47 protein-coding genes, 1 pseudogene and 1 riboswitch (1 of these 49 running past the window's edge) are annotated in these 56,411 nt (G+C 73.2%); of the genes and pseudogenes, 22 read left to right on the forward strand and 26 right to left on the reverse strand.

Going from position 1 to position 56,411, the window contains the following annotated elements; all coding sequences use genetic code 11:
• Positions 1-232: 232 nt before the first annotated feature.
• The gene (locus ACQB60_RS20930; protein WP_496927570.1) at positions 233-1,777 is read left to right on the forward strand and encodes a phytoene desaturase family protein; all 1,545 of its coding nucleotides are present in this window, start codon (positions 233-235) and stop codon (positions 1,775-1,777) included.
• 95 nt (positions 1,778-1,872) lie between these two features.
• Entirely contained in the window at positions 1,873-2,493 is a 621-nt protein-coding gene (locus ACQB60_RS20935) for a TetR/AcrR family transcriptional regulator (RefSeq protein ID WP_496927571.1), read from the forward strand.
• A 23-nt stretch (positions 2,494-2,516) separates the two neighbouring features.
• Here ACQB60_RS20935 and ACQB60_RS20940 read toward each other — a convergent pair whose 3' ends face one another.
• Positions 2,517-3,752, reverse strand: a complete 1,236-nt coding sequence (locus ACQB60_RS20940) for an FAD-dependent oxidoreductase (protein ID WP_496927572.1) — start codon at positions 3,750-3,752, stop codon at positions 2,517-2,519.
• Positions 3,753-3,900: 148 nt separating this feature from the next.
• Between ACQB60_RS20940 and ACQB60_RS20945 the strand changes: the two genes are divergently transcribed.
• Both ACQB60_RS20945 and ACQB60_RS20950 read left to right on the forward strand, forming a co-directional pair.
• Positions 3,901-5,013, forward strand: a complete 1,113-nt coding sequence (locus ACQB60_RS20945) for an NAD(P)H-dependent flavin oxidoreductase (RefSeq protein WP_496927573.1) — start codon at positions 3,901-3,903, stop codon at positions 5,011-5,013.
• Positions 5,010-6,575, forward strand: a complete 1,566-nt coding sequence (locus ACQB60_RS20950) for an acyl-CoA synthetase (RefSeq protein WP_496927574.1) — start codon at positions 5,010-5,012, stop codon at positions 6,573-6,575. The genes ACQB60_RS20945 and ACQB60_RS20950 overlap by 4 nt, the downstream gene beginning before the upstream one ends.
• 31 nt (positions 6,576-6,606) lie before the next feature.
• Here the strand turns inward: ACQB60_RS20950 and ACQB60_RS20955 are convergent, their stop codons facing one another.
• The gene (locus ACQB60_RS20955) at positions 6,607-6,873 is read right to left on the reverse strand and encodes a hypothetical protein (RefSeq protein WP_496927575.1); all 267 of its coding nucleotides are present in this window, start codon (positions 6,871-6,873) and stop codon (positions 6,607-6,609) included.
• A 177-nt stretch (positions 6,874-7,050) separates the two neighbouring features.
• Positions 7,051-7,136, forward strand: a riboswitch (ZMP/ZTP riboswitch).
• Between the two features lie 22 nt (positions 7,137-7,158).
• Between ACQB60_RS20955 and ACQB60_RS20960 the strand changes: the two genes are divergently transcribed.
• The gene (locus tag ACQB60_RS20960) at positions 7,159-8,061 is read left to right on the forward strand and encodes a bifunctional 5,10-methylenetetrahydrofolate dehydrogenase/5,10-methenyltetrahydrofolate cyclohydrolase (protein ID WP_496927576.1); all 903 of its coding nucleotides are present in this window, start codon (positions 7,159-7,161) and stop codon (positions 8,059-8,061) included.
• Between the two features lie 67 nt (positions 8,062-8,128).
• Here ACQB60_RS20960 and ACQB60_RS20965 read toward each other — a convergent pair whose 3' ends face one another.
• On the reverse strand, positions 8,129-10,543 hold the full coding sequence (locus ACQB60_RS20965; RefSeq protein ID WP_496927577.1) for a penicillin acylase family protein: 2,415 nt from the start codon (positions 10,541-10,543) through the stop codon (positions 8,129-8,131).
• Between the two features lie 150 nt (positions 10,544-10,693).
• Here ACQB60_RS20965 and ACQB60_RS20970 point away from each other — a divergent pair, with 150 nt between their 5' ends.
• Positions 10,694-12,211 (forward strand): acyl-CoA synthetase, encoded by a 1,518-nt coding sequence (locus ACQB60_RS20970; RefSeq protein ID WP_496927578.1) that lies wholly within the window; start codon positions 10,694-10,696, stop codon positions 12,209-12,211.
• On the opposite strand, the gene ACQB60_RS20975 is transcribed toward ACQB60_RS20970, so the two are convergent.
• The 5 genes from ACQB60_RS20975 to ACQB60_RS20995 form a co-directional block, all read right to left on the reverse strand.
• Positions 12,198-12,881, reverse strand: coding sequence for a TetR/AcrR family transcriptional regulator (locus ACQB60_RS20975; RefSeq protein WP_496927579.1), 684 nt, complete (start codon positions 12,879-12,881; stop codon positions 12,198-12,200). The genes ACQB60_RS20970 and ACQB60_RS20975 overlap by 14 nt on opposite strands.
• Positions 12,882-12,942: 61 nt before the next feature.
• Positions 12,943-14,388 carry an MFS transporter gene (locus ACQB60_RS20980; RefSeq protein ID WP_496927580.1) on the reverse strand — a complete coding sequence of 482 codons (1,446 nt, stop codon included), beginning with the start codon at positions 14,386-14,388 and terminating at the stop codon, positions 12,943-12,945.
• A gap of 106 nt (positions 14,389-14,494) precedes the next feature.
• Positions 14,495-16,510, reverse strand: coding sequence for an FUSC family protein (locus ACQB60_RS20985; protein ID WP_496927581.1), 2,016 nt, complete (start codon positions 16,508-16,510; stop codon positions 14,495-14,497).
• On the reverse strand, positions 16,510-17,613 hold the full coding sequence (trpS, locus tag ACQB60_RS20990) for a tryptophan--tRNA ligase (RefSeq protein ID WP_496927582.1): 1,104 nt from the start codon (positions 17,611-17,613) through the stop codon (positions 16,510-16,512). The genes ACQB60_RS20985 and trpS overlap by 1 nt, the downstream gene beginning before the upstream one ends.
• Positions 17,614-17,824: 211 nt before the next feature.
• Positions 17,825-18,616, reverse strand: coding sequence for a GntR family transcriptional regulator (locus tag ACQB60_RS20995; protein ID WP_496927583.1), 792 nt, complete (start codon positions 18,614-18,616; stop codon positions 17,825-17,827).
• 208 nt (positions 18,617-18,824) lie between these two features.
• Here ACQB60_RS20995 and ACQB60_RS21000 point away from each other — a divergent pair, with 208 nt between their 5' ends.
• Together ACQB60_RS21000 and ACQB60_RS21005 are read left to right on the forward strand one after the other, a co-directional pair.
• The gene (locus ACQB60_RS21000; protein WP_496927584.1) at positions 18,825-19,718 is read left to right on the forward strand and encodes a DUF7916 family protein; all 894 of its coding nucleotides are present in this window, start codon (positions 18,825-18,827) and stop codon (positions 19,716-19,718) included.
• A 69-nt stretch (positions 19,719-19,787) separates the two neighbouring features.
• On the forward strand, positions 19,788-21,653 hold the full coding sequence (locus tag ACQB60_RS21005) for a SpoIIE family protein phosphatase (RefSeq protein WP_496927585.1): 1,866 nt from the start codon (positions 19,788-19,790) through the stop codon (positions 21,651-21,653).
• Positions 21,654-21,679: 26 nt separating this feature from the next.
• Here the strand turns inward: ACQB60_RS21005 and ACQB60_RS21010 are convergent, their stop codons facing one another.
• Complete coding sequence (locus tag ACQB60_RS21010) at positions 21,680-22,510, reverse strand: helix-turn-helix transcriptional regulator (RefSeq protein ID WP_496927586.1); 831 nt, start codon at positions 22,508-22,510, stop codon at positions 21,680-21,682.
• 101 nt (positions 22,511-22,611) lie between these two features.
• On the opposite strand from ACQB60_RS21010, the gene ACQB60_RS21015 reads away from it, so the two are divergent.
• Positions 22,612-23,319 carry an SDR family NAD(P)-dependent oxidoreductase gene (locus tag ACQB60_RS21015; RefSeq protein ID WP_496927587.1) on the forward strand — a complete coding sequence of 236 codons (708 nt, stop codon included), beginning with the start codon at positions 22,612-22,614 and terminating at the stop codon, positions 23,317-23,319.
• 13 nt (positions 23,320-23,332) lie between these two features.
• Here the strand turns inward: ACQB60_RS21015 and ACQB60_RS21020 are convergent, their stop codons facing one another.
• On the reverse strand, positions 23,333-23,920 hold the full coding sequence (locus ACQB60_RS21020) for a TetR/AcrR family transcriptional regulator (protein ID WP_496927588.1): 588 nt from the start codon (positions 23,918-23,920) through the stop codon (positions 23,333-23,335).
• A gap of 52 nt (positions 23,921-23,972) precedes the next feature.
• Between ACQB60_RS21020 and ACQB60_RS21025 the strand changes: the two genes are divergently transcribed.
• The gene (locus tag ACQB60_RS21025) at positions 23,973-24,824 is read left to right on the forward strand and encodes a class I SAM-dependent methyltransferase (protein WP_496927589.1); all 852 of its coding nucleotides are present in this window, start codon (positions 23,973-23,975) and stop codon (positions 24,822-24,824) included.
• A gap of 12 nt (positions 24,825-24,836) precedes the next feature.
• On the opposite strand, the gene paaK is transcribed toward ACQB60_RS21025, so the two are convergent.
• A complete protein-coding gene (gene paaK, locus ACQB60_RS21030; protein ID WP_496927590.1) occupies positions 24,837-26,126 on the reverse strand; it encodes a phenylacetate--CoA ligase PaaK in 1,290 nt (429 codons plus the stop codon).
• A gap of 238 nt (positions 26,127-26,364) precedes the next feature.
• Between paaK and aroQ the strand changes: the two genes are divergently transcribed.
• Positions 26,365-27,009 (forward strand): gamma subclass chorismate mutase AroQ, encoded by a 645-nt coding sequence (gene aroQ, locus ACQB60_RS21035; protein ID WP_496927591.1) that lies wholly within the window; start codon positions 26,365-26,367, stop codon positions 27,007-27,009.
• 1 nt (position 27,010) lies between these two features.
• Here aroQ and ACQB60_RS21040 read toward each other — a convergent pair whose 3' ends face one another.
• Positions 27,011-28,639 (reverse strand): acyl-CoA synthetase, encoded by a 1,629-nt coding sequence (locus ACQB60_RS21040; protein WP_496927592.1) that lies wholly within the window; start codon positions 28,637-28,639, stop codon positions 27,011-27,013.
• Positions 28,640-28,804: 165 nt separating this feature from the next.
• Between ACQB60_RS21040 and ACQB60_RS21045 the strand changes: the two genes are divergently transcribed.
• The 6 genes from ACQB60_RS21045 to ACQB60_RS21070 all read left to right on the forward strand — a co-directional run bounded on the left by ACQB60_RS21045 (position 28,805) and on the right by ACQB60_RS21070 (position 34,277).
• Positions 28,805-29,605, forward strand: coding sequence for a crotonase/enoyl-CoA hydratase family protein (locus tag ACQB60_RS21045; protein ID WP_496927593.1), 801 nt, complete (start codon positions 28,805-28,807; stop codon positions 29,603-29,605).
• 139 nt (positions 29,606-29,744) lie between these two features.
• Entirely contained in the window at positions 29,745-30,704 is a 960-nt protein-coding gene (locus ACQB60_RS21050; protein WP_496927594.1) for a Zn-ribbon domain-containing OB-fold protein, read from the forward strand.
• On the forward strand, positions 30,705-31,751 hold the full coding sequence (locus ACQB60_RS21055) for a thiolase family protein (protein ID WP_496927595.1): 1,047 nt from the start codon (positions 30,705-30,707) through the stop codon (positions 31,749-31,751).
• Entirely contained in the window at positions 31,748-32,926 is a 1,179-nt protein-coding gene (locus ACQB60_RS21060; protein ID WP_496927596.1) for a thiolase family protein, read from the forward strand. The genes ACQB60_RS21055 and ACQB60_RS21060 overlap by 4 nt, the downstream gene beginning before the upstream one ends.
• A 98-nt stretch (positions 32,927-33,024) precedes the next feature.
• Positions 33,025-33,267 (forward strand): DUF397 domain-containing protein, encoded by a 243-nt coding sequence (locus ACQB60_RS21065; RefSeq protein WP_496927597.1) that lies wholly within the window; start codon positions 33,025-33,027, stop codon positions 33,265-33,267.
• Between the two features lie 113 nt (positions 33,268-33,380).
• Positions 33,381-34,277 (forward strand): hypothetical protein, encoded by an 897-nt coding sequence (locus tag ACQB60_RS21070; protein ID WP_496927598.1) that lies wholly within the window; start codon positions 33,381-33,383, stop codon positions 34,275-34,277.
• A gap of 72 nt (positions 34,278-34,349) precedes the next feature.
• On the opposite strand, the gene ACQB60_RS21075 is transcribed toward ACQB60_RS21070, so the two are convergent.
• From ACQB60_RS21075 to ACQB60_RS21090, 4 genes and pseudogenes are all read right to left on the reverse strand, one after another.
• Entirely contained in the window at positions 34,350-35,291 is a 942-nt protein-coding gene (locus tag ACQB60_RS21075; RefSeq protein WP_496927949.1) for a serine/threonine-protein kinase, read from the reverse strand.
• Positions 35,274-35,834, reverse strand: a pseudogene (locus ACQB60_RS21080) (SPFH domain-containing protein); the annotation flags it as partial. The gene ACQB60_RS21075 and the pseudogene ACQB60_RS21080, both read right to left, overlap by 18 nt.
• Before the next feature lie 18 nt (positions 35,835-35,852).
• Entirely contained in the window at positions 35,853-36,593 is a 741-nt protein-coding gene (locus ACQB60_RS21085) for a leucine-rich repeat domain-containing protein (protein ID WP_496927599.1), read from the reverse strand.
• The gene (locus tag ACQB60_RS21090) at positions 36,584-36,733 is read right to left on the reverse strand and encodes a hypothetical protein (protein ID WP_496927600.1); all 150 of its coding nucleotides are present in this window, start codon (positions 36,731-36,733) and stop codon (positions 36,584-36,586) included. Before ACQB60_RS21090 ends, ACQB60_RS21085 begins: the two co-directional genes overlap by 10 nt.
• Before the next feature lie 262 nt (positions 36,734-36,995).
• Between ACQB60_RS21090 and ACQB60_RS21095 the strand changes: the two genes are divergently transcribed.
• The 4 genes from ACQB60_RS21095 (at position 36,996) to ACQB60_RS21110 (ending at position 44,008) form a co-directional block, all read left to right on the forward strand.
• The gene (locus tag ACQB60_RS21095) at positions 36,996-37,697 is read left to right on the forward strand and encodes a CGNR zinc finger domain-containing protein (protein WP_496927601.1); all 702 of its coding nucleotides are present in this window, start codon (positions 36,996-36,998) and stop codon (positions 37,695-37,697) included.
• 132 nt (positions 37,698-37,829) lie between these two features.
• Positions 37,830-40,781 (forward strand): ATP-binding protein, encoded by a 2,952-nt coding sequence (locus tag ACQB60_RS21100; RefSeq protein WP_496927602.1) that lies wholly within the window; start codon positions 37,830-37,832, stop codon positions 40,779-40,781.
• A gap of 128 nt (positions 40,782-40,909) precedes the next feature.
• Positions 40,910-41,410 (forward strand): glycosyltransferase family protein, encoded by a 501-nt coding sequence (locus tag ACQB60_RS21105; protein ID WP_384837712.1) that lies wholly within the window; start codon positions 40,910-40,912, stop codon positions 41,408-41,410.
• 309 nt (positions 41,411-41,719) lie between these two features.
• The gene (locus ACQB60_RS21110) at positions 41,720-44,008 is read left to right on the forward strand and encodes a glycosyl hydrolase family 95 catalytic domain-containing protein (protein WP_496927603.1); all 2,289 of its coding nucleotides are present in this window, start codon (positions 41,720-41,722) and stop codon (positions 44,006-44,008) included.
• Positions 44,009-44,081: 73 nt separating this feature from the next.
• Here ACQB60_RS21110 and ACQB60_RS21115 read toward each other — a convergent pair whose 3' ends face one another.
• Both ACQB60_RS21115 and ACQB60_RS21120 read right to left on the reverse strand, forming a co-directional pair.
• Positions 44,082-46,109, reverse strand: coding sequence for an N-acetylmuramoyl-L-alanine amidase (locus tag ACQB60_RS21115; protein WP_496927604.1), 2,028 nt, complete (start codon positions 46,107-46,109; stop codon positions 44,082-44,084).
• Between the two features lie 413 nt (positions 46,110-46,522).
• Positions 46,523-47,662, reverse strand: a complete 1,140-nt coding sequence (locus ACQB60_RS21120; protein WP_496927605.1) for an aminoglycoside phosphotransferase family protein — start codon at positions 47,660-47,662, stop codon at positions 46,523-46,525.
• A gap of 233 nt (positions 47,663-47,895) precedes the next feature.
• On the opposite strand from ACQB60_RS21120, the gene ACQB60_RS21125 reads away from it, so the two are divergent.
• Positions 47,896-49,389, forward strand: coding sequence for a DNA-binding protein NsdB (locus ACQB60_RS21125; RefSeq protein WP_384837721.1), 1,494 nt, complete (start codon positions 47,896-47,898; stop codon positions 49,387-49,389).
• 144 nt (positions 49,390-49,533) lie between these two features.
• Here ACQB60_RS21125 and ACQB60_RS21130 read toward each other — a convergent pair whose 3' ends face one another.
• The 8 genes from ACQB60_RS21130 to ACQB60_RS21165 all read right to left on the reverse strand — a co-directional run.
• A complete protein-coding gene (locus tag ACQB60_RS21130) occupies positions 49,534-50,955 on the reverse strand; it encodes a PP2C family protein-serine/threonine phosphatase (RefSeq protein WP_496927606.1) in 1,422 nt (473 codons plus the stop codon).
• 307 nt (positions 50,956-51,262) lie between these two features.
• Complete coding sequence (locus ACQB60_RS21135) at positions 51,263-51,907, reverse strand: response regulator (protein WP_496927607.1); 645 nt, start codon at positions 51,905-51,907, stop codon at positions 51,263-51,265.
• Between the two features lie 27 nt (positions 51,908-51,934).
• Entirely contained in the window at positions 51,935-53,275 is a 1,341-nt protein-coding gene (locus ACQB60_RS21140) for a sensor histidine kinase (protein WP_496927608.1), read from the reverse strand.
• Positions 53,276-53,289: 14 nt separating this feature from the next.
• Entirely contained in the window at positions 53,290-54,096 is an 807-nt protein-coding gene (locus tag ACQB60_RS21145; RefSeq protein ID WP_496927609.1) for an ABC transporter permease, read from the reverse strand.
• The gene (locus tag ACQB60_RS21150; RefSeq protein WP_496927610.1) at positions 54,093-54,881 is read right to left on the reverse strand and encodes an ABC transporter ATP-binding protein; all 789 of its coding nucleotides are present in this window, start codon (positions 54,879-54,881) and stop codon (positions 54,093-54,095) included. The genes ACQB60_RS21145 and ACQB60_RS21150 overlap by 4 nt, the downstream gene beginning before the upstream one ends.
• Before the next feature lie 159 nt (positions 54,882-55,040).
• Positions 55,041-55,397 (reverse strand): hypothetical protein, encoded by a 357-nt coding sequence (locus ACQB60_RS21155; RefSeq protein WP_496927611.1) that lies wholly within the window; start codon positions 55,395-55,397, stop codon positions 55,041-55,043.
• 184 nt (positions 55,398-55,581) lie between these two features.
• Positions 55,582-56,115 carry a P-loop NTPase family protein gene (locus ACQB60_RS21160; RefSeq protein ID WP_496927612.1) on the reverse strand — a complete coding sequence of 178 codons (534 nt, stop codon included), beginning with the start codon at positions 56,113-56,115 and terminating at the stop codon, positions 55,582-55,584.
• A 19-nt stretch (positions 56,116-56,134) separates the two neighbouring features.
• On the reverse strand, positions 56,135-56,411 hold the 3' portion of the coding sequence (locus ACQB60_RS21165) for an EamA family transporter (protein ID WP_496927613.1). The gene runs 623 nt beyond the window's last position; only the last 277 of its 900 coding nucleotides appear in the window; its start codon lies off the right edge, out of view — the gene reads right to left on this strand; it ends in the stop codon at positions 56,135-56,137.

A 56,411-nucleotide genomic window follows, 5' to 3' on the forward strand; every position in this document is an offset into this window, starting at 1 on the left:
CCGTCTCGCCTTGCTGCGCGAGGGCGGGTCCCTTCAGCCTCGGGGGGGTGTGTCTTTCAGCCCGTCCGGCGTTTGAGGACGAGGCGCGTTCAGCGCCGATGGGGGGTCCGGGGGCGCAGCCCCCGGGTGGGTGCGCCAGGGGCGACGGAGTCGCCGTATCGGGAAGGGGCGGGGTTGGGGAAAAGGCACCCGGCAGGGTGAGGGAGCCCTCGAATCCGTGCTAAAGAGGATCATGCCCACTCGCTATGACGCCGTCATCGTCGGCGGCGGCCACAACGGCCTGGTCGCCGCCGCCTATCTGGCCCGCGCGGGGCGCAGCGTCCTGCTCCTGGAGCGGCTCGGCCGCACCGGCGGCGCCGCGGTCTCCAGCGCCCCCTTCGCCGGGCTCGACGCACGGCTCTCCCGCTACTCGTACCTCGTGAGCCTGCTGCCCCGGAAGATCGTCCGGGACCTGGACCTGGACTTCCGCGTGCGCACCCGCACCGTTTCCTCGTACACCCCGACCGAGCGGGACGGGCGGCCCACCGGCCTGCTGGTCGGCGGCGGCGACGCCCGCACCCGCAAGGCGTTCGCGCGGCTGACCGGCGGCGAGCGGGAGTACGAGGAGTGGCGGCGCTTCTACGGCATGACCGGGCGGCTCGCCGAGCGCGTCTTCCCGACCCTCACCGAGCCATTGCCCACGCGTGACGAGCTGCGCCGCCGCGTCGACGACGAGACCGCCTGGCGCGCCCTCTTCGAAGAGCCCATCGGCGTCGCCGTCGAGGAGCGCTTCACCGACGACCTCGTCCGGGGTGTCGTCCTCACCGACGCGCTGATCGGCACGTTCGCCGACGCCCACGACCCCTCGCTGCGGCAGAACCGCTGCTTCCTCTACCACGTCATCGGCGGCGGCACCGGCGCCTGGGACGTGCCCGTCGGCGGCATGGGCGCCCTCACCACGGCCATCGCTGACGCGGCCCGGGCGGCGGGCGCGCGCCTCGCCACCGGCCACGAGGCGACCCGCATCGAGACCGACGGGCACACGGCCGAGGTCACCTACCGCACCGCCGACGGGGAGGGCACCGTCGCCGCCCGCCACGTCCTGGTCGGCGCCTCGCCGCAGGCCCTCGCCGAACTGACCGGCGACGCCCCGCCCGCCCCCGCCGAGGGCGCCCAGCTCAAGGTCAACATGCTCCTGACCCGGCTGCCGCGTCTGCGCGACACCTCCGTGGACCCGGCCGAGGCGTTCGCCGGGACCTTCCACATCGCCGAGGGATACGAGGAGTTGGCCGCCGCCCACGCCCAGGCCGCCTCCGGCCGGCTGCCCGCCGCGCCGCCCTCCGAGATCTACTGCCACTCCCTCACGGACCCCTCGATCCTCGGTGACGACCTCGTGGAGCGCGGCTACCAGACCCTCACCCTCTTCGGCCTGCACACCCCCGCCCGGCTCTTCGCCCAGGACAACGACGCCGCCCGCGCGGAGCTCCTGAAGGCGACCCTCGCACAGCTCGACGCGCACCTGGCCGAGCCGATCGCCGACTGCCTCGCCACCGACGCCGAGGGCCGCCCCTGCATCGAGGCGAAGACCCCGCTCGACCTCGAACGGGACCTGCGCCTGCCCGGCGGGAACATCTTCCACCGCGACCTCGCCTTCCCGTACGCCCAGGAGGGCACGGGCCGTTGGGGCGTGGAGACCGCGCACGCCAACGTCCTGCTGTGCGGGGCGGGCGCGGTGCGCGGCGGCGGCGTCAGCGGAGTGCCGGGGCACAACGCGGCGATGGCGGTGCTGGGGGAGTAGTACGGGGCGTGTACGGTCGACAGTCGATCAAGCGGCCCGGCCACCCGCACGCGCGAGAAGGCCCGGCTCAGGAGCAGAGAAAGAGGGGCGCCGAGATGGCTACCCGCCGCGGGGGCGGCGCCGCCCCCACCTTCACCGAGCAGGCCCGCCGCGCTCAGCTCGTCGAGTGCACCATCGACCTGATCGCCACCAAGGGCAGGCCCGCGACCTCGCTTGCGGCGATCGCCGAGCGCGCGGGCCTGTCCAAGGCCGCGGTCCTCTACCACTTCTCGTCCAAGGACCAGCTCACCCAGGCCGCGTTCGCCCACGTCCTGGAGCAGTTCACGGCGTACGTGAACGAGAAGGTGGCCGCCGAGTCCGACCCCCGTGCCGCCGTCATCGCCTACGTCCGCGCGATGGTCGGCTACCAGCAGGCCCACCGCCGCCACGTCCGCGTGATCACCGAGACGCTCCTCGACGACGCGGGCGGCACCCGCCTCAAGACCCCCGGCGGCCACGACACGGCGGACCGCTGGCAGGCCCTGGCGGAGCTGCTCGCGGCGGGCCAACGGGGCGGCGGCTTCCGGGAGTTCGAGCCGCAGACGGTGGCCCTGGCGATCGGCGGCGCCATCGACGGCGTGATCGCGCACTGGCTCGCCCACCCCGAACTCGACCTGGACGCGGCGGCCGACGAACTGGTCACGTTCACGCTCCACGCGATCGAGCGGAGCCGCTGAGTCCGGAGCCGTCCCAGCTCCCGTCAGCGGCGCGCGAACGACGGCGCGTGTTCCGGCCGTACGCCCACCCCGCCCAGGTACCCCGCGACGGTCCGCAGCGCGGGCACCGCACGCAGCAGCCGCAGCGGCAACGGCAGCCGGTCACCGCGCAGCGTCCCCTCCAGGGCGGGCTTCAACAGCAGGGCGTGCTCGCCGAGTTGGGACTTCTGCGTCATGACGGTGGGCAGCGTGCGCCGCCTCTGCACCCGCTCCAGGTCGCGCCCGCGCACGGTGCCGCCGCGCAGCGGCCCGGCGAGGATGCGCGCGGCGGCGACGGCGTCCTGGACGGCGAGGTTGACGCCGACCCCGCCGACCGGCGACATGATGTGGGCGGCGTCCCCGATGCACAGGAGCCCCGGCCGGTGCCAGCGGGCGAGCCGCCCCATGGTGACCTCCAGCAGCTTCACGTCGTCCCAGGAGCGGATCTCCGCCATGGCCTCCCGGTCCCAGCCGAGCAGCGCGCCGAGCCGCTCGCGGAACCGGTCGATGCCGTGCGCGCGCAGCTCGGCGTCGGTGCCCTTCTTGATGAGGTAGGAGGTCTGGTAGTAGTCGCCGCGGTCCATGGTGGCGGCGACCTGCCCGTCCCGGATGCTGAGGAAGACCCGGCCCTCCTTGACCGCGTCGCGCGGCGCGGGCACCCGAACCTGCCATACGTCCATGGGGACTTCGAAGCAGGTGGGGGTCAGGCCCGCCTCCCGGCGCACCAGTGAGTCCCGCCCGTCGCAGGCCACCGTCAGGTCCGCGGCGAGCTCCCCGGGCGTGCCGTTCCCGTCGCCGTGATCGGTGTAGTGGACCCCCGTCACGCGCCCGGTGGCATCCCTGCGCAGCCCCGTCACGGCCGTGCGCATCCGCAGCGTGAAGGACGGCTCCTCGGCGGCCGCACCCGCGAGCAGGTCGAGGAAGTCCCACTGCGGGACCATCGCGAGGTACTTGTGCCGGCCGGGGATGCGGCGCAGATCGCCCGCGACGACCGTGGCGTCGTCGATGTGCATGCGCATCTCGTGCAGCCTGCGGGCGGGCAGCCGCGCGAAGCGTTCGCCCAGGCCGAGTTCGTCGAGCAGGCGCAGCGTCGAGGGGTGCACGGTGTCCCCGCGGAAGTCGCGCAGAAAGTCCCCGTGCTTCTCCAGGACGGTGACGTCGAGCCCGGCCCGGGCGAGGAGCAGCCCGAGCATCATCCCCGCGGGGCCGCCGCCGACGACACAGCACGTCGTACGTTCCATTTCTCTTCCCTCCCTGGGAGCGTGCGCCCCAGGCTAACCGATCGGTCAGAAAGCTGACCGCTCGGTCAGATCCTTCCTCGCCCAAAGAATCTGACACCGCATCAGAAAATCTCTTCCGTCGTCCGGACGGCTGCGGCATCCTGCGCCCATGCAGACGGAGCTGAGCAAGAAACTGGGAGTCGAGCACGCCATCTTCGGCTTCACGCCGTTCCCCGCCGTGGCGGCCGCCATCAGCAGGGCCGGCGGCTTCGGTGTGCTCGGCGCGGTGCGGTACACGGCACCCGACGACCTGGCCCGCGACCTCGACTGGATGCAGGAGCACGCGGACGGCAGGCCCTACGGCCTGGACGTCGTCATGCCCGCCAAGAAGGTCGAGGGCGTCTCCGAGGCCGACGTCGAGGCGATGATCCCCGAGGGGCACCGGCAGTTCGTCCAGGACACCCTCGCCAAGCACGGCGTGCCCGCGCTTCCCGAGGGCGAGGCGTCCGGCTGGCGCATCACCGGCTGGATGGAGCAGGTCGCCCGCAACCAGCTCGACGTCGCCTTCGACTACCCCATCAAACTCCTCGCCAACGCGCTGGGTTCACCGCCCGCCGACGTCATCGGACGCGCCCACGGCCACGGCGTCCTCGTCGCGGCGCTCGCGGGCAGCGCCCGGCACGCGCAGAAGCACGCCGAGGCGGGCATCGACATCGTCGTGGCGCAGGGCTACGAGGCGGGCGGGCACACCGGCGAGATCGCCTCCATGGTGCTCACTCCCGAAGTCGTCGAGGCCGTCGACCCGTTGCCGGTCCTCGCCGCCGGGGGCATCGGCAGCGGACAGCAGATCGCCGCCGCCCTCGCCCTCGGCGCACAGGGCGTCTGGCTCGGCTCGCTCTGGCTGACCACGCTGGAGGCCGACCTCCACTCGCCCGCCCTGACAAGGAAGTTGATCGCCGCGGGCTCCGGGGACACCGTCCGCTCGCGCGCCCTGACGGGCAAGCCCGCGCGGCAGCTCCGTACCGAATGGACCGACGCCTGGGACGACCCGGCCGGACCCGGCACGCTGCCGATGCCGCTGCAGGGCCTGCTCGTCGCCGAGGCCGTGTCCCGGATCCAGAAGTACGAGGTGGACGCCCTGCTCGGCACCCCCGTCGGACAGATCGTCGGCCGGATGAACAGCGAACGCAGCGTGCAGGAGGTCTTCGACGACCTGACGCGCGGCTTCGAGCGCGCCATCGACCGCGTCAACCGCATCGCCGGAAGGAGCGACAAGGCATGAGCACGGTGAGCACTTCGACCCCGCCCAACGGCTTCTGGGCCCAGGCCACGGCCGACCCCGACCGCACCGTCCTGACCGCACCCGACGGGGAGGAGTGGAGCGCGGGACGGCTGCACGCCGCCGTGAACCGGCTGGTGCACGGGCTGCGGGCGGCGGGACTCGAGAAGGGTGACGTGTTCGCCGTCGTCCTGCCGAACAGCGTCGAGTTCTTCGCCGCGTACCTCGCCGCCTCCCAGGCCGGGTTCTACCTCGTCCCCGTCAACCACCACCTGGTCGGCCCGGAGATCGCCTGGATCGTCTCCGACTCCGGCGCCAAGGTGCTCATCGCGCACGAGCGCTTCGCCGAGCAGGCGCGGGCCGCCGCCGACGAGGCCGGTCTTCCCGAGACGCACCGCTACGCCGTCGGCTCCGTCGACACCTTCCGGCCCTACGCCGAACTCCTCGACGGGCAGAGCGAGTTGCCGCCCGCGGACCGGACCCTCGGCTGGGTCATGAACTACACCTCCGGTACGACGGGGCGCCCGCGCGGCATCCGCAGGCCGCTGCAGGGCAAGCTCCCCGAGGAGGCGTACCTCGGCGGCTTCCTCGGCATCTTCGGCATCAAGCCGTTCGACGGGAACGTCCACCTCGTCTGCTCGCCGCTCTACCACACGGCCGTGCTCCAGTTCGCGGGCGCCGCCCTGAACATCGGGCACCCCGTCGTCCTCATGGACAAGTGGACGCCCGAGGAGATGCTGCGCGTCATCGACACGTACCGGTGCACGCACACGCACATGGTGCCGACCCAGTTCCACCGCCTCCTCGCGCTCCCGCAGGAGACCAAGGACCGCTACGACGTGTCCTCGATGCGGCACGCCATCCACGGCGCCGCGCCCTGCCCCGACCACGTCAAGCGCGGCATGATCGACTGGTGGGGCACCTGCGTGGAGGAGTACTACGCGGCCAGCGAGGGCGGCGGCGCGTTCGCGACGGCCGAGGACTGGCTGAAGAAGCCGGGCACGGTCGGAAAGGCGTGGCCCATCAGCGAGTTGGCGGTCTACGACGACGACGGCAACCAGCTGCCCGCCGGTGAACTCGGCACGGTCTACATGAAGATGAAGACCGGCGGCTTCTCGTACCACAAGGACGAGGCCAAGACGAAGAAGAACCGCATCGGCGACTTCTTCACGGTCGGCGACCTCGGTGTGCTCGACGAGGACGGCTACCTCTTCCTGCGCGACCGCAAGATCGACATGATCATCTCGGGCGGCGTCAACATCTACCCCGCCGAGATCGAGGCCGGACTCCTGACCCACCCCGCCGTCGCCGACGCCGCCGCGTTCGGCATCCCGCACGACGACTGGGGCGAGCAGGTCAAGGCCGTCGTCGAGGTCGCCGAGGGCTACGAGGCCGGGGAGGCCCTCGCGGCGGAGATCCTCGCCCACTGCGAGACCCAACTCGCGGGCTACAAGCGCCCCAAGAGCGTCGACTTCATCGAGACGATGCCGCGCGACCCGAACGGCAAGCTGTACAAGAGGCGGCTGCGGGACCCGTACTGGGAGGGACGGGAGCGCGCGGTGTGATCGAGCGCGGGGGCGCCGCAGCGGGCGCCGCCTACCGCCGGCCCGCCCCGCCCGGCATCCCCCACGCGACCCCCGTGTGCCGAGGCGCGATCCACTGAGCGGGGCGGCGCACGGGGAACGACTCGTGCGGGGCGTACTCGCGGACGTGCCCGCCGTCGAACGTGACCTTGACGCGGTCGCGCAGCACCGTGATACGCCTCACCCGGTACCAGTGGCCGCCCAGGTGGACCTCTTCGTCCTTGAGGAGGAACTGCGCGGGCTTGGCGTAGTGGGTGTAGCCGTTGGCCGGGGTGGTCACCGGTCTGCCCCTCCGTTCGTGGCCGGACCGCCGGTCGAGGCCGCCGGGCGGGAGTCGCTGGTCGGATTTCGCTGGTCGGATGTCGCTGGTCGGATCCGTCATTCTCGCGTGGCGCGGGGCCTGCCGCATGAGGCGAAGGTCCCCTCGGGTGGCCGTCCGCGCGGGCCGACTACGATGGCCGCGGGCCGTGACTGGCGCTGAGGTGGAGCACCACCGGGGAGCGGCCCGGCTTCCTGCCGATGCCGTGCGCCTGGGCGACTCACCTCTGAGGCTCAGGAGTGGCACATGGCCCGCATACAGCAGTCGTCGGCTCAGCCTTCGCATCAGCACTCGGATCAGCGCTCGGCCCGGCTCATGGACGGCACCGGACTCGCCCGGAGCATCGTCGCGTCGAGCGCGGAGGCCGCCGCCGACATCAGGCGGCGCACCGGTACGGCCCCCTGTCTGGCGACCGTCCTCGTCGGCGAGGACCCGGCCTCGGTGACGTACGTCCGGATGAAGCGCGCCCGCTGCGAGAAGGCGGGCATCACCTCGCGGCACGTCGCCCTGCCCGCCTCCGTCGGCACCGCCGAGCTGGTCGACACGATCGGCGCCCTGTCGGCGGACCCGGACGTGCACGGCATCCTGCTGCAGCACCCCGTCGGACCCCACATCGACGAGCGGGCCGCCTTCGAGGCCATCGACCCGGCCAAGGACGTCGACGGCGTCACCATGCACTCCTTCGCGGCGATGGGCTTCGGGCTGCCCGGCTTCGTCTCCTGCACGCCCGGCGGGATCATGCGGCTCCTCGACGCGTACGACGTCGACCTGACCGGCAAGCACGCCGTCGTCGTCGGGCGCAGCGCCATCCTCGGCAAGCCCGCGGGCCTGCTCCTGCTCGGCCGGGACGCCACCGTCACGTACTGCCACTCCCGCACCACCGACCTCTCCGCGATCGTGCGCGAGGCCGACGTCCTGCTCGCCGCCGTCGGCCGGCCGCGCTTCATCGCCGGTGCGGACATCAAGCCGGGCGCCGTCGTGATCGACGCCGGCTACAACCCGGGGAACGTCGGGGACGTCGACTTCGACACCGCCCGGGAGCGGGCGAGCCTCATCACGCCCGTGCCGGGCGGCGTCGGGCCCATGACCATCGCCGTGCTCCTCGCCCAGACGGTGGAGGCCGCGCAGCGCCAACTCGGCCTCGGCTGACGCGAGCCGGCCCGCCCTCTCCTCCGAGAAGGGGCGGGCCGGACACCCGTATGCGAGGCGCGGTCGGCTACCGGCGCTCGCGCACCCGCTGCACCTTCAGCGCCGGGTCGCTCAGGATGTCCTTCTCGCAGAACCGCGACGTCACCCAGCGCCCCTGCGAGAACAGCTCCGTCTGGTCCCTGAAGTGGGCGGAGCCGGGGTTCGGGGACTGGGAGTAGGTCAGGAGCGTGCGGGCCTTGGGGCAGCGGCCCTTGTCCCAGCCGACGGCCTGGATGTGGCTGGAGCCGTGCTGGACCTCGGTGTAGCCGCCGCCCTGGGCGTTCCAGTCGGCCTCGACCTTGTTCCAGACGCCGAGCCCCTCCGTGCCGCCGTGGACGGGCAGCCGCTTCCCGCCGCGCGTGACGAACTGGTTCTCGCCGAGCGGGGCGTCCAGGGCGATGCCCGCGCCGGTCAGCTCCGTGACCGTGTCGGCGAGGGCGGCCGTGAAGCCCTTCGCGTCGGTGTTGACCGTGTTCGGGGTGCGCACCGGGTCGGCCGCCGAGAACGGCACCTTCCACTGCTCGGCCTTCGGCACCGTCGCCGTGAACCTGCGCCAGAAGCGGTCGAAGAGCAGCGCGCCCCGGCTCCCGGCCGTCATCGCGTGGTCCCAGGAGGCGAGCGCCGCGCACGCCGTGCGTACGTCAACGGGCTTGCCGTCGCTGCCCGTTGCCGTCCCGCCGGGCAGCGCCGCACAGGCGCGCGCGACGTCGTCGGCGGCCAGGTCACCGGCGGGCACACGGTCCGCGAACTGCTGCTTCTGCAGGTCGGAGACCGTCAGCTTGCCCTTCCTCGCCATCGCCGAGACGTCCTCGACGGCGCCGCGCGTGCGCAGGGAGCGCGGTGTGCCGATGTCCCCGAAGATCCGCTCGTAGCCGGTGAGCGGGTGGTCGGCGTTGGTGAGCCAGGCGCTGTTGTTGGAGTTCTCGACGTACGGCGCGTCCTTGAGGGTCGGCATCCGCGACGGCCCGAAGATGCCGGGCTGCAGGGCGTCCTTGTCCCGGCCGAGCGCGCAGTCGGTGCGCGAACCGTCCAGGATCGCCAGGCCCGCCTGCGGATACGTGACCTTGCCGAGCGGCGTGGAGCAGCGCGCCGCCAGGTCGTCGGTGATGCGCGGCAGCACCTGCGACTGGCTGAGCAGCGAGTGGCCCGCGCGGTCGGCGGCGACGGTGTTCACCCAGGGCAGGCCCTGGGTGTCGCGCAGGGAGCGCTGGATGTCGGCGGTGGAGCGGGCCTTGCCGAAGCCGAGGTCGGTGTCGTTGCCGCGCAGATTCACCGCGTTGGGGTCGTTGAGGGCGTACGCCGTGGTCTTCGTCCAGGTCAGCGGGAGATCGGCGCCGAGGCCCGCGACGACGGGCCCGTACCGGGTCCAGTACTGGGTGCGGGTGACGGGCGTGCCGCTCTTGTCGGGCACCGTGACCGTCCGGCGGGTCATCTTCTCCGGCTTGCCGTCCACCAGATACGCGGTGGGGTCCGCGGGGTCGAGGGTGAGCTGGTGGAGGTTCAGGGTGGTGCCGGTCGCGACGGTGTGGCTCCAGGCGACGTTGCCGTTGAAGCCGATGTTGACGACCGACGTGCCGACCAACGAGCCGCCGGAGACGTTGAGTTCACCGGGAATCGTCTGCTGCGACTGCCAGAAGCGGCGGCCGCCGTGCCACGGGTAGTGCGGATTGCCGAGCAGCAGGCCGCGGCCGTTCGCCGTGGTCCTCCCGCTGAACGCCACCGCGTTGGAGCCCATGTCGGCGTCCTCCGTCGACAGGAGCTCGCGCGCGGCCCTGCCGGTCTTCGCCGGGTCGGGCGCGTGCCGCTCGCTGGCGGCGGCCGGGGGAGCGGCGGCGGCGATGCCGTCGACGGCCCGCCCCTGCCCGCCGAGCACCTGCACCGCGAAGCCCATCCGGGCCACGTCCAGCGGCTCGATGCGCTTGACCCAGTCGGCGCCCTTGCACTTCGGGTCGGTGACGCGGTTCTGCTTCAGCCAGGCGTTGTAGCCCGCGGCGAAGCCCCGCATCAGGTCCTTCGAGTCCCGGCTCGCCCCGACGGGCGCGGGCTTCGCGACGAGCTTCTCCACCGTGCCCGCGTCCCGAACGCCCCGGAAGTACAGGTCACTTGAGAGGTTCGTGGTCGCCGACGACAGGGAGCCGTCGGGCTTCCCGTCCTTCCCGAAGTAGCGCGAGCGCTCGCCGCGCACCGTCGCATAGCCCTCGGCGAGCGTGCACACATGGTCGGCGGCCTGCGCCCAGCCGGTGCCGAACCCGAGGTTTTGGTAGTCCTTGGCGACGATGTGCGGAATGCCGTACTGGGTGTAGCGGATCGTGGCGGACAGACCGCCGCCGGAGCGGCGTGCGCCGCCCTCCGGCTCGGCGTGCGCCGACGCGGGCAGCAGGGCCACGGCGGTCAACAGGGTGATGCCGGTGGCGGTCAAGCGTCTGGTGCGGGTACGCAGCATGCCTTTTCGTGCCTCCCAACTCGTCCGACGGAAGGTGCAGTTGCGCATACTAAGCGGTAGGTCACTGGCAGGTACACCGTGTTGACTCGTGTCTTTCGTGCCGCCGCACCCCCCTTGACCGGCGTCCCCGACGCCCCCGAGGATCACGCCATGACGGGCCTCACGGGTGCGACGGGTGTACGCGACAACACGGTCGACGGCGTCCTGCGGCGCAGCGCGCGGCGCACGCCACGGCGGGCGGCGCTCCACTACGGCGACCGCTCCTGGACCTACGCCGCACTCGACGACGCCGTCTCGCGGGCGGCCCGCGTGCTGCACGACGAGGGCCTCGCGCCGGGCGACCGCGTCGCCGCCTACGCCCACAACTCGGACGCCTACCTGATCGGCTTCCTCGCCTGCGCCCGCGCGGGCCTGGTGCACGTCCCGGTCAACCAGAACCTCACCGGCGAGGAACTCGCCTACATCGTCGGCCAGTCGGGCAGCTCCCTGGTCCTCACCGACCCGGACCTGGCCCCCCGCCTCCCGGGCTCCCTCCGCACCCTCCCGCTGCGCGACGCCGACGACTCGCTCCTCGTCCGCCTCGCCGCGACCCCTCCGTACGACGGTCCGCAGCCCGCCGCCGAGGACCTGGCCCAACTCCTCTACACCTCCGGCACGACGGCCCTCCCCAAGGGCGCGATGATGACCCACCGCGCCCTCGTCCACGAGTACGTGAGCGCGCTGCACGCCCTGGACCTCAGGGAGACCGACCGGCCCGTGCACTCGCTGCCGCTGTACCACTCGGCGCAGATGCACGTCTTCCTGCTGCCCTATCTGGCGGTCGGCGCGGAGAACACGGTCCTGGACGCCCCCGACGCGGGCCGGATCTTCGACCTGGTGGCGGCGGGCCGGGCCGACAGCCTCTTCGCCCCGCCCACGGTCTGGATCGGCCTGTCGAACCACCCCGACTTCGCCACCCGCGACCTGAGCGCGCTGCGCAAGGCGTACTACGGGGCGTCGATCATGCCGGTACCGGTACTGGAGCGGCTGCGCGCCCGCCTCCCGGGCCTGGCCTTCTACAACTGCTTCGGCCAGAGCGAGATCGGCCCCCTCGCCACGGTCCTCGGGCCCGACGAGCACGAGGGCCGCATGGACTCCTGCGGGCGGCCCGTGCTGTTCGTGGAGGCCCGGGTCGTCGACGAGTCGGGCAAGGAGGTGCCCGACGGCACCCGGGGCGAAGTGGTCTACCGCTCCCCGCAGTTGTGCGAGGGCTACTGGGACAAGCCCGAGGAGACCGCGGAGGCGTTCCGCGACGGCTGGTTCCACTCGGGCGACCTCGCGGTGCGCGACGCCGAGGGCTACTTCACCGTCGTCGACCGGGTCAAGGACGTCATCAACTCCGGCGGTGTCCTGGTGGCCTCACGCCAGGTCGAGGACGTCCTGTACCAGCACCCGGAGGTCGCCGAGGCCGCGGTGATCGGGCTCCCGGACGAGCGCTGGATCGAGGCGGTGACGGCGGTGGTCGTCCGCAGGGGCGACGTCACCGAGCCCCAGCTCCTCGCCCACGCACGCGAGCAGCTCGCCCACTTCAAGGCCCCCAAGCGCATCGTGTTCGTGGACGCCCTGCCCCGCAACGCCAGCGGCAAGATCCTCAAGCGGGAGCTGCGGGACCGGCTCAGCGGGGCGTGACCCGGGCGCCGTTGATGACCGCCCGGAAGATCCACGCCAGGCGCTCCTCCGGGGAGCCGGAGACCAGGTCGGAGCCGAGGGCCGCGATGCGGGGGTACGCGGCGGGGTCGGCGTCGCGCACGGCGGTGGCGATCGCGTTGTCCTCGCCCTCGGCCGTCGTGGAGTGGGAGCGGGTGGAGTGTTCGGCCGCCGTCGCCGTGGCCACCTGGAGCAGCACGTCGATCCCCCACGCGGCCTGGGCGTCGGGCACCTCGCCCTCGTGCAGGAGGGCGAGCAGCGCCTCGACCAGGGAGAGGTAGTTCGGGCCCGAGGGGCGGGAGACCAGGGCGGAGTGGGCGAGGCTGGGGTTGTCGAACAGGACGCGTGTGTACGAGTCGAGGACCGCGGCGAGCCGGTCGCGCCAGTCGCCGTCCGCCCGCGCCGGGGTGAGGTCGACCGCGCCGAGGAGCTCTTCGAGGATCGCGGCGTGCAGCTCGGCGGTGTTCGCCACGTACACGTAGAGGGAGGCCGGGCCGGTGTCGAGCTCCTGGGCCAGGCGGCGCATGGTGACGCGCTGCAGGCCCTCGCTCTCCATGAGCCGGACGGCGGTCGCCACGATGCCGTCGTAGGTGAGGGCGGGCTTGGCGGGCCGCTCGCGGCGGCTGCGGGGTGCGGGGGTGCGCGGGCTCATGGGATCCACCGTATCGAACATGTTCGGGGCGAACTGGTTCGCCCCGAACGGGGGTTGTCGCTCACTCCGCGTGCGCGTCCTCGGGCTGCGCGGCCTTGGGGAGGAGACGGACCAGGCCGAGGCAGCCCGTGGTGACGGCGAGCATCACGATCAGGCTGACCGTCATGGCGTGCGCCTGGCCGCCGCCGAGCGTGTGGAAGAACACCGTCGTCATCACGGCCGAGCCGATCGCGCTCGCCAGCTGCTGGATCGCGCTGAGCGACCCGCTGGCGCTCCCGGCCTCCTCCGCGTCGACGTCGCCTAGGGCGATGTCGAAGAGGGTGCCGAAGCAGGACCCCATGCCGAGTCCGATGAGGAGCGTCGCCGGGACGAGCGCCCACACGTTCAGCCCGGTCCCGTAGGCGAGGACGAGCCCGAGGGTCCAGGCGCCGCCGAGGAGGGTGAGCACGAGGCCCGCGAGGATGAGGTTGCGCCCGAGCTTCGGCATCAGCGGCCGCACCGCGAACGCGGCGATGATGATGCCGACGGCGATGGGGCTGAGGGAGAGCGCAGCGCCGGTCGGGGTGCGGCCCATGCCTTCCTGGAGGAAGAGCGAGATCACGTACATCAGGCCGCTGACCACGGCGAAGTACGCGAGGCCCATGATCAGGCCGGAGGTGAAGCCCCGGTTCTTGAGGAGCGTGGGCCGCAGCAGCGGGTCGGCGGCGGTGCGCTGCCGGAGGCAGAAGAGGCCGAACGCGACGGCGCCGACGACGAGGCAGCCGACGGGGAGCGCGCCCCAGCCGTCGGTGGAGCCCTCGATGAGGCCGAACATCAGCGTGCCCATGGTGAGCGCGAGCAGTCCGGAGCCGACCCCGTCGATGACGGTGGACCGCTCGCCCCGGCCCCGGGGCAGGATGCGGACCGCGGCGACGAGGGCGGCGGCGCCGAGCACGATGTTGATGAGGAACATGAAGCGCCAGCCGGCCGCGTCCACCAGAAAGCCGCCGAGCACGGGCCCGCCGACCGTGGCCACGCCGAGCAGCGGCCCGAAGACGCTGAACGCCTTGCGCATCATGTCGCGGTCGAAGTGCCGCGTCATGATCGCGATGCCCTGGGGGATCATCAGCGCCCCGAAGGAGCCCTGGAACAGGCGGGCCGCGATGATCATGCCCGGGTCCGCGGAGAGCCCGCAGGCCGCCGAGGCGAGCGTGAAGCCCGCGAGCCCGGCGAGGAAGACGCGGCGCTGCCCGAACTTGTCGCCGAGGCGTCCGCCGAGCACCAGGAGCACGCCCATCGCGAGCGCGTAACTGGAGCCGAGCCACTTGATGAGGCCCTCGCCGCCGCCGATGTCCCGGGCGATCGTGGGCGCGGCGATGTTGGTGAGCGTGGAGTCGAGCAGGTCCATGGCGTCGGCCGCGAGGACCACGCCGAGGATCGCCCACATCACCTTGGTGGACAGCCGTGCGGGGGCCGCCTGCCCGGAGGCCGTGGCGGCGGCCGTGGCGGTTGTGGTGTCGGTGGACATGGCGACCACCCCTTTCCTGGTGCGAACGCGAGGCGCGCACGGGTGCGCGAACGAACACGTCCACCATAACGAACATGTTCGTAGCGAACAAGTTCGTCAAGGTTTGTTAGGGGTGTGGGGTGGTGCGCGGGGCCGTGTCGGAGGTGGTGGGCGCGGCGGTGCCCCGGCCGGGGTGCCGGGCCGCCGCGGCGGCGATGCGCTCGGCCTTCTCGGCGGCTTCGGTGAGCAGCGGCTCGTACCGGTCGAGGGTGGCGCGGAGCCGGGGGTCGGTGCGGGCGCGCAGGAACTCCTCCTGCAGGGCGGCGAGTTGGCGGTGGATGCGGCGGCGCAGCAGGTGCTGGTCGAGGGGGTCGGGTGCGGGGGTGCGGGCGTGCTCCGCGTAGGCGGCGAGGTCGTGGTGGAGGGCGGCGAGCCGGTCCGGCACATGCGGGGCGCGGTGCTCGGGCCAGAGGAGATAGCCGACGACGAGGGCGATCGCGCAGCCCACCAGGGTGTCGAGGAGCCGGGCGCCCAGCAAGGTCGTCCCCTGGTGTCCCATCCGGTCGGCCAGCAGGATCATGATCGGGGTCAGACAGAGGGTCTGGAGCGCGTAGTTGCGGCGCCCGACGGCCTGCAGCGCGGCGGTGAACACCACGACGGCGGCGATGCGCGGCCAGGCGCCGGGCAGCACGGTCAGCGCCGCGTACCCGACGAGCAGCCCGCCCACGGTGCCCAGACAGCGCAGCAGGGTGCGCCCGGTGACGGTGCCCAGATCGGGCCGGACGATCAGTGCAACGGTGAGCACGAGCCAGGGCGCCCGGGGGAGCGAGGTGAGCGAGGCGACCGTCTGCGCGGCGGTGACGCAGGCGGTCAGGCGCAGGGCGTACTGCCAGGACTCGGGGTCGCGCAGCGTGCGGCCGAGCGCGGTGCGCAGCCGGGTGCGGACGGGGGCGTGGGGGCCGAGGCGGCGAGGGGCGACGGGATCCGGACGGGTGGGCCGGGCGTCGCCATCCGGGGCGGCGTGGTCCAGGACGGTGTGGTCGAGGGCGGCGCGCAGGGCGCGGTCCTGCGGGGTGCGGGGCGCCGGGAGGCTGCCGAACTCGGCCTCCGGGGCGCCCCGTTCGACGGCGTCGGCGAGGGACCGCAGGGCCTGGGCGTACTCCGGCGGGGGCGGGCTCGGGGCGTGCCGGACGGCGGGCGCGGCGGCGATGACCTCGACCAGCGCGTCGAGCCGCGCGGTGAGGACGGCCGGGACGGAGCGGGCCCGTGGCGGACGCAGCCGCCGTACGACGAGGAGGTCGTAGGCGTGGTTCATGGCGCTGGTGACGGTGCGGCGGGCCTGCGGCCAGGGGGAGGGTTCGGGGGTGGGCGACGTGTTGCCGGCCGGCTCGCGGTGGACGGGCGAGTCGGGTGTGGGCTCGCGGTGGGTCGGCTCGTGGTCGGTGGGCGCGCGGTCGTCCGGATCGCGGCCGGGTGCCCGGTGGCCGGTTGGCTCGCGGCCGGCCTTCGCGCTCCCGGCGGCGCCCCGCCCCGCCTCCAGCAACCCCGCCACCGCCCGGTACGCCTCCGCGACCGCCGTCCGCTCCGCGCGGTGGCGGCGCAGCGGCCACGGCGCCAGGGACAGCAGCATCAGGGGAAGCCCACCGGCGAGGAACAGGAGCGGCTGCTGCCACCACGGGCCCGTCGGCGGCATGCCCAGGCCCATGATCGAGGCGAGCAGCAGCACCAGGCCCGCCATCGAACTGACCCTCCCCAGCGTGGAGATGAGGCCCGAGACGACGGCCACCACGGCCATCAGCACGATCGCCGCCCACGCCTGCCCACCCGTGAGCCGCCCCAGGGCAAGCCCGATCGCGCCGCCGAGCTGGGGCAGGAACAGGGACAGCGCCCGCACCCGGTAGGAGCCGGAGCCGATGTCGTCCAGGGCGGCGCCATAGGCACCGAGCGCCGCGGCCGCGCCCGCCACCGGATGACCGGTCGCCTGGCCCACCGCGAGCGGGACGAGGATGCCCGCCCCGCCGCGCGCCACAAGGGCTCGGTCGACCGGGTGGGGCCGCCCGCGCAGAGCGTGCCGCCACCACGGCGTCGGCGCCGGTGGAGAAGGGGAGGGGGAAGGGGTGCGGGGGTGTGCCGGGTCGGTCATCAGTAGCGCATGTCCATCGCGGCCCGGACCTCGTCCAGGGTGGCCTCGGCCACGGCGTTGGCCCGCTCGTTGCCGGTGCGCAGGACCTTCCGTACGTACGAGCGGTCCGCGGCGAACTGCTCCCTGCGCGCCCGCAGCGGCGCGAGGTGCTCGTTGACCGCCTCGGTCACCGTCCGCTTGAGCGCGGCGCCGCCGCCGTCGCCGATCTCCGCGGCGACCTCGTGCGGGTCCCGGTCCTGGCACAGGGCGGCGAGCAGCACGAGGCTGGAGACCTCGGGGCGGTGCTCCGGGTCGTACGTGATCTGCCGCGTCGCATCGGTCTTCGCGCCCTTGATGAGCCGCGCGGTCTCGTCGGCGGTCGCGGACAGGGAGATCGCGTTGCCCCGGGACTTGCTCATCTTCGTGCCGTCCGTGCCGAGCAGCAGCGGCGCGGCCGAGAGCAGCGCGTCGGGCTCCGGAAAGACCTGTCCGTAACGGGAGTTGAAGCGCCGGGCCACGGTGCGGCTCACTTCGAGGTGCGGCAACTGGTCCTGTCCCACGGGCACCACGTTGGCCTTGCAGAAGAGGATGTCGCACGCCTGGTGGACCGGATAGGTGAACATCAGGCCGCTCACCGCCGACTGCCGGGAGTGCGCGATCTCGTCCTTGACGGTGGGGTTGCGGCCCAGCTCGGAGAAGGAGACCAGCGAGAGGAACGGCAGCATCAGCTGGTTGAGGGCGGGCACCGCGCTGTGCGCGAAGACCGTGGAACGCTCGGGGTCGATGCCGCAGGCCAGATAGTCGAGGACCAGGTCCTCGACGTGTTCGGCGAGGTGGTCGGCGACGTCCCGGTCGGTCAGCACCTGGTAGTCGGCCACCAGGATGAACGTGTCCACGCCCAGGTCCTGGAGGCGGACGCGGTTGCGCAGGGTGCCGAAGTAGTGGCCCAGGTGGAGGGCGCCGGTGGGGCGGTCGCCGGTCAGCACCCGGAAGGAACCTGGCTCGCGTCGCAGCCGGTCCTCCAGCTCGGCCGTGCTGGTCGTGCTGGTCGTGGCGGCCGGACCGGCCTGGCCGGTCGTGGTGGTCTCGCCGGTCGTGCCGGTCGAAGGGGTCGAGGTGCTCATGGGCTTCTCCTGCCGTCGGGGTCGAAGGCCGCCGCCGGACGGGCAGGTGCTGTGAGGAAGAAGCACAGACCGGACCGTCCGCGTGAACGGCCCGGGGTATGCCTTGTGGGTGGCCGCTCCTAGAGGGAGCGCCACCAGCAGAGACAAGGCGTGTTGGGCATGCGGACATGCTAGCGCGTGAACGCGCGGGCGACGCAGGGTCTTTGTCCCCTCACTTCCCCCGGCCGAGAGTCACCCGCAGCTCGTACCGGTCGGCCCGGTAGGTCTCCCGGCTGTCGGCGCACGGGGCGCCGCCGGCGTCGTGGGAGAGGCGGGTCGTGTGCAGGACCGGCGCCGGAGCGGAGAGGTCGAGGTGGCGGCGCTCCTGGGCGGTGGCGAGGGCGGCGCGGGCCGTGTACCGGGCGGTCGCCGGGGCGTGCCCGGCCGCGGTGAGGAGCGCGAACAGGGAGGCGCTCGTGAAGTCGGCGTCGGCGAGCGCGGGCGCCACGGCGGCGGGGACCAGGTCGTGCGAGACGCAGACCGGGAGCCCGTCGAGGGAACGCAGCCGGTGCAGCTCGAACACGGCGGCACCGGTGGGCAGTTGGAGCCGCTCGGCCTCCTCCGAGCGTGCCTTGCGGGTCCGGGTGAGCAGGACGCGGGCGGTGACGGCGCGGCCGAGGCGGCGGTTGACGTCCGCGAACCCGGCGAGGGCCGAGGCGTCCGCCGCGTGCGTGAAGCCGACGTCGGCGACCCGCCACCCGCGCCGGGGCGACGAGTCGACGAGGCCCTCCTCCTTGAGCGCGGTCAGGGTGCGGCGCAGCGTGACGCGGCTGACGGCGAGCTGTTCGCACAGATACCGCTCCGAAGGCAGCCGCTGGCCGGGGGCGAGGGCGCCGGTCGCGATGGCGTGCGCCAGGGACTGCTTCGCGAGGAGATACGGGGGCTGGGCGCCGTCCGCCGGTACGGGATCGAAGCGGGGGGCGCCGGGCTGTCGACCGTCCGGGGGCGTCGCGTCTCGGGGCATCGAGGGGCCTCTCTGCGGTGCGGGGGCGTGCCGTGTGCGTGTTTCGGCTCAGGGCCCGAGGGGGGCGGTACGGGGGCCGAAGGACCCCCGTCCAACTGGTATGGCTCTGGTATATCTGGAAGAGCAGGCAGGGGGGACACGCCACGCCGGGACCGCGGCACCGAACCGCGGCCGCCCGGCAGCCGCCTCCGACCGGAAGGACCCACACATGTCCCGCATCCTCGACCTGGACAGCACCCAGCTGGCAGCCCTGCGCGGCCGCGCCCTGACCGCCTCCGTCGCCGCCAGTGAGGGCCGCGCCGTCGTCGGCGAGGTCTGGCCCGGCACCGCGATGCTCGCCAGTGCGCACGAGACCGGCGGCGTCTCCAACATCGAGCTGGTGGCCGCCTTCGGCGGTGACATCGTCATCCTCAACATGCTGGAGAAGGTCTTCGACGGCGAGCGCTGGAACCTGCCCGTCCTCGGCGAGTTCGCCTCCCTCGCGGACCTCGCCGACTTCGTGGGCCGCCCCATCGGCGTCAACCTCGAACCGGGCGACGTGCCCGAGGGGCGCAAGGCCACCGACGACAACGCCCGCCGCCTCGTCGACCAGGGCGCCGCCCTGCTGTGCGTGACCGCCAACCCGGCCACCGGCGCCGACCTCGCCGACATCGCCCGCACCAGCGAGCGGCTGCGCGCCGCGCTCGGCGACGACGCGGCGATCTGGTCCGGCAAGATGCACATGGCCGGGCGCTCCGAGCCCCTGGACGCGGTCGGGATGACGGCCGTGGCCGAGGCCGGGGCCGACGGCGTCCTGGTGCCGCTGCCCGGCACCGTGCCCGGCGTCACCCGGGAGATCGCCGCCGAGGCCGTGCGCGGCATCCACGCAGCCGGGGCCATCGCCATGGGCACCATCGGCACCAGCCAGGAGGGCTCGCACCGGAACCTCGTGCCCCAACTCGCCCTGACCGCCAAGGAGATCGGCGTCGACGCCCACCACATCGGCGACGCCTACGTCGCCGGGGCCATGGACCCCGAGTTCCTCTACGCCTACTCGGTGGCGATCCGCGGCCGCCGCCACACCTGGCACCGCATGGGCCGCAACGGCCGCAAGCGCGGCTGAGCGCCCGCGCCGGCGCCCGCGAGCGGTCCGCGCCCGGGCGACGTGCGGCCGACCCACCCCCGTCGGATCATGGAAGACCGGTTCGGCGCAAGAGCCGGGGCCACGGACGGGAGGACGCCGGTGGAGCTGGACTCCTCGTCGCCGCGGCCGCTGCTGTCCGTGGCGCCCGATACGGTGCTCGCGGCCGCGGGGGCGGCCGCCGCGGCCGCACCCCTGGGCCGCGAGTACCGGATCCTGCGGCAGATCGTGGAGGGCACACAGGCCGGCGTCGCGGTCCTCGACACCCGCCTCCGCTACCTGTACGTCAACCCGCACATGGCCCGCATGAACGGCCTGCCCGCCGCCGCGCACCTGGGCCGCACCCTCGCCGACGTCGTGCCCGGCGTGTCCCGGCCCGAGGAGGTCCTGCGCGCGGTGCTGCGCGACGGGCGCCCCCGTGAGCTGGTCGGCTCGGGCCGCACCCGGGCCATGTCCCCGTACGAGCACCGGGTGTGGCGCAGCACGTACCACCGGCTGTACGGCCCGGACGGCGCGGTCGTCGGGGTGGTGGGCATCGGCCTGGAGGTCAGCCAGCCGCGCCAGTACCTGCGGAACCTGGAGCGCGCGCATCTGCGCATGACCCGGCTGCACACCGCCGAGGCGCGGATCGGCACCACCCTGGACACCGACACCACGTGCCAGGAGCTCGCCGACTTCGTGGTGCCGGGGCTCGCGACCGGCGCGACCGTCGAGCTGGTCGTCGAGGACGTGCCGGGGCGGCCCTGCCGGGTTCCCGCGGGCGTCACGCGGCTGCGGCGGGCGGCCGTGAGCGCGCAGGAGGGGTTCCGGGAGAAGCTGCGGCCGCTCATCGACGGCGGCGACGGGGACGACGGAGCCGGGGGCGAGTACACCGATCACGGCCCGGACTCGCCGGTGCGCGGCTGTCTGGAGGGCGGGCGGCCCCTGCTGCGGAACCTGCCGGTGACCGGGCCCGTGCCCGGCCCCGACGGGGAGCGGGCGGGACACGGGCCCGACGAGGAGCGGGCCGCCCGCTACCGCGCCGCGGGCGTCCACTCGGTCCTGGTCGTGCCCCTGGCCACCGGGGAGCGGACGATCGGCACACTCGCGATGGTCCGGCTCTGGCCCGCGCCCGCCTTCACCCGCGACGACACCGCGGTGGCGCAGGAGCTCGCCGAGCGGGCGTCGCGGGCCCTGGAGCGCTCCCTGCAGTTCGCCCGGGAGCACACCATGGCCCTCGAACTCCAGCGGGCGCTGCTCAGCGAACCGTCCGTGCCGCACCCGAACCTGGAGACGGCATCGCGCTATCTGCCCGCCGACGACAGCGCCGTGGTCGGCGGCGACTGGTTCGACTCGCTCGCCCTGCCCGAGGGGCGCAACCTCTTGGTCATCGGGGACGTGATGGGGCACGGGGTGGAGGCGGCCGTGGCCATGAGCCACTACCGGTCCATGCTGCGCGCCCTCGCCGCCACCGGACTGCCGCCGCACCAGGTCCTCGCCCAGGCCGACCACATGGTCGCGGCCTCCGGCTTCGACCGCGTCGCCACCTGTCTGCTCGCGCTCGGCGACTCGGCCGCGGGCACGATGACGTACGCGAACGCGGGCCATCTGCCACCGCTCCGGCTCACCCCGCAGGGCCGGGCCGAGCTGCTGCCCCTGGCGGCCGGGCCCCCGCTCGGCACCGGGCTCGGCGGCTACGAGAGCGTCGTGCGGCCCGCCCTGCCCGGGGGCACCCTGCTGCTCTACACCGACGGTCTGGTGGAGCGCAGGGGCGAGGACATCGACACCTCGCTCACCCGCCTGACCCGCCTGCGGCTTGGTGCCGGGGACGGCCTGGAGCAGATCCTCGACGACGTCCTCGCCCAACTCACCGACGGGCGGGCCCACGACGACATCGCCCTGCTCGCGGCCCGGCAGCGCGCCAGGCCCGAGAGCTGAGCGCCCGGTTCACGAAGGGGCCCGGCCTACTCGACCAGCGACTGCGTGCCGATCACCGACAGCAGCGCGAGCCGCTCGGCGTCCTCGCTGCCGGGCTCGGCCGTGTAGACCATGACGCGCACGTCGCTGCCCGCGACCGTGAGCACGTCGCAGTCCAGCGTGAGGGCGCCCACCTCCGGGTGCGCGATCGTCTTGCGCGACGCCTCGTGGCGGCCGACCGCCCCCGTGTCCCACAGCCCCGCGAACCGCTCGCTGTGCGCGCGCAGTTCGGCGATCAGGCGCCGCAGCCGCCGGTCCGCCGGATAGCGGCGCGCGGCCTCGCGCAGATCGCCGACCACCGCGCTCTCCAGGGCCTCCTGCGACTGCGTGGTGTGCCGCACCCGCTCGTTGGTGCCGAGGAAGGTCCGCCACGCGCCGTTGCGCTCCCGGCCGTGCCGCTCGCCCATCAGCGCCGTGTACAGCGGATTGGTCAGCAGCAGCGTCCACGAGGCGTCGGAGACCGCGACGGGCGTCCCGGTCAGCCGGTCCAGCATCCGGTGCACGCTCGGCGTGATGTACGCGGGCACGGTGCCCTGCCCCGGAGGTACGAGCCCGGCGGCGTGGAACAGCCGCTCGCGCTCGGCGCCCGACAGACGCAGCGCCCGCCCCAGCGCCTCGACGACCTGCTCCGAGGGGTTGGCGGCGCGGCCCTGTTCCAGGCGGGTCACATAGTCGACGGAGATCCCGGCCAGCAGCGCGAGCTCCTCGCGGCGCAGCCCGGCCGCGCGGCGGTGCCCGCCCGCCGGGAGCCCGGCCGCAGCAGGGGAGACCCGGTCGCGCCGGTGCCGCACCATCCGCCCGAACTCCGTGGTCGCCATGCCCCCACTGTGCACCGCCGCGCGCCGCTCTTCCTGGTACTGCGAGTCCCAGGAAGACCGGACTCCTGGCTCCCCCCGCCCGGCCGCCGCAGGCTGGACCCATGACCACCACACTGATCACCGGAGCCAACAAGGGTCTCGGCCTCGAGACCGCCCGCCGGCTCGTCGCCGCGGGGCACACCGTCTACATCGGCAGCCGCGACGCCGGACGCGGCCGCCGCGCCGCGGAGCAGCTCGGCGCGCGCTTCGTCCAGCTGGACGTCACCGACGACGCGTCCGTGGCGGCCGCCGCCAGGACCGTCGAGGCCGACGGCGGGCTCGACGTCCTCGTCAACAACGCGGGTATCGAGTCGCGCGGCCCGGACAACGGCATGATCGGTGCCGCCGAGCTGACCGCCGACATGATGCGGGAGACCTTCGAGACGAACGTCTTCGGCGTGGTGCGCGTCCTGCACGCGTTCCTGCCGCTCCTCGCCCGCTCGGCCGCCCCGGTCGTCGTCAACGTCAGCAGCGGCCTGGCCTCGCTCGCCCATGCCACCGACCCGGACCACCCGGCCCACGGCTACCCGGGCGTCGCCTACCCCGCCTCGAAGACGACGGTCAACATGCTCACCGTCCAGTACGCGAAGGCGTTCCCGACGATGCGGATCAACGCGGTGGAGCCCGGCTTCACCAAGACCGACCTGAACGGGAACACCGGCGTCCAGACCGTCGAGGAGGGCGCCGAGATCATCGTGCGGATGGCGCTGGTGGGCGCGGACGGACCGACCGGCGGCTACGTCGACGCCCGGGGCACCCTGCCCTGGTAGCCGAACCCCGTCCCTAGGGGAGGGCGCCCGCGAGGACCGTCGTCACGACCTTCCGTACGGCATCGGCCGTGGGCGGCGTCGCGTGCCGGTCGGCGAAGAGCAGGTGCCCGGCGCCGACCAGCGTGGGCGCGAGCGTGCCGACGTCGGCGTCCGCCGCGAGCCGGCCCTGTGCGCGCTCGGCGTCCAGGTAGGCGGCGAGCATCGCGGTGGCCTCCGTCAGGAGGGGGATGCCGACCGGGGTGAACTGCCGCAGCCGGGCGCGCAGTTCGTCCCGCGAGGTGATGAGGCCGACGATCGCGACGGCGACCGACTCGAAGAGGTCGGTGAGGGTCTCGGCGAGGCGGTCCGCGACGTCGGCGGTCCCGGCGGCCGAGCACAGGGCGGCGCGTCGCCCCTCGATCCGGGCGACCCGGTCGCGGACGAGCTCGGCGAGGAACGCGTCGAAGTCGTCGAAGTGCCGGTGCAGGACGCCCTTGGCGCAGCCCGCCTCGGCCGTGACGGCCCGGCTGGTCAGGGCGCTCGGGCCGTCCCGGAGCAGGACGCGTTCGGCGGCCCCGAAGAGCTGCTCGCGGGGGTCACGGATGGCCACGCCGGTCGGCACCGGAACGTCCTCCTTCTCGACGAGTGGGCATGTGCCCGCTTATGGTGGGCACATGCCCACTATACCGCCGGAGCGCGGCCCGCTCCGGGAGACGACCCGTGCGCAAGAGCCCCACCAGGCACGGGAGATGGCGGAGTCCTTCGGCACGGACCCGGCCCGCTACGACCGCGCCCGCCCCCGCTACCCCGACGCCCTGATCGAGCGGATCGTCGCCCGGGGCGAGGGGCCCGGCCGCCCGGACGTCCTCGACGTGGGCTGCGGCACCGGCATCGCCGCCCGTCAGCTCCAGGCCGCCGGGGCGCGGGTGCTCGGCGTCGACGTGGACGCGCGCATGGCCGCCTTCGCGCGCGAGCGCGGCCTCGACGTGGAGGTGGCCGCCTTCGAGACCTGGGACGCCGCGGGCCGTACCTTCGACGCCGTCGTGGCCGGGCAGACCTGGCACTGGATCGACCCGGTCGCGGGCCCGGCCAGGGCCGCCGACGTGCTCAGGACCGGCGGGCGCCTGACCGTGTTCTGGAATGTGTTCCTGCCCGCGCCCCAGGTGGCCGTGGCCTTCGCCGAGGTCCATCAGCGGGTCCTGCCCGACGCCCCGTTCAACCCCTGGACGAAGTCTACGGCCGACGGCTACGCGCCGCTCCTCGCCAAGGTGTCGGAGGGCATACGGGAAGGGGGCGCCGGACGGTTCGACGGCCCCGAGGAGTGGCGCCACGACTGGGAGCGGACCTATCCGCGCGACGCGTGGCTGGAGCAGCTGCGCACCGGCGGGGACGCCTCCCGCATTCCCGCCGACAAGCTGGAGTTGCTGCTCGCGGGCGTCGGCGAGGTCATCGACGGGATGGGCGGCGCGTTCACCATGCCGATCCGCACGATCGCCCTCACGGCGGTGCGCACGGCGAGCGGCTGAGGCGCGCCGGGTTCAGCCCTTGTCCCGCAGGTCCACGATCCGCTTGAACTTCCCCACCGAGCGCTCGATGGTCTCCGGGTCGACGATCTCCACGGCCACCGACACCCCGAGGTCGTCCTTGACCGCCGCCGCGATCTCCCGGGCCGCGGCCTGACGCCGCTCCGGCGTCGTGTCGGCGCGGGCCTCCGCGCGGACGGTCAGCGCGTCCATGCGGCCCTCGCGGGTCAGCCGGAGCTGGAAGTACGGGGCGACCCCCGGGGTGCGCAGCACGATCTCCTCGACAGCCGTCGGGAAGAGGTTGACGCCGCGCAGGATCACCATGTCGTCGCTGCGGCCGGTGACCTTCTCCATCCGGCGGAAGATCCGCGCCGTGCCGGGCAGCAGCCGCGTCAAGTCCCTGGTCCGGTACCGGATGACGGGCATGGCCTCCTTGGTGAGCGAGGTGAAGACCAGCTCGCCGCGCTCGCCGTCCGGCAGCACCTCGCCCGTGATGGGGTCCACGACCTCCGGGTAGAAGTGGTCCTCCCAGATGTGCAGTCCGTCCTTGGTCTCCACGCACTCCTGCGCGACACCCGGGCCGATCACCTCCGACAGGCCGTATATGTCGACCGCGTCGATCGCGAACCGCTCCTCGATCTCGCGCCGCATCCCCTCCGTCCACGGCTCGGCGCCGAAGATGCCGACCCGCAGCGACGTCGTGCGCGGGTCGATGCCCTGCCGCTCGAACTCCTCCAGGAGCGTCAGCATGTACGAGGGGGTGATCATGATGATCTCGGGGCGGAAGTCCTCGATGAGCCGCACCTGGCGCGCGGTCATGCCGCCCGACGCGGGGATGACCGTACAGCCGAGCCGCTCCGCCCCGTAGTGCGCGCCGAGGCCGCCCGTGAACAGGCCGTATCCGTACGCCACATGGACCTTGTCGCCGGGCCGGCCGCCCGCCGCGCGGATCGAGCGGGCCACCACGTCCGCCCACATCGTGAGGTCCTGCTCGGTGTAGCCGACCACCGTGGGCTGTCCCGTGGTGCCGCTCGACGCGTGCAGGCGGCGCACCTCGGACTGCTCCACCGCGAACATCCCGAAGGGGTAGTTGGCGCGCAGATCCGCCTTCGTGGTGAACGGGAACCGGGCCAGGTCGGCGAGCGACTGGCAGTCCTCGGGGCGCAGGCCCGCCTTGTCGAAGGCGGCGTGGTAGTGCGGCACGTTCTCGTACGCGTGCAGCAACGTGTCCTGGAGACGCTCCAGTTGGAGGGTGCGAAGCTCCTCCGGGCCGAGCCGTTCCGCCGCGTCAAGCGAAGCCGTCATGGGGAGCCTCTCCCTCCGGAAGGGTCGACCGATCATTCGTTCGTCGATCTTCGTCCGAGGTCAGTAATTCAGGAGCGAGGGCGGGCGTCAAGAGATCGCGCGGTGACGATTCGGCCTGGTGGGCGCGGGGTGCGGACCGGGTTCGCGGGGTGCGTGATGGCATGTGGCACGGGGCAGGAGCCAGTGGCAACGGCACGTAGCATGCCGCCGGTCCGCACCGATCGCGAAGGGGACACCCGTGCAGCACACCGCCTCGTCCACCGCCCGCCGCGCCCTGACCGTGGGAGCCCTGGTCTGCGCCCTGCTCGCGGGGGAGGGCGCGGCCGTCGCCGCGTCCGCGCCGCCGGCTCCCCGTCACGCCTCCGCGCCCGCGCACAGCGGTCCGTACGGCGAACTGAGGACCCTCGCCGACCTCTCCGCCCAGCGCCTGGCCACCTCCGACCTGGTCGCCGCCGCCAAGTACGGCACGGACAGCCCCATCGACGACCCGGCCCGCGAGCGGCAGGTCCTGGACGACGTGGCACGGCAGGCGCGGGAGCTCGGGGCCGACCCGGCGGCGACGGTGCGGATCTTCCGGGACCAGATCGAGGCCAGCAAGGTCGTGCAGCGTGGCCTGTTCCGGCGGTGGGACGCGCACCCCGAGCAGGCGCCGGCGGAGCGGCCCGACCTCGCCGAGGTGCGCAAGGAGATCAACCGGATCAACGGTGAACTGGTGGGCGCCATCGCGCGGTCGGGGTCCGCGCGCTCGGCGCCGTGGTGTGCGGGGCTGCTGACCGCCGGTGCCGCGCACGTCCGCCACGAGCGGCACCTGGACGGCCTGCACGCGCTCGCCCTGGCCCGCTCGCTGCGGTCGGTGTGCACGGTCACCGGCAGTCAGGGCTGACTCAGTCCCGCACCGCCGCCGCCCCCGCCGCCACCGACTTCGCCCAGCGGTAGTCCGCCTTGCCGCTGGGGGAGCGCTGGATGCGGTCGGTGAAGACGACCGCCCGGGGGATCTTGTACCCGGCGAGGCGGGTGCGGCAGTGGGTCTGGACGGACGTCAGGTCCAAGGGGTCCGCGCCGTCGCGGAGTTGGACGACCGCGGCGACGCGGTTGCCCCAGCGCTCGTCGGGCACCCCGGCCACCAGCGCGTCGTAGATGTCGGGGTGGGACTTGAGTGCCTGCTCGACCTCTTCCGGATAGACCTTCTCGCCGCCGGTGTTGATGCACTGCGAGCCGCGGCCGAGGACGGTCACGATGCCCTGGTCGTCGACGGTGGCCATGTCGCCGAGGAGCACCCAGCGCACGCCGTCGCGCTGGAAGAAGGTCTCGGCCGTCTTCTTCGGGTCGTTGTAGTAGCCGAGCGGTACATGGCCGCGCTGGGCGATGCGGCCCACCTCGCCGACCGGCACGGGCTCGTACGAGCCCGGGTCCACCACGATCGTGCGTTCGTTGACCTCCAGGCGGAAGCCCTTCTCCGGGCCCGAGTCGTCCGTCGCCTTGCCGTTGGAACCCGACTCGGACGAGCCGAAGTTGTTCAGGAGCAGCACGTTCGGCACCAGCTCCTGGAACTGGGCGCGCACGGACTCCGACATGATCGCGCCCGACGACGAGACGCTGAACAGGGAGGAGAGGTCCGTGCCCTTGAGCGGGCCGGTCAGGGCGTCGATGAGCGGCCGCAGCATGGCGTCGCCCACCAGGGAGATGCTGGAGACCTTCTCCTTCTCGATGGTGCGCAGCACCTCTTCGGGCACGTACTTGCGGTGGATGACCACCCGCTGGCCGTAGTTGAAGGCGATGAACGAGGTGAGCGTCGAGGTGCCGTGCATCAGCGGGGGAGCGGGGAAGAAGGTGAGGCCGGGGCTGTTCTTCGCGACGCGCTCGGCCAGTTCCTCGGGCCGGCTCACCGGGTCGCCCGTCGGCTCGCCGCCGAAGAGCCCCGCGAAGAACAGGTCCTCCTGGCGCCACATGACGCCCTTCGGCATGCCGGTGGTGCCGCCGGTGTAGATGATGAACAGGTCGTCGGCGGAGCGCGGGCCGAAGCCGCGCGTGGGCGAGCCCGCTGCCTCCGCGTCCTTGAACGGCGTGACGTCCAGGGGAGGGGCGTCCTCGGGAGGGGGCCCCACCCGCACGAGGTGCCGCAGCTTCTCCGTCTGCGGCAGGGCGGCGGCCACGCGCGCGGTGAACTCCGCGTCGAAGACGAGCGCCGCGAGGTCCGCGTCCCGGTAGAGGTAGATCAACTCCTCTTCCACGTACCGGTAGTTGACGTTCACCGGCACGAGGCGCGCCTTGAGGCAGGCGAGCACCGTCTGGAGGTACTCGACGCCGTTGTAGAGGTGCAGGCCCAGGTGCTCGCCCGGCTTGAGGCCGCTGTCGATCAGGTGGTGGGCGATGCGGTTGGCGGCCGCGTCGAGTTCGGCGTAGGTGAGGCGGCGCTCCGCCCCCGTCCCGGGGTGGTCGATGTACACGAGCGCCTCGCGGTCGGGGACCACGTCGACGACCGACTCGAACAGGTCGGCAAGGTTGTACTCCACCGCTCCTCCTGACCCCGGCTGCTACTGACTCGGCGGTCATTAGAGCGCCGCGGGCGAGAAGTGGGAAGGGGGCGGGGCAAGAAATCTGACTGACTGTCAGAAAGCTATTGAAGTGAACCCCCCACTCCTGCAACCTGTTCTAGGTCTCGAGACGGGAGGACGGCAATGGGTGGGACGGAACACCTGACCGTGCGGCGCGAGGGCGCCACGCTGGTGCTCACTTTGAACAGGCCGGAGGCGAAGAACGCGCTCTCGCTTCCGCTGCTCGTGGGCCTGTACGACGGCTGGCTCGAAGCCGACGCGGACGACTCGATCCGCTCGGTCGTACTGACGGGCGCGGGCGGCGACTTCTGCGCGGGCATGGACCTCAAGGCCCTCGCGGGCAAGGGCATGGACGGACAGGCGTACCGGGACCGCATGAAGGCCGACCCCGATCTGCACTGGAAGGCGATGCTCCGCCACCACCGGCCGCGCAAGCCGGTCGTCGCGGCGGTCGAGGGCTACTGCGTCGCGGGCGGCACGGAGATCCTCCAGGGCACCGACATCCGCGTGGCCGGGGAGTCCGCGACGTTCGGGCTCTTCGAGGTCAAGCGCGGGCTCTTCCCCATCGGCGGCTCCACGGTCCGGCTGCCCCGGCAGATCCCCCGCACCCACGCCCTGGAGATGCTCCTGACCGGCCGCCCGTACACGGCCGCGGAGGCCGCCGCGGTGGGGCTCGTCGGGCATGTGGTCCCGTCGGGGACGGCGCTGGACAAGGCGCTGGAGATCGCCGGACAGATCAACGCGTGCGGGCCGCTCGCCGTGGAGGCGATCAAGGCTTCGGTGTACGAAGCCGCCGAGATGACCGAGTCCGAGGGTCTCGCGGCCGAGCTCAAGCGGGGGTGGCCGATCTTCGACACGGCCGACGCGAAGGAGGGGGCGAAGGCGTTCGCCGAGAAGCGGGATCCGGTGTACCGGCGCGAGTGAGAGCGCCCCGCGGGGGCGCGGAACCGTGCCGATGTGCGGCTCCGCCGCGTGAGCGCGACCGGCCACAGCGCACCCGCAGAATCTCCGCCCCCCGAAGAGCGTCCCACCCCCGACACCCAGAGAGAAACGGAGCCCGCCCATGGCCCCCACCCCCGCACCGGAGGTGCTACGAGCACCTCTGGTCGTCGAGTTCCCCTTCACCCGCTCCCTCGGCCCCGTCCAGTCCGCCTTCCTCACCGGACTGCGAGAGCGCACCGTCCTCGGCGTGCGGACCGGCGACGGCAAGGTCCTCGTCCCGCCCGTCGAGTACGACCCCGTCACCGCCGAGGAGATACGCGACCTCGTCGAGGTCGGCGCCACCGGGACCGTCACCACCTGGGCCTGGAACCCCGAACACCGGCGCGGGCAGCCCCTGGACGGGCCGTTCGCCTGGGTCCTGGTCAAGCTGGACGGCGCCGACACCGCCCTGCTGCACGCCCTGGACGTCCCCGGGCCCGACGCCGTGCGCACCGGGATGCGGGTGCGGGTCCGGTGGGCCGCCGAACGGGTCGGCGCCATCACGGACATCGCCTGCTTCGAGCCGTACGACGGTCAGGAGGAAGGCCAAGTCGCCCCGCATGACGGGGAGTTCGCCGACGCCGTCAGCGGGATCGTCGCCGAGGCCCGCCTCGACTACACGTACTCCCCGGGCCGCGCCCAGACGGCGTACATCAACGCGCTCGCCGACCGGAAGGCCGTCGGCGAGCGCTGCCCCTCCTGCTCGAAGGTGTACGTCCCGCCGCGCGGCGCCTGCCCCACCTGCGGGGTCGCGACCACGGACCGGGTGGAGGTAGGGCCGCGCGGCACCGTCACCACCTTCTGCATCGTGAACGTCAAGGCCAAGAACCTCGACATCGAACTGCCCTACGTCTACGCGCACATCGCGCTCGACGGCGCCGACCTCGCGCTGCACGGCCGCATCGCGGGCATCCCGTACGACCAGGTCCGGATGGGGCTGCGGGTCGAACCGGTGTGGACCGAGGGCGGGCGCTATCCCGATCACTACCGGCCCACCGGCGAGCCGGACGCCGACTACGACACGTACAAGGAGCTGGTGTAGATGCGAGAGGTAGCGATCGTCGCGTTCGCGCAGAGCGACCACGTGCGCAGCTCCGACGAGCTGTCCGAGGTCGAGATGGTGATGCCGGTCCTGCACCAGGTCCTTCGGCAGACCGGGCTGAAGACCAGCGACATCGGCTTCACCTGCTCCGGCTCCTCCGACTACCTCGCGGGCCGCGCCTTCTCCTTCACGATGACGCTCGACGGGGTGGGCGCCTGGCCGCCGATCTCCGAGTCGCACGTGGAGATGGACGGGGCCTGGGCCATGTACGAGGCGTGGGTGAAGCTGCTGACCGGTGAGGTGGACACGGCCCTCGTCTACGCGTACGGGAAGTCCTCTCCCGGCTCGGTGCGCGACGTGCTGACCCGGCAGCTCGACCCGTACTACGTGGCCCCGCTGTGGCCCGACGCGGTCGCGCTCGCCGCGCTGCAGGCGCAGGCGCTGATCGACGCGGGGGAGACCGACGAGCCCGCGCTCGCCCAGGTCGCCGCGCGCAGCCGGGAGTCCGCGAGCGCCAACTCCCATGCGCAGGTGACGGGTTCGGTGGCACAGGGCGACTACCTGGTGCAGCCGCTGCGCAAGGGCGACTGCCCGCCCGTCAGTGACGGCGCCGTCGCCGTGATCCTCGCCGCCGGTGACCGGGCGCGCGAACTGTGCGAGCGGCCCGCCTGGATCCGCGGCATGGACCACCGCATCGAGGCGCACAGCCTCGGCGTGCGCGACCTCACCGACTCGCCGTCCACCCGGCTCGCCGCCGAACGCGCGGGCGCCTTCGAACGGCCCGTGGAAGTCGCCGAGTTGCACGCCCCGTACACCTCCCAGGAAGTCGTGCTCCGCAAGGCGCTCGGTCTCGGCGACGAGGTGAACGTCAACCCGTCCGGGGGCGCGCTCGCCGCCAACCCGATCATGGCCGCCGGGCTGCTCCGCATCGGCGAGGCGGCCGCCCGGATCCACCGCGGCGCCTGTGACCGCGCCCTCGCCCACGCCACGTCAGGTCCCTGTCTCCAGCAGAACCTGGTGGCCGTCCTGGAAGGAGACGCCCGATGAGCAGCACGACAGGCAAGGAGCCGGTGGCCGTCGTCGGCGTCGGGCAGACCAAACACGTCGCGGCCCGCAAGGACGTCTCCATCGCCGGACTCGTCCGCGAGGCCGCCCAAAGAGCCCTGGAAGACGCCCAGTTGACGTGGGCCGACATCGACGCCGTGGTCATCGGCAAGGCCCCCGACTTCTTCGAGGGCGTCATGATGCCGGAGCTGTACCTCGCCGACGCGCTCGGCGCGGTCGGCAAGCCGATGCTGCGCGTGCACACGGCGGGCTCCGTCGGCGGCTCCACGGCACTGGTCGCGGCGGGCCTCGTCGCGGCCCGGGTCCACGGCACGGTCCTCACCCTCGCCTTCGAAAAGCAGTCGGAGTCCAACGCGATGTGGGGCCTGTCCCTGCCCGTCCCGTTCACCCAGCCGCTCCTCGCGGGCGCGGGCGGCTTCTTCGCCCCGCACGTCCGCGCGTACATGCGGCGCACGGGCGCCCCCGACACGGTCGGCTCCCTCGTCGCGTACAAGGACCGCAGGAACGCCCTGAAGAACCCGTACGCGCACCTCCACGAGCACGACATCACCCTGGAGAAGGTGCAGGCGTCCCCGATGCTGTGGGACCCGGTGCGCTACTCGGAGACCTGCCCGTCCTCGGACGGCGCGTGCGCGATGGTCCTCACCGACCGGGCGGGCGCGGCCCGTTCGCCGAAGCCGCCCGCCTGGATGCACGGCGGCGCGATGCGCAGCGAGCCGACCATGTTCGCGGGCAAGGACTTCGTCTCGCCGCAGGCGGGCAAGGACTGCGCGGCCGACGTCTACCGGCAGGCCGGCATCGCCGACCCGCGCCGCGAGATCGACGCGGTCGAGATGTACGTCCCCTTCTCCTGGTACGAGCCGATGTGGCTGGAGAACCTGGGCTTCGCCGCGGAGGGCGAGGGCTGGAAGCTCACCGAGTCCGGTGTCACCGAGCTCGACGGCGACCTGCCGGTCAACATGTCCGGCGGGGTGCTCTCCACCAACCCCATCGGCGCCTCCGGCATGATCCGCTTCGCGGAGGCGGCGCTCCAGGTCCGCGGGCTCGCGGGTGAACATCAAGTGGACGGCGCGCGGCGGGCGTTGGGCCACGCGTACGGCGGCGGCTCGCAGTTCTTCGCCATGTGGCTGGTGGGTTCGGAGCCGCCGAGCACGTGAGGACGCCGGCCGCGCACCGATCCTGACGACGCGGGCTGTGCGGCGCCGGAGGCGAAAGCTAGGCTGACGGCGCAGGACGGATCGGGAGGAGCACGGACGTGGCCGACAGCACGACTCAGCAGCATCCGCTCACGGGTTGGAACAAGCCGGAGCTCGACCTCACCGGGGCCCACTGGCGCTCGAGCAGCCAGGGGCGCGGGGACGTCGAGATCGCATTCGTCGAGGGTTTCATCGCGATGCGCAACAGCGGCCGTCCCGAGAGTCCGTCCCTGATCTTCACGCCCGCAGAGTGGGGGGCGTTCGTGCACGGGGCGCGTGAGGGCGAGTTCGACCTGACGTAGGAGCTGAGCCCGCAGGACGGAGCGGGAGGGACCGGGGCAGAGTGCGCACCCGGTCCCGCCCCCGTTCCGGGCGGGCATTCTGGGTTGCGGTGGCCTGAAGTACATTGCGGCTCATGTCGACACCGAACCCGCAGCCGGGCCCGTACGGGCCGAACCCCTACCAGCAGCCCCAGGGTGCGGGATCGCCCCAGCCCTACGGCCAGCAGCCGGGCCCCTATGGCCAGCAGCCGGGCCCGTACGGACAGCCGCCCCAGGCCGGGATGCAGGGCGGGCCCCAGGCCGGGATGCCCGGTGGGCCGCCGCCGGCCCCGCCCGCGCCGCCGGGCGGACCCCGCAAGGCGGCCGGCGGCTGGGTGTGGGGACTGGGCGGCGTGGTGCTGGCGTCGGCGCTGTGGGCGGGCGGCCTCTTCGCCACGGGGAACCTCGGGTCGGACAGCAGCGGCGGTGGCGGAGGCGACGACAAGCCGTCGCTCGCCGGATACGCGTACCGGCAGAACCTCTGCGACGTCACCAAGCTGAGCGCCCTCCTGAAGCGCTACGAGCGCGACCCGCAGTCCAAGGCGGACACCCACTGGGGCTCGCAGCAGAAGACCCTCGACCAGAGCCAGTGCACCCGCAAGCTCAAGGACCCCAAGTCGTCCTCCGACTACTCCTACACCTACGTGTACGCGACGGCCGCCTGGCACAAGAAGGTCGACCCGGCCCACGAGTTCGCCTCGTACCAGAAGGCCCGCGAGGACCAGTCGCAGGACACCTACACGTACCGCACGAAGGCGGTGAAGGGCCTCGGCGACGAGGCGTTCGTGACGACGGAGACGGGCGGCAGCTCGGGCAAGAAGCAGCTCCAGAGCATGGTCGTCTCGGTCCGCGAGGGCGGGTTCACGATGGACATGCAGTGGAGCAGCTACGGCGGCCCCTCGGACGACGAGGGCAAGGCGCCGACGGCGGACGAGGTCGAGAAGATGCTCACGGCGGACACGCGCGAGGCGATGGCGGGGCTGAAGAAGTAGCCCCGCGCGTGCGCCCGTTGAGATCGTGGAGTCCCTTGAGTCCCTTGAGCCCGTTGAGGCGCGGACGGGTCACTACGCCGTAGCCGTCGGGGACTTGTGCAGCTCGATCAGCGTGCGGACGGGAGGCGGCAGCCAGTCGTCGGCCGACGGGTGCTGACGGGTGAGCCGCTCGATGACCTCGGCGGGGGCCGGCCGCGTCGCGGGATCGTGGTGGAGGCAGCCGCTGACGACGTCGACGAGCCGGGACGGCAGCAGCGCGAGGGCGGACTCCAGGGACTCGCCGTCCGCGGGCACGGCCCCCGCCGCGTGGCAGAGCACCATGCCGAAGGCGTAGACGTCGGTGGCGAAGGTGACCGGTGCGCCGGTGAGCTGCTCCGGGGCGAGGAAGCCCCGGGTGCCCACGACGTGGTCGGTACGGGTGAGGGCGGTGGCGTCGAGGGCTCGGGCGATGCCGAAGTCGATGACGCGCGGGCCGGTGTCGGAGAGCACGATGTTGCTCGGCTTGAGGTCGCGGTGGACGATGCCGCACTGATGGATGCCCTCCAGGGCCTCGGCGATGCCGATGGCCAGGGTCTGGAGGGTGCGGGCGGGGAGCGCGCCGTGCCGGTTCAGCACGTCGTGCAGGGACGGACCGGGAATGTACTCGGTGACCAGCCAGGGAGGGTCGCCGTGCGGGTCGGCGTCGACGACGGACGCGGTGTGGAAGCCGCCGACCTTGCGCGCGGAACTGATCTCGCGGCCGAAGCGCTGCCGGAAGGAGGGGTCGGCGGCCAGCTCCCGCTGGATCACCTTCACCGCGACCAGGCGCTCGCCCGGCGAGTGACCGAGATAGACGGTCCCCATCCCGCCTTCCCCCAGCCGCGCCGTCAGCCGGTAGCGGTCGATGCGGCGCGGGTCGCCGTCCTCCAACGGGCGGTGCGCGGGCGGGAGTTCGGCCCTCGGTGCGGGCAGCGGCGCGGTCCGTGAGGGGGCCGCCCGTGGGGGCGCGGCGGCCGGGGCGGGCCGGTCGGGCACGGCGCGCGCCCGCCGCTCGGCCGGTCCGCGGTAGGAGGCGGGCGGCTCGATCGCCTTGAGCTCGACGCGGTTGAGCCGGATGCCCCACTTGACTGCGGCCGCGTCGAGGATTCCGTGCAGGGCGGAGTTGATCTGCTCGCGCGAGACCAGGACACGGTCCAGGTCCATGCCGCCGAAGATGTTGCGGAGGTTGGTGATGACGAGCTGCTCCATCGCCTGGATGTAGCTGCTGATCTCGTAGGTGGCCGCGCGGGGGTCGACCACCTGGTAGTAGAGGACGGTGTCGACGTTGGCCACCAGGTTGTCCTGGGTCCGCATCGGCTGCGGCGGGAGGGGCACGACCTGTTCGCGCAGGTCGATGCGGCTGCGGATGGTGTGGACGAACGGGACGACGAAGTTCAGCCCCGGGTACAGGGTGCGCCGGTAGCGGCCGAAGCGCTCCACGATGGCGGCGCTGGCCTGCGGGATCACCTGGATCGTCTTGAGAAGGCTGATGAGGGCCAGTAGCACCAGAATGATCAGGACGATGATCATTGGCTCCATCGCTGCTCCCTCTGTTCGTCAGGTATTGAGCACCACGCACCCGCGAGCCCGGAGACCCTGGACGGCAGCGTCGCCCTCGGGCACCTCGTTCCAGCGGAGGTCGAGCTTCTCCAAGTGGGGCAACTCTACGATCCACGGGGGAAGTTCGCGCAGCCGATTGCCCCGCAGATCGAGCCTGCGCAACAGCGGAAGCCCGCGCAGCGCCCCCGGCACCTCCGTGAAGGCGTTCTCGCGCAGCTCCAGTTCGCGCAGCTCCCGCAGTCGCCCCGCCGAGTCGGGGAGCTCGGTCAGGGCGTTGCCGCGCAGCCACAGCTCACGCAGTGCCGCGAGGTCGCCGAGCGCGCGGGGGAGTGTGGTCAACTCATTGTGCTGGGCGCGCAGTTCGACGAGGTCCGACAGGCCGCCGAGGGAGTCCGGGAGTGCGCGGAGGCGGTTCTCGCCGACGTTCAGGTAGGTCAGCCGGTCCAGGCGGCCGAGCGTCGCGGGCAGCCCCGTCAGGTGGTTGTCGTGGACGTAGAGGCATCCGTCCAGGGGGAGGGTGGTCAACTCCTCGGGCAGAGAGGTCAGTTGGTTGTGTCCGAGGTCCAGCGTGCACAGGGAGCGCAGGGTGGCGAGGCGGGCGGGCACGTGGGTGAGCGCGTTGTCCGCGAGGATCAGGACGCGTACGTCCGGGTGGTCCCAGATCTCCGGGGGCGTCTCGGTGAGGCCGTCGCGCCAGTACGAGAGGCGGGTGCCGTCGGGGCTCTCGGTCACGGCCACGGCAGCCGGCGCTCCCGCGTCCCGGCCGCCGCTCGCGGATGCGTGAGGCGGGTGTGGCGGCGGTCCTTGGCGCGCTGCCGGGACTCGGCCCCGGCGAACACCTCGATCCCGTGCAGCAGTTGACGCAGATCGTCGTCCACGAAGCTCCTTTCCGTTGCGCGCCGCTGTGCACGTGGTCGGCGGCGCCGGGTCGCGCTTGGGAGGTCGGGCTCTCGTGCCGGGTCGGTCGTCCCGTGCGTGGTCGGGTCTCCCGTGCGTGGTCGGGCCTCCCGTGCGGGCTCGGTCTCCCGTGCGAGGCGGGGCCGCCGAGGCCGGGCCCGGCCGACCACGCGGGGCCCGGGCGCCCCCGCGGGCGTCACCTGTGCATCAGCTAATGGGTGGCCGCGACCTTATCATTAGGTCATGCCCGACTCGTCGCTCGCTCTGGACCTCGCCCTCACCATCCGCCACGACGGCAACGGGGGCGTGACCGACGACCTCGACGCGCCCGCCGGGCTCACCGCGTGGGTCCGTGAGCGCTCGGCTCAACTGCCCCTGCCCGACGGCTCGTTCGTGGCCGACGACGCCGTGCTCGGTGCCGTCCGCGAGCTCCGCGCCGCCGTCCGTGCCCTCTTCGCCCGCGCCGTCCGCCCCGGCGAGCCGAGCCCCGCCGACGCCCACCGGCTGCTGCCGCTCCAGGACGCCGTCGACCGGCTCAACGCGGCCGCGGCGCGCGTCCCGGTCGTGCCCGTCCTGCACTGGCCGGAGGCTGGGTCCGACCGCGACCGCGACCCCGGCCCCGATGCCAAGGGAGGGCCCGTGCGAGGGCCCCTGGGCGGGTCCGTGAGCGCCCCGCCCCTCGTACGGGAAGAGACCGCCGCCCAGGCCCCGGCCCCCGACCTGCTCACGGCCGCCCTCGCCCGCGCCGCCCTCGCCTTCCTCGCCGGGCCCGACCTGCCGCGCCTGCGGGCCTGCCACGCGCCGCGCTGCGTGCGGTACTTCCTCAAGGAGCACCCGCGCCAGGAGTGGTGCAAGCCCTCCTGCGGCAACCGGGCCCGGGTGGCAAGGCACCACCAGCGGCACCGGGACGCGGGCGGCACGGGTGGGGTGCGAGAAGGCTCCTGAGCGGGTCTGAGCAGTCCTGAAGCTTCGCGGAGGCCGCCCTCCGGGGGCCGTGCGGGCGTAGGCTGAAGTGCCGGGGGGCGTGCCGTGGCCTGCTGCGCGCGCCCGGCGCACCACTGTGGCAGGGGGTGCCCTTTGGAGCCGCGACCTCTCACCAGCGACCGCCGCACCCTCTTCGAGCGCGACCGCGAACTCGCCGCGGTGAACGAGGCGTTGAGCGACCTGTGCGGGCTCCCGCACCACGGTCCGCCGGCCCCCGACCGGCCGCGCGGCGCCCTCCTGGCCTTCGAGGGCCGCGCGGGCCTCGGCAAGACCTCGCTGCTCGCCGAGGCGCGCCGCGCCGCCACCGCCAAGGGCTGCACGGTCGCCGCCGCGCGCGGCGGCGACCAGGAGCGGCGCGTCGCCTTCCACGTCGCCCGCCAGCTCGTCCAGCCGCTCCTCGCCGGGATCCCCGAGGCCGAACTCCGTGCCACGCTGGGCAGTTGGTACGCCATCGTGGGCCCCGCCCTCGGCCTGTGCGCCCCGACCGGTGGCGCGCCGCCCGACCCGCAGGGGCTGCGCGACGGCCTCGACTGGGTGCTCACCGACCTGGCCGTGCGCCGCGCCCCGCTCGTCGTCACCGTCGACGACGCGCACTGGGCCGACGCCGAGTCCCTCGGCTGGCTGTGCGCCTTCGCGCCGCGCGCCGAGACCCTGCCGCTGCTCCTCGTCGTCGCCTACCGGCCCGAGGAACTCCCCCCGTACGCGGAGGAGTTCAGGCAGCTGCCCGGCCGCTCCGGCCGCCGTCCCATCGCCCTCGAACCGCTCAGCGCCATGGCCATCGCCCGCCTGGTGCGCGCCGGGCTCGGCGCCCACGCCGACGAGGCGTTCTGCCGCGAGTGCTGGGCCGTCACCGGCGGCAACCCCTTCGAAGCAGTCGAACTCACCGCGAAGGTCCGCGACCGCGGCCTGCCGCCCAACGAGGCCGGAGCCGGACTCCTGCGCGACCTGGCCGCCGCCGTGAAGGGCAACGGACTCGCCGCGCGCCTGGAGCGGCTCGGCACCAGCACCGTCCGCTTCGCCTGGGCCTGCGCCGTCCTCGGCACCGCGATCTCCCCGGCACACGCCGCCTCCGTCGCGGGCATCGGCGAGCGCGAGGCCGCGGACTGCGCCGACCGGCTGCGCTCCGCCCGCGTGCTCGCCGGACCCGAAACCGACGCGGACACCCTGGAGTTCACCCACCCGCTGGTCGCCACCGCCGTCTACCAGTGCATCCCCTGCGGCGTCCGCGTCGCGCTGCACGGCCAGGCCGCCTGGACCGTCGTCAACGCCGGGCTCGGCGCGCCGGCCGCGGCCCGCCACCTCCTCGAGGTGCACCCCGACGGCGACGCCTGGGTGGTGCGGCAGCTGCGCGAGGCCGCCCGCGCCACCGTGCGCGCCGGTGCCCCCGAGGCCGCCCGCCGCTACCTCGCCCGCGCCCTGCGCGAACCCCCGCCCTGGGGCGACCGCGCCGCCGTCCTCTACGAGTTGGGCTGCGCGTCCCTGCTCACCGAGCCCGCCACCACCGTCAACCATCTGCGCGCCGCCCTCGAAGAGCCGCTCCAGGACCCGGAGTTGCGCCACCACATCGTCTACCGGCTCTCCCAGGTCCTCGCCCACGCCGACCGCCTCGGCGAGGCGTCCGACACCCTCGCCCGCGAGCTGCGCGTCACCAGCGATCCCCGGGTGCGCCTGCGCATGCGCGCCGAACAGTTCATGTGGGACGCCTTCCGCGCCGACGAACCCGACTCGCCCGCCCGCTCCAGACGCCTGGCCCGGCTCGCCGACCGGCTGGCGGGGCGCGACCTCACCGAGCGGTACGTCATCGGCCTGCGCGCCTGGGACGCGATGCTGCGCGCCGAGCCCGCCGCCACCGTCGTACGGCACGCCGAGCGCGCCCTCGTCGGCGGCCTCGGCTGGGCGGAGGAGGACCGCGGCTTCGAGGTGCCCGTCCTGGTCGCCCTGACCTTCCTGTACGCGGACCGGCCGGGGCGCGCCGAGGAGCTCTTCGCCGCCGGGATCGCCGACTTCGAACGGCAGGGCTGGCGCGGCGCCCACCTGTCCTTCGCGTACACCCTCCTCGCGTACGTCCGCTACCGGCGCGGCCGGCTCGCGGAGGCCGAGGACTTCGTGCGCGCGGGCCTCGGCCTCGCACGCCGGGTGGGGCCGAGCACTCCCGCGCACTGGTACGCCGTCGGCATCCTCATCGAGGTCCTGCTGGCCCGCGGCCGGGTCGACGAGGCGCAGCGCACGGCGCTGGCCCACGGGTTCGAGGCGCCGTTCCCCGCCGCCGTGGTCTTCCCCGACGCGCAGACCGTGCACGGCGAACTGCTCCTCGCGCGCGGCCTCGCCAAGGACGCGGCGGCCGAACTCGCCGCCGCGGGCCGCCGCCTGGACCCGCGCGGCATGCGCAACCCCGCGTGGTGCCCCTGGCAGCTGCACCTCGCGCTCGCCGAGGCCCAGGAGGCGCCCGAGCGCGCCACCGCCACCGCGCACGCCGCCGTCCGGCGCGCCCGCAGGTTCGCCACCCCCTCGGCGGTGGGCCAGGCGCTGCGCATCACCGCCGAGGTGTCCCCGGGCGCGGCCCGCGTCAAGCTCCTCGAGGAGTCCGTCGGCCACCTGGAGCGGTCCCCGGCAGCGTACGAACTCGCCTGCGCCCTCGTCTCCCTGGGCGGCGAACTGCGCCGCGCGGGCCGCGCGAAGGACGCCGCGGAGCCGCTGTACCGGGGGCTCGACACGGCGGTGCAGTGCGGCGCCGACGGCCTCGTGGAGCGGGCCCGCGACGAGCTCGCGGCGGCCGGGCTCCGCCCCCGCCCGCTGCGCGGCCCCGAGACGGACACGCTCACCCGCGGCGAACAGACCGCCGCCGAGCTCACGGCCCGCGGCCGGTCCGCCGCGGAGGTCGCCGAGACCCTGCACACGGACGAGGCGACGGTGACCCGCCTCCTGTCCTCGGTGTACCGAAAGGTGGGCACGGACCGGAACGGGCTGGCCTCGGTGCTGGCGCGAGGAGAGGGAAGGGGAGGGGGAGGGGCGCTGTGGGAGACCCGGCCGGAGGCGGCTGAGTGAGGGTCCGCGGCGGGCTGAGCGCGGCGCCCGGACCGGGGCGGGCGCGGGCTCTGGCGGGCCGGGCGAGAGGCCCGGGCGAGGTGCCGCCCCCGCGCCGGCGACCCGCGCGGGCCACGTACCATTGGCGCATGTCCTTCCTCCGCCGCCGCAGCTCCGCCACTCCCGCGGGCCCGGACTTCGACGTCCTGGCCATGGACCCGGGTGACTGGCCCGGCAACCTCGGTGCGGGGCTGCTGCCCGCGCCCGACGGCAGCTGCCAGGGCGTGTTCCTGCGCTACGACCTGTTCGGCGGCCGTGGCCCGGCGATGATCATCGGCAATCTGCCGGAGGGCTCCCCGGCCCGCGACCTCCCCGAGGGCGCGGTCCCCTTCGAGGTGGCCCAGCTGCTGCTTGCGCTGGAGAACGACGAGGAGATCTCCGTCGTCTCCACCGAGGACATCCCGGTGATGCAGGGCGACAACCTCCTCATCGTGCGCCGCCTCAAGCTCTCCGAAAGCCGCATCTCCTGCGTGCAGTTCGACCGCAGCGACAACGTGCTGGTGACGATCGCGGCCTGGGACCGGCCGATCACCGACGACCTGTACGCGCTGCTGAAGCCGCTGCCCGCCGAGCTCTTCCAGCAGGGCTGAGCCCCCGGCGACGGAAGTCCCGCAGCCCGCGAGCCCCACCGGAGTCCAAGCGACGGCCACCTCTGTCCAAGAGGTGGCTTTGTCATGTGCCTTGTCAGGTGAGTCATCGGACTTTTACCGTGACGGCCCATGACACCTGGGATCACGCGCAGGACGACGATGCGGACAGCGGTGGCGGCGACAGGGGCCCTGGCGGCGGGGGCGCTGGGCGCGCAGGGAGCGGCGGGGCAGGCCGCCGGAGCTCCGCGGGAGGGGAGTCGTGAGGGAAGTCATGAGGGGAGGGCCGGAGCCGATTCATCCGATGACCTCGTGCTTTGGTACGGGACTCCCGCCGCCGACTGGGAACGGGAAGCCCTCCCCCTCGGCAACGGCGCACTCGGCGCCATGGTCTTCGGGACCCTCGCCTCCGAACGGCTCCAGTTCAACGAGAAGACGCTGTGGACCGGCGGCCCCGGCGCGCAGGACGGCTACGACTTCGGCAACTGGCGCACCCCGCGCCCCGGCGCCCTCGACGCCGTCCGCGCCGACCTCGACGCCCAGGGCAGACTCGACCCCGACGCGGTGGCGTCCCGCCTCGGCCAGGCCAAGCGCGGCTACGGCGCCCACCAGACCTTCGGCGACCTCCACCTCGACCTGAGCGACCCCGGGGAGGCAGGGGCACATCCCCACGCCGCCCTACCTCCCCGGCCCCGCTCGGCAGACACCCCAGACGCCCCCGGGCCCGACTACCGCCGCACCCTGGACCTCGCCGACGCCCTCGCCACCGTCACGTACACCCACCAACAGGCCCGCCACACACGGGAGTTCTTCGCCTCGTACCCGGACGGTGTGCTCGTCGGCCGCCTCGCCGCCGACCGGCCGGGCGCCGTCACCTGCACCCTGCGCTACTCCTCGCCCCGCGCCGACTTCACCGCGAAGGCCGACGGCGACCGCATCACCGTACGCGGGCAACTCGCCGACAACGGGCTGAAGTTCGAGGCTCAGCTCCGCGTCCGCCAGGAGGGCGGCACCCTCACCCCGCACCCCGACGGCAGCGTCACCGTCACCGGCGCCGACCACCTCTGGTTCGCCCTCGCCGCGGGCACCGACTACGCCGACACCTACCCCGACTACCGGGGCGACGACCCGCACGCCACCGTCACCCGTACCGTCGACGCCGCCGCCACCCGCGGGTACGACGCGCTCCGCGCCCGCCATCTGCGCGACCACCACGCCCTGTTCGACCGCGTGCGCCTCGACATCGGCCAGGCCCTGCCCGCCGACACGCCCACCGACCAGCTGCTCAAGGGCTACACGGGCGGGGCCTCCGCCGCCGACCGCTCCCTGGAGGCCCTCTTCTTCCAGTACGGCCGCTACCTCCTCATCGCCTCCTCGCGCCCCGGCTCGCTGCCCGCCAACCTCCAGGGCGTGTGGAACCAGTCGACGACCCCGCCCTGGTCCGCCGACTACCACACCAACATCAACCTCCAGATGAACTACTGGCTCGCCGAGGCCGCGAACCTCCCCGAGACCACAGCTCCCTACGACCGGTTCGTCACGGCCCTGCGCGCACCCGGCGAACGCACCGCCAAGGAGATGTTCGGCTCCCGCGGCTGGGTCGTCCACAACGAGACCAACCCCTACGGCTTCACCGGCGTCCACGACTGGGCCACCGCCTTCTGGTTCCCCGAGGCCGCAGCCTGGCTCACCGCGCAGCTCTACGAGCACTACCGCTTCGGCGGCTCCACCGACTACCTGCGCACCACGGCGTACCCGGCGATGAAGGGCGCCGCCGAGTTCTGGCTCGACAACCTCCGCACCGACCCGCGCGACAACACCCTTGTCGTGACGCCGAGTTACTCGCCCGAGCACGGGGACTTCACCGCGGGCGACGCGATGGCCCAGCAGATCGTGCACGATCTGTTCACCAACACCCTGGAGGCGGCGACCACCCTCGGCGACTCCGCCGCCTTCCGCGCCGAACTGAAAGAAGCCCTCGACCGGCTCGACCCCGGACTGCGCGTCGGCTCCTGGGGCCAGCTCCAGGAGTGGAAGGCCGACCTCGACGACCGGGGCGACGACCACCGGCACGTCTCCCACCTCTACGCCCTGCACCCCGGCCACCAGATCGAGGCGGGCACGCAGTGGGCCGACGCCGCGAAGGTGTCCCTGACCGCACGCGGCGACGGCGGCACCGGCTGGTCCAAGGCGTGGAAGGTCAACTTCTGGGCGCGCCTGCGCGACGGCGACCACGCGCACAAGATGCTCGCCGAACAGCTCAAGTCCTCGACGCTGCCCAACCTCTGGGACACCCACCCGCCGTTCCAGATCGACGGCAACTTCGGCGCCACGTCCGGCGTCGTCGAGATGCTCCTGCAGAGCCAGCACGACGCCATCGAGGTGCTGCCCGCCCTGCCCGCGAGCTGGCCGGAGGGCTCCGTGCGCGGACTGCGCGCCCGCGGCGGCGCCACCCTCGACATCGACTGGAAGGACGGCCGGGCCACCCGCGTCGTCCTCACCGCGAGCCGCACCCGCCGACTCACCGTCCGCTGCGCGCTGTTGAGCGGCGGTACGCGGACCTTCAAGGCGCGCGCGGGCAGGCGCTACGTCTTCGAGTGACCCGCCTGAAGACACACGTCGGGCCCGGGCCTGCCCCCACGCAGACCCGGGCCCGACCGTTCGGGGCGGCCGCCTACTTGCCCGAAGGCAGCACCTTGACGTCGGCGGCCCGCACATACGCGATCCGGGCGCCGAACTGGATCACGTAGTAGGTGTCCTTGCCGCGCACCACCCGGTGCGGTTTCGTGTCGAACGTCGGCGCGTACAGGTACTCGCCCGGCACCTTGTCGCCGACCGCGTACTCCTGGCCCGCGAGGAGCTTGTACGGCAGCGGCGACACCGTCTGCACCGGCACCTCCTTCGGGTACGCCTCCTTCTCCGGGTAGGCGCGCCCGTACACCGGGACGTCCGCGCTGCCGTCCTTCGGCGTGACGACAAGTCCCTTGGCGTCCACGGCGGTCGGCTGCTTCTTCGGGTTCTTGAACCACGCCTTCTGGCCGAGGTACCAGACGGCCGTCCAGTCGCCCTTGCGCTCCGCGACCGCGTACTGCTGGCCGGTGGTCAGGCGCGCCGACGTGTCGTTCACGTCGATCGTGGAGTCGCTGCCGTCCGGGTGCTTGCCGATGTCCTTGATCAGCGGCGCGTCGTCACGCGGCTCGGTGTGGACGCGCACCGCGCTCGAACCGTGCGGCACACAGACCTCGCCGGGCTTGACGCAGCCCGTGTACTCCGGCTGGTTCGCCGAGTACTTCGGGTTGATCGTCACCAGGCCGCCGTCCGGGCCCGCCGTGCGGTGGAAGGGCTTGCCGAGCAGGTCGAAGTAGTGCGCCCAGTCCCAGTAGGGGCCCGGGTCGGTGTGCATGCCCTTGATGGTGGCGGTGGTGGTGCCCTGGACGTTGTCGTGGCCGATGATGTGCTGCCGGTCCAGCGGGATGCCGTACTTCTTGGCGAGGTACTTCACCAGGCGCGCCGAGGAGCGGTACATCGCCTCCGTGTACCAGGTGTCGGGCGCGGCGAGGAAGCCCTCGTGCTCCAGGCCGACGGACTTCGAGTTCACGTACCAGTTGCCCGCGTGCCAGGCGACGTCCTTGGCCTTCACGTGCTGGGCGATGTGCCCGTCGGTCGAGCGCAGCGTGTAGTTCCACGACACGTAGGTCGGGTCCTGCACCAGCTTCAGGACACCGTCCCAGCGGCCCTCGGTGTCGTGGATGACGATCGTGTCGATGCTCTGGCTCTTGGGCCGGTCGGCGAGGTCGTGGTTGCCGTAGTCGTCGGTCCCGTCCGGGGCCTTGAACTCCTCGTAGGGGGCGGGGATCCACTCGCAGGACACACTGGCGGGGCACTCGGCCTCGCCCTTGGCCACCTTGCGCAGACCCATCCGCTCCAGCTGCGCCGCGTCCGGCTTCGCGAGCGCCGGCTCGGCGGGCAGGGCGACGCGCTGGCCGGCGTCGGTGGTGCGGGACTGGCCGTCGCGGATCACGGCGAACACGTCGTTCGCGTACGTCGCCGCCGTCGCCTGGTCGTCGGCGCCGGGGAACGCGGCGATCGCCCCGTACCAGTCGGCCGGGTCGTCGCTGAGCTCCTTGCCGAGCTTCTTCTGCGCGGCCGCGAGCAGCGCCGCGCCGCCGCGCACATTGGCGGTGGAGTCGGTGCGCAGCTGCTCGGCGGAGATGCCGCTCACCTCGGCGGCGTGCCGCAACGTCTTGAGCCGGGCGGGCAGTTGGCTCTCCTTCGGCACCTTCCCGTCCGGGGCCTCGGCCGCCCGGACGGGACGTGACGCGTCGCCCCGCGGGTCCTCGTCGCTGTCGGCGTGGTGCTCGCCGGCGGAGCGGGCGAGCGCGGTGCGGGCGTCGGTGAGGTGCATCGGCCCGTAGCCGCCGGTGACGCTGGGAGCCCCGCCGTGGTCGTCCCAGCGCGACTGCAGATACGAGACGCCGAGCAGCACGCTCTGCGGCACGCGGTACTCGGCGGCCGCGGCGGCGAACGCGCCCTGCAGCCGTGCGGACGAGGCGGCCGAGGCCGACGACGCCTGTGCGGGCGCGCTGTTCGACGGGGCGGCGCCGAGCAGCGGCAGCAGCAGTCCGGCCGACGCGAGGGCGCCCGCCGTCCTGATGGTGCGTCTGCGCGGGGCGTGCGGGCGGTCGGTGGCGGATCCTCGCAAGGCAGCCTCCTGGGACGGTGGAGCGTGAATGGGGCGTGCGGGGGCCGGGCGTGCGTCAGTGGTACCGGCTCTCCGACGATCCGTCAATCATGCCCAGGAGAAGGGATTTCCCATGTCAGGACGGTCCCCGGCGGTTTTCGCCAGGGGCGGCCGCCCGCCTGCGGCGCGTCAGTGGCATGGACCAATGAGCAGCAGAAACGCTGATCCGCCGGTGCGACAGAATGTGAGACGCGCGCCCGCCGCCAGTGGTCCGGTCCACCTGTTCGGGGGATGCGCGTACGCGTAGGCAGGCGTAGTCGTCCGTACGAAAGCCCGCGTACGAAGCGGGGCGTACGAAAGCGGGCATATGAAGGCGGGCATACGAAGGTCCGCGGTACGCCGCTGTCCTGGCGTACCGCGGACCGTCATCCCCGTCAGCGAGTGCCGACCGCCGCGCGCACGGCCCGGCGGGCCAGCTGGCAGTCGTCGTGCAGCCGCCTCAGCAACAGCCGCTGTTCCTCGCCGGACGGCGCAGCACCGAGGTGGGCCTGGCCCGGTGCCGCCGGGGTCTGGTCGCGCAGGGTGCGCTGCACGGCCGTTTCGTACGTACGGATCTCCCGGGTCAGCACCAGCATCAGGTTCACCAGGAATGCGTCCCGTGCCGCCGGTCCCGCCGACTGGGCGAGCTGGCTGATCTCCCGCCGCGCCACCGGGGCGTCCCCGAGGACCGACCAGAGCGTCGCCAGGTCATAGCCCGGCAGATACCAGCCCGCGTGCTCCCAGTCCACGAACACGGGGCCCGCGGGGGAGAGCAGGATGTTGGACAGGAGCGCGTCCCCGTGGCTGAACTGCCACATGCCCTGGTGGCCCACCGAATGCGCGATGCCGTGCAGGAGCTTCTGCAGGTCGCCCATGTCCCGGTCGGTGAGCAGGCCCAGTTCGTGGAAGCGGTTGATCCGCCGGCCGTAGTCGAGCGGCCTGCCGAACATCTCCGCCGGCGGACGCCACTGGCCGAGGCGGCAGATCGCCGCGACCGCCGCCCGCACATCCGCGCGCGGGGGAGCCTCGACCGGGTGCCGCTGCAGTGCCGCCACCCGCCCGGGCATCCGCTCGATCACCAGCGTGCAGTCGTCCGGGTCGGCGGCGATGAGCCGGGGCGCCCGCACCGGGGGCCGGTGCCGCACGAACGACCGGTATGCCGCTATTTCGTGCCGGATCCGCTCGGCCCACACGGAGGAGTGGTCCAGTAAACACTTGGCGACGGCGGTGCTGCGTCCTGTCGTCCCGACCAGGAGCACGGTGCGCCCGCTGCGGCGCAGCACCTGGACGGGGTTGAACTCCGGACAGATGCGGTGCACCGACGCGATGGCGGTGCGCAGCTGCGCCCCCTGGGGGCCTGACAAGTCGAGTCTCCCGCTGAGCGGTTGGGCACCCAGGCCCGGTGCGCGACGGGTCCGGCCCGCGCCGAGCGGACCTGCCGCGGGTCGCGCGGGCTCCAGGTACGGGCCGCTCCCCTGAGGTCGGGTGTGCAGCGGCCGAGGCGGGGCGGACACGGAGGACGATGCTGCGTACATGGGCGATACAGATCCCTTCGTGTGCCTGCGAGTTGCTGCGCCTCCCGCCCCGGCCGCTCTGGGTGCACCCTGGGGAATGCCCTGCGGCAGCCGGGTCGGGGTGGCGCTTTCCTACCTGACACCCGTCGGCCCGTGGCACACCATGTGGCGCACCCTGGCGAACCCTGGCGAATAGTCGCTCAGCAACTGACAGAGGGCTACTGTCAACTCAGCCGAGAACCTGGGGGCTTGACGTGAACGGACAACCCAACACCCGCCTGTCGGACCTGTTCGGCCTGGCCGGATGGTCCAAGGGTGAGCTCGCGAGACTGGTCAACCGGCAGGCGGCCGCCATGGGGCATCCGCAGCTGGCGACCGACACCTCGCGGGTGCGGCGTTGGATCGACATGGGAGAGATCCCGCGCGATCCGGTGCCCCGGGTGCTGGCGGCGCTGTTCACCGAGCGACTCGGCCGTGTCGTGACCATTGAGGATCTTGGTCTGGTCCGGCACGGGCGCCTGGGTAAACAGCGCGGCGGCGGGGGTGTGGAACACCCCGACGGCGTGCCATGGGCGCCCGAACGGACGGCCGCGGTCCTCACCGAATTCACGGGAATGGACCTCATGCTCAACCGACGCGGCTTGGTGGGCGCGGGCGCTGCGCTTGCCGCAGGCTCCGCACTCAGCAGCGCCATGCACGACTGGCTGCACACCGACCCGGCCCTGGTGGCCGACGCCCCCTCGAACGCCGATCCCCTGTACGCCGACCCCGCTGGGTCCGACCGCTACGAGGCGGCCCCCATCGGGTCCCAGGAGATCGAGGAACTGGAACGCTCGGTCGAAGTCTTCCGCGCCTGGGACGCGGCCCGCGGCGGCGGGCTGCAGCGCAAGGCCGTGGTGGGCCAGCTCAACGAGGTGGGCGGCATGCTCGCCTACCGTCACCCCGACCATCTCCAGCGGCGCCTGTGGGGCGTCGCCGCCAACCTCGCCGTCCTCGCGGGCTGGATGTCCCACGACGTCGGCCTGGAGCCCACGGCGCAGAAGTACTTCGTGATCGCCGCGCACGCGGCCCGTGAGGGCGGCGACCGGCCGCGCGCCGGGGAGGCCCTGTCCCGGGCCGCCCGCCAGATGGTCCACCTGGGCAAGCCGGACGACGCCCTGGACCTGATGAAGCTCGCCAAGTCGGGCGCGGGCGAGGAGGCGCTGCCCCGCACCCAGGCGATGCTCTACACCATCGAGGCGTGGGCGCAGGCGTCGATGGGCAAGGGCCAGGCCACCCGGCGCACCCTGGGGCTTGCGGAGGACCTGTTCATCTCCGACAAGGGCGATGTGCCGCCGCCGAGTTGGATGCAGATGTTCGACGAGGCGGATCTGCACGGCATGCAGGCGCTGGTGTACCGCACGCTCGCCGACCACGACGAGAGCGTGGCGGGGCTCGCGCAGCGGCACGCCAAGGAGGCCATCGAGCTGCGCGCCAAGGGACACGACCGGTCGCAGATCTTCGACTACATCTCGCTCGCCTCGGCGTGCTTCATCGCGGACGACCCCGAACAGGCCGACCGCTACGCACGCCTCGCCCTGGTGTCGATGGGGGCCAACTCCTCGCACCGCACCTGGGACCGGCTGCGGGAGATGTACCGGCTCACGGCGCAGTACTCGGGCTACCCGAAGATCCAGGACCTGCGTGAGGAGATCAAGCTGGCGCTGCCGAAGGCGCCCAAGGGGGCGGGGAGGACCGCGAGGGCCTAGCGGCGAGGGCCTCCAGCACCTAGGAGGGGAAGGCCCTCGTCCCACCCTCGTCGGCAGGCAGGCACCGTCAGGACACCGGGCCCTGCTCTACGTACCGGGTCCTGCTCTACGTGGGGTGCTGCTCTCTCTGCGTGGGGTGCTGCTCTACGTACCGATCCTGACGACCATGAGGCAGGCATCGTCCTCGCGCGGGGCCTCGCCGAACTCCTCGACGGCCATGCGCACACAGTCCTGCGCGGACTGCGCCTGGGCGAAGCGGGGGGCGAGGCCGAGCAGCCTGCTCTGCGCGGCGTCCCGGGCACGCCGGGGCACCAGTCCGTCGGTGTGCAGCAACAACAGGTCACCGGGGGCGAGTTGCTCCTCGGCCTGCCCGTACACCGCGCCGGAGGTCGCGCCGAGGAGCACGCCGTCCGGTGGGGTCAGCGCGCGCCCCGTCCCGTCACGGAACAGCAGCGGGGCGGGGTGGCCGGCCTGGGCCCAGGTGAGGGTGCGGTGCGCGGGGTCGTAGCGGCCGCAGACGGCGCTGCCGAGCGCGGGCTGAACAGATGTGTCGAGCAACTGGTTGAGATAGCCGAGGAGTTGACCGGGCCGCGCCCCGGCGACGGCCATGCCGCGCAGGGCGCCGAGGAGCATCGCCATGCCCGAGGTGACGCTCACGCCGTGCCCGGTGAGGTCGCCGACGCTCAACAGGGTCTGTCCGTCGGGAAGTTCGAGTGCGTCGTACCAGTCGCCGCCGATGAGGGCGCTGGTCGAGGAGGGGAGGTAGTGGGCGGCCAGGTCGAGGGCGCCGGGGCCGCCGCGCGGGAACCGCAGGGTGCCGCGCCACGGGGGTAGCACGGCCTCCTGCAGTTCGACCGCGAGCCGGTGCTCGGTCTGCGCGATCTGCCGGTGGCGTTGCAGCGAGTCACGGGTCTCGCGCACCGCCCGCTGGCTGCGGCGCAGTTCGCTGACGTCACGCAGGACCGCCCACATGGAGGCGGTACTGCCGTCGGCGGCGAGCACGGGCTCGCCCATCATGTGCACCTGCCGCACGCCGCCGCCGGGCCGGACGACGCGGAACTCGCCGTCGATCGGTTTGCCGTCGATCAGGCAGTCCGTGACCATCGTGGTCAGCCGGGGCTGGTCGTCGGGGTGCACCAGGGAGGGAAGTTCGTCGAGCGAGAGCGGGGGAGCGGAGGGGTCCCGGCCGAGGATCTGATAGAGCTCACCGGACCAACTGGCCTCGTCGTTGAGCAGGTTCCACTCCGCGCTGCCCACCCGGCTGAGCAGGGAGCCCCGCTCCGGCTGCAGCGGAGCGGGGGGCTGCGGCGGCGTGGCGGGCGCGGACTGCGGCGTGGGTCCGTCCCGCAGCTGCGCCAAGTGGTCGTCCAGGTCGTTGAGTTGATGGACCGCCAGATCGCACAGGGCGCGCTGCCAGCGGGCGTGCGGGTCGCGCTCGTGGCTGGTCCCGCGCCGTACGGCGTCGACCTCGCCGCGGAGCCGGCGCGTCTGCGTGATCAGGGCGTCGACCGCTCCGGGCTCGGGCGGCTGGCCTCCAGGGCGGTCCGCGAAGACATGGGACGGCATGAGGTGCTCCGATGAGGGTGCGGTGCGACCAGGTTGGGGAGAGGGACCGCTAAAGACTCTTGCACAGCCTGGAGTGCCCCGTAAGGGATTTGGCGACACCCGATGTGGTGGTGCTTATGGCATATGCCTTTGTCCTTCGGTCGCCGGGCCCGCGCACGGGCGTCCCAAGTCAGCGTCGTACAGGGGTAGTTGGCTGGAATATCGCCGTACCCCCCGAGGCCGGACCCGTGCGGGCGTTCAGATCTCGCCATCTCGCCAGGAGGGCGGCCAGGCGGGCGGGGTGCCGGACCCCGCACAAGCAGGCGCCCTAGGTCCGCAGGTAGTGGATCACCGCGAGCACACGGCGGTTGTGGTCGTGGGACGACGGGAGGCCCAGCTTGTCGAAGACCGCGGCCACGTGCTTCTCCACCGTGCCCGCCGAGACGACGAGGGCCTCGGCGATCGCCGCGTTCGAGCGGCCCTCGGCCATCAGGGAGAGGACCTGGCGCTCGCGGTCCGTGAGGGGGGCGAGTTCGGCGGCCCGGCGGCCCGCCCCGGCCAGCTGTGTGACCACCTCGGGGTCGAGCGCGGTGCCGCCCGCCGCGACCCGCTGCAGGGCGTCGGTGAACTCCGCGATGTTCGCCACCCGGTCCTTGAGCAGATAGCCGACCCCCGCCGAGCCGCTCGCGAGCAGCCGCGTCGCGTACTTCGTCTCCACGTACTGGGAGAAGAGGAGCACGCCGGTGCCGGGGTGGGCACGGCGGATGTCGATGGCGGCGCGCAGCCCCTCGTCGGTGTGCGTCGGGGGCATCCGGATGTCGACGACGGTGACGTCCGGACGGTGTTCGGCGACCGCCTGCCGCAGCGCGTCCGCGTCGCCCACCGACGCGCACACCTCGTGCCCCCGCTCGGTGAGCATCTGGGTCAGCAATTCCCGCAGTACGGCGGCATCCTCGGCGATCACGACACGCATGGAAAGCATGCTCTCACGTGCCCGTTCTCACGCGTGCGGCGGCAGTTCGACGGTGACCGCCGTGGGGCCGCCCGCCGGGCTGCGGAGGTCCAGGGTGCCGTCCACGGTGCGCACCCGCTGGACCAGCCCGGTGAGTCCGCTGCCCGCGCCGAGGGTGGCGCCGCCGTGCCCGTCGTCGGTGACGCGCAGGCGCAGCACCCCGTCCCGTTGCGTGACGGTGAGGGCGGCCCGGCGCGCGCCGCTGTGCTTGATGACGTTCGTGAGGAGCTCGGCCGCGCAGAAGTAGGCGATGGTCTCGATCGCCGGGGTGGGGCGCTCGGGGATGTCCGCCGCGTACTCGACCGGTACGGAGCTGCGGGAGGCCAGGGTGGCGAGGGCCTCGGGCAGGCCGTCGTCGAGGACCGGGGGCAGCACGCCCCGTACCAGGTCGCGGAGTTCGGTGAGCGCCTCGGTGGCGTTGAGGTGGGCGCTGTCGACGAGCCGGCGTACCCCGGCGAGATCGGGCGGCGGCGCCCCGTCCTTCTCGGCGATGCGCTCCTTGACCATGTCCAGGCTCATCGCCACCGCCACGAGCCGCACCTGCGCCCCGTCGTGCAGATCCCGCTCCACCCGGCGCAGCAGCGCCACCGAGTCGTCCACCGCGAGCGCCCGGGTCTCCTCCAAGTCCCGTACGCGCTCCGCGAGTTGACCCGGCCCCAGGAGGGCGTGCTGCAGCCAGCGGTCGGCGCCCACGACGAGGCGGGTCAGCCACGGCGCGATCAGGAGGATCGCGGCGCCGAGGGCGACCAGCGCGAAGGTGCCGGGGAACGTGGTGATCTGCGGGGTGCCGCCCGCGAACGACGGCGTGAAGTTGGGGGCGCCGCCGACGTCGCCGTGCTCGGGGCTGCCGTGCCCGAACAGCACCCACCGCAGCGGCGCCGTCAGGTTCAGCAGACCCGTGGCCCACCACAGCACCGCGTACATCCCGAGCGCGCCCACGGGCAGCTTCGCCATCACGTACGCGACCGCGCGCCACGCCGAGCCGTCCCGCAGCCGGGTGTCGAGGCGCGCCATGAATCCGCCGGCCGGGACGGGCGCGGGCGGCGCGGGCACCCGCTGCCCGAGCAGCCGGGCGGCGAGTCCGCGGTGCACCGCGCCGAGGCCGCGCGCGAGCAGCGTTCCGGCGACCAGGAGGCCGAGCCCGAGGACGGCCCCGAGCAGCGAGACCGTGAACCCGGCGCCGAGCGCGAGGACGACGGCGAGGACGACGCCGCCCGCGACCGCGAGGGGGAAGCCGATGAGGCAGTAGGCGGCTTCGGCCCAGGCCCGGCGGGACCAGGGTGCCCGGAGCACCGTGCGGGTGACCTGCATGAACTGCGTGGACTGCATGGGCTCAGTTTCCCTCAGGCGTCCCTGCGGGCCAGCAGCCGGCCGCCCGCGCCGAGCACCGCCGCCGCGTACCCGCACATCAGCAGGAAGCCCGGCCACGGCGCGAGCATGTCGGGCACGGTCTTGGCGACGGCCAGCGAGTTCGCCGCGATCATCGTCGGGAAGAACTGCGCGACGGCCGGGCCCGAGACCCCGCCGATGACCGCGGGCAGCACGAAGGTGATGCCGACGAGGACGGCGATGGCGCTCGCGGTGTGCCGGGTGAGGGCGCCGACGCCGATGCCGATGAGTGCGATCAGGGCGAGATACGCGCCCGACATGAGCAGCGCCCGCAGCACCCCGGAGTCGCCGACGGCGGGCCGGGGCACGCCGTCGCGGAGCGCGGCGCGCCCCGCGAAGAAGGTGACGAAGGTGACGGCCTCGCCGACGAGGAGCGTGATCCCGCCGTACACGGCGGCCTTCGCGGCGAGCACCGTGCGCCGGTCGGGGATCGCGGCGAACGTCGACCGGATCGAGCCCGAGGAGTACTCCCCGGTGACGAGGAGGACCCCGAGGACACCGATGAGGAGCTGGCCGAGCGCGACACCGGCGAGAACGTTGTTCGTGGGGTCGAACGAGGCGGCCTTGGCGGCGCTCGGCGCCTTGGTGTTGGCCATGGTGACCACGCCGATGGCGATCATTCCCGCCACCACGAGGAACAGGGCCCAGAACGTGGAGCGCAGGCTGCGGAGTTTGATCCACTCCATGTGCGCGGCCTGGCGGAAGCCGTGGTGCCCGGTGGCGGGCGCGCCGAGGGCGGCCGGGGTGCTCAGGGCGCTCATCGCGCGCTCCTCTCGGGGTTGTTCGCGTGGCTGTTCGCGTGGGTGCTCGCGGGGCTGCTCGCCGGGGCGGTGCTGCCCCGGTAGTCGGCGCTGCCGGAGGTGAGCGCGAAGAACGCCTCCTCCAACGACCTCCCCTGGGCGGTGAGTTCACGCACCGACGTGTCGGCGAGCAGCCGCCCCTGACCGATCACCACCAAGTGATCGGCGGTCAGTGCCATTTCGCTGATGAGATGGCTGGAGAGCAGCACGGTGCGGCCCTCGGCGGCCAGGGACTTCATCAACTCCCGGATCCAGCGCACCCCTTCGGGGTCGAGCCCGTTGACCGGCTCGTCGAAGAGCAGCACGCCGGGGTCGCCGAGGAGCGCGGCGGCGATGCCGAGCCGCTGCGACATGCCGAGCGAGAACCCGCCCGCCCGCCGCCCCGCGGCCGCGGTCAGGCCCACGGTCTCCAGGACGGCGTCGACGCGGGCGCGCGGGATGCCGCCGCCCGCGGCGAGAGCGGTGAGATGGGCGGCGGCGCTGCGCCCGGGATGGTACGTGCGCGCCTCCAGGAGCGCGCCGACTTCCCGCAGGGGCCAGCGCAGCTCCTCGTAACGGCGGCCGTTGATCCGGGCCTGCCCGGCGTCGGGCCGGTCGAGCCCCATGATCATGCGCATCGTGGTGGACTTCCCCGACCCGTTGGGGCCGAGGAATCCCGTCACCGCCCCCGGCCGCACGCCGAAGCTCAGCGCGTCGACGGCGACGGTGGGTCCGTACCGCTTGGTGAGACCCTTGGCCTCGATCATCACAACTCCCTGCGTGTCCCTGCGTGCGTGCCCCCGACCTGCTCCGGTCACTGCACTTTCACGCTAGAACCCGCAGGTCAGCGGCGGAACGAGGCTTTCCTCCGTCCTGCGGTGGGGGATATCCCCCAGGGGATGCCCAAGGGGGCCGGTCCCACGCGGCTACTGGCGGCCGGTGAAGAACACCGAGCGCAGCTCGAGCCGGTCGGAGGCGGGCTGCCCGTGCGGGCGCAGGGTCCAGGAGTCGCCCGTGCAGTCGGGCTCGGTGAACACCATCACCCACTCGTCGGTGTCGTTGTGCGGGGCGAAGGCGGGCTCGGACGAGCCGGGGTCCGCGACCTCGGCGAGCGGGACGCAGCCCGGACTCTGCGGGTCGTGCAGGGCCGCCGACTGCGGCGCGCCGTTCAAACCGACGTACTGGTAGGAGAAGTCGCCGGTGGCCGCGGCCGCGGAGGACGGCACGGCGAGGGTGAGGGCGAGGGCTCCGAGGGCGGCGGACAGGGTCGTACGAAGGCGCATCAAGGCTCCTTGCGACAAAGGGGAATCGGTCCCGCCAAGCCTGTCCCGGCAGCCCGCGGGACAGGCACCGCTCGGCCGCGTTCACCCCAACGGGAGCCGCAGGAACGATCGTTCCTGGGCCGTGTGAGGGACCGGAGGGACCCCGGAGAGACCCCGGAGCGGCCCCGGAGGGGGGCGGTGGGACCTAGGAGCGCTCGCGGGGCAGTGCGGCCAGCCAGGCCGCCGCCTCGTCGGGGCGGGCGAGGCGCAGGGTGGTGAGCGGGGCGAAGCGGGGGTCGCGGGTCCGGTCGGCGAGAGTGCGGCGGCGGCTCGCGTACTGGGACCAGGCCGACCACGCCGGGTGGTCGGTGGTCAGCCACGCCGACCAGGTCTCCCGGTTGCCGCCGAAGACGCGCGCGCGGGTGGCCGTGCGGCGCAGCGAGCGGCGCAGGACGCGGGGCATGATCACGCGGCGCGGGTAGTCGAGCCAGACGACGGTGTCGGCCCGTTCCCACATCAGGTCGCGGACCTCGGGGGCGCCGAGCGAGTCCATCACCCAGCGGTCCTCGGCCGTCAGGCGCGACACCGTCTCGGCCAGCCGGTCGTTCACCGCCCAGCCGGGCCCGGTGAAGTACAGCGCGTCCATCTCGTGGTACGGCAGGCCCAGTCGCTCGCCCACGGCGCGGGCGAGCGTGGACTTGCCTGCGCCCGTGACACCCACCACCAAGATCCGTCGCATGGCCGCTCACCCTACGGCGTCAGCGACCCCCGGTACGGACCGCACCCGCGCTGGCCGCGACCACCATCGCGACCGCCGCGCACTGCGGCAGCGTCAGCCCCTGGCCGAGGACGAGGAAGCCGGCGAGGGCGGCGACGGCGGGCGCGAGGCTCGTCAGGACCGCGAACGTCGCCGCGGGCAGCCGCCGCAGCGCGAGCAGCTCCAGGGTGTAGGGCACCCCCGAACTCACCACGGCGATGGCCAGGCCGAGCCCGAGCACCGCCGGTTCGAGCAGCGTGGAGCCCGCCGCGCCGATG

The sequence above is a fragment of the Streptomyces odontotermitis genome, assembly GCF_050510915.1.
GTDB lineage: Bacteria > Actinomycetota > Actinomycetes > Streptomycetales > Streptomycetaceae > Streptomyces.

What these genes read in the sequence shown, in the direction of transcription:
- ACQB60_RS20930 (WP_496927570.1), top strand. Translation starts at nt 233, where the DNA reads ATGCCCACTCGCTATGACGCCGTCATCGTCGGCGGCGGCCACAACGGC.
- ACQB60_RS20935 (WP_496927571.1), top strand. Translation starts at nt 1,873, where the DNA reads ATGGCTACCCGCCGCGGGGGCGGCGCCGCCCCCACCTTCACCGAGCAG.
- ACQB60_RS20940 (WP_496927572.1), bottom strand. Translation starts at nt 3,752, where the DNA reads ATGGAACGTACGACGTGCTGTGTCGTCGGCGGCGGCCCCGCGGGGATG.
- ACQB60_RS20945 (WP_496927573.1), top strand. Translation starts at nt 3,901, where the DNA reads ATGCAGACGGAGCTGAGCAAGAAACTGGGAGTCGAGCACGCCATCTTC.
- ACQB60_RS20950 (WP_496927574.1), top strand. Translation starts at nt 5,010, where the DNA reads ATGAGCACGGTGAGCACTTCGACCCCGCCCAACGGCTTCTGGGCCCAG.
- ACQB60_RS20960 (WP_496927576.1), top strand. Translation starts at nt 7,159, where the DNA reads ATGGCCCGCATACAGCAGTCGTCGGCTCAGCCTTCGCATCAGCACTCG.
- ACQB60_RS20965 (WP_496927577.1), bottom strand. Translation starts at nt 10,543, where the DNA reads ATGCTGCGTACCCGCACCAGACGCTTGACCGCCACCGGCATCACCCTG.
- ACQB60_RS20970 (WP_496927578.1), top strand. Translation starts at nt 10,694, where the DNA reads ATGACGGGCCTCACGGGTGCGACGGGTGTACGCGACAACACGGTCGAC.
- ACQB60_RS20975 (WP_496927579.1), bottom strand. Translation starts at nt 12,881, where the DNA reads ATGAGCCCGCGCACCCCCGCACCCCGCAGCCGCCGCGAGCGGCCCGCC.
- ACQB60_RS20980 (WP_496927580.1), bottom strand. Translation starts at nt 14,388, where the DNA reads ATGTCCACCGACACCACAACCGCCACGGCCGCCGCCACGGCCTCCGGG.
- ACQB60_RS20985 (WP_496927581.1), bottom strand. Translation starts at nt 16,510, where the DNA reads ATGACCGACCCGGCACACCCCCGCACCCCTTCCCCCTCCCCTTCTCCA.
- trpS (WP_496927582.1), bottom strand. Translation starts at nt 17,613, where the DNA reads ATGAGCACCTCGACCCCTTCGACCGGCACGACCGGCGAGACCACCACG.
- ACQB60_RS20995 (WP_496927583.1), bottom strand. Translation starts at nt 18,616, where the DNA reads ATGCCCCGAGACGCGACGCCCCCGGACGGTCGACAGCCCGGCGCCCCC.
- ACQB60_RS21000 (WP_496927584.1), top strand. Translation starts at nt 18,825, where the DNA reads ATGTCCCGCATCCTCGACCTGGACAGCACCCAGCTGGCAGCCCTGCGC.
- ACQB60_RS21005 (WP_496927585.1), top strand. Translation starts at nt 19,788, where the DNA reads ATGGAAGACCGGTTCGGCGCAAGAGCCGGGGCCACGGACGGGAGGACG.
- ACQB60_RS21010 (WP_496927586.1), bottom strand. Translation starts at nt 22,510, where the DNA reads ATGGCGACCACGGAGTTCGGGCGGATGGTGCGGCACCGGCGCGACCGG.
- ACQB60_RS21015 (WP_496927587.1), top strand. Translation starts at nt 22,612, where the DNA reads ATGACCACCACACTGATCACCGGAGCCAACAAGGGTCTCGGCCTCGAG.
- ACQB60_RS21025 (WP_496927589.1), top strand. Translation starts at nt 23,973, where the DNA reads ATGCCCACTATACCGCCGGAGCGCGGCCCGCTCCGGGAGACGACCCGT.
- paaK (WP_496927590.1), bottom strand. Translation starts at nt 26,126, where the DNA reads ATGACGGCTTCGCTTGACGCGGCGGAACGGCTCGGCCCGGAGGAGCTT.
- ACQB60_RS21045 (WP_496927593.1), top strand. Translation starts at nt 28,805, where the DNA reads ATGGGTGGGACGGAACACCTGACCGTGCGGCGCGAGGGCGCCACGCTG.
- ACQB60_RS21050 (WP_496927594.1), top strand. Translation starts at nt 29,745, where the DNA reads ATGGCCCCCACCCCCGCACCGGAGGTGCTACGAGCACCTCTGGTCGTC.
- ACQB60_RS21055 (WP_496927595.1), top strand. Translation starts at nt 30,705, where the DNA reads ATGCGAGAGGTAGCGATCGTCGCGTTCGCGCAGAGCGACCACGTGCGC.
- ACQB60_RS21060 (WP_496927596.1), top strand. Translation starts at nt 31,748, where the DNA reads ATGAGCAGCACGACAGGCAAGGAGCCGGTGGCCGTCGTCGGCGTCGGG.
- ACQB60_RS21070 (WP_496927598.1), top strand. Translation starts at nt 33,381, where the DNA reads ATGTCGACACCGAACCCGCAGCCGGGCCCGTACGGGCCGAACCCCTAC.
- ACQB60_RS21095 (WP_496927601.1), top strand. Translation starts at nt 36,996, where the DNA reads ATGCCCGACTCGTCGCTCGCTCTGGACCTCGCCCTCACCATCCGCCAC.
- ACQB60_RS21105 (WP_384837712.1), top strand. Translation starts at nt 40,910, where the DNA reads ATGTCCTTCCTCCGCCGCCGCAGCTCCGCCACTCCCGCGGGCCCGGAC.
- ACQB60_RS21120 (WP_496927605.1), bottom strand. Translation starts at nt 47,662, where the DNA reads ATGTACGCAGCATCGTCCTCCGTGTCCGCCCCGCCTCGGCCGCTGCAC.
- ACQB60_RS21130 (WP_496927606.1), bottom strand. Translation starts at nt 50,955, where the DNA reads ATGCCGTCCCATGTCTTCGCGGACCGCCCTGGAGGCCAGCCGCCCGAG.
- ACQB60_RS21135 (WP_496927607.1), bottom strand. Translation starts at nt 51,907, where the DNA reads ATGCGTGTCGTGATCGCCGAGGATGCCGCCGTACTGCGGGAATTGCTG.
- ACQB60_RS21140 (WP_496927608.1), bottom strand. Translation starts at nt 53,275, where the DNA reads ATGCAGTCCACGCAGTTCATGCAGGTCACCCGCACGGTGCTCCGGGCA.
- ACQB60_RS21145 (WP_496927609.1), bottom strand. Translation starts at nt 54,096, where the DNA reads ATGAGCGCCCTGAGCACCCCGGCCGCCCTCGGCGCGCCCGCCACCGGG.
- ACQB60_RS21150 (WP_496927610.1), bottom strand. Translation starts at nt 54,881, where the DNA reads ATGATCGAGGCCAAGGGTCTCACCAAGCGGTACGGACCCACCGTCGCC.
- ACQB60_RS21155 (WP_496927611.1), bottom strand. Translation starts at nt 55,397, where the DNA reads ATGCGCCTTCGTACGACCCTGTCCGCCGCCCTCGGAGCCCTCGCCCTC.
- ACQB60_RS21160 (WP_496927612.1), bottom strand. Translation starts at nt 56,115, where the DNA reads ATGCGACGGATCTTGGTGGTGGGTGTCACGGGCGCAGGCAAGTCCACG.